Consider the following 57,671-nt stretch of genomic DNA (forward strand, 5'->3'; position numbering starts at 1 on the left):
TGCACTCGGCGACCTGCCCCCTGATGATCGTCCGGTCGTGACCCTACGGAGAGGACACAGCGTGGACAGCCCCGACGCACAGATCTTTCTCCTCACCGGGGCATCGGTGGCGGTGCCCGAGGCGATCGCCTACGCGTACACCCGTCGCCGCCCGTGCGTGGTCCTCGGGGCCACAGCGGACACCGGACCGGGGGAGGTGGCGGTGACCGACCCGGTCCGCCCCTGAGCGCGGACCCCGGGAGCCGCCGGCCCACGCCGGCGCCTCGTCAGCGGATCAGCCCTCCCACACCTCGGCGATCGGCCGGCGGCGAGTGGACGGCAGCGCGCCGCCGCGGCCCGCGCCGAGGCGCACCACGACCTGGGGGAAGGTGAGTCGTCCGCCCCCGGCGGCGGCTGCGTCGCCGACGATGCGTCGACTCGCCGCGACCTCGGTGAGATGGGTGACCGGGCATGTCGCCAGCCCGCGCGCGGTGGCGGCGAGCAGGACATGCGAAAGAGCCTCACCACTGCGCAGCCAGTCCAGCCGGGTATCGGCGTCGGTGCCGATCACCGCGAGCGCCGCCTCGTCCGGTCCCGCAGACGCGGCGGCGAGGGACCCGATCGGGAACTCCCGCCCGACCGGGACGGCGCCCTCCATCGGCAAGGCCGTGTCCGGGATTCCCTCGGCGGACGGCTTGTGCCCGGCCCACCAGTACAGCTCCGCGTGATACGCCGGGTCGTAGCGGCGTACCGCCGCGGTGCACCGGGCGGCCTCCACCATCCGCGGCTGAGCATCGGCGCCGAGCAACGTGAGCGACACAGCGAACCGCTCGGCCACGCCGGCACCGAGCCCGCGCACCCCCTCCGGTGGGGGCGGACCGAACGGGCGGCGATCGGTTCGCCGCAGCTCGATCGCCCGCCGCATCGCGGCGCTCTTCGCCTCGGAGGCCGCCACCCGCTGCGCCGACAACGGCGCGAACGTGATCGACGCCAGGTGCATCGGATCCGCCGGATCGGGCAGCAGTTCGGTGACCGCGTCGACCCCGTACCGCGTGACCGCCACCTCTAAGTGGTGGAGCGCGGTTCCGCAACTGATCACCATCTGGCGGCCCAGCGGGTCCGCGACCGGCACGGCCCGCGCGGTGTCCACGTGCAGGTGCAGGCACTCGCCGGCCATGCGCCATCGCCACGGCTGACTGTTGTGCAGCGACGGCGCACCGCACGCGGTCGCGACCGCCGCGCGGATCTCCTCGATTCCGGGACGGGCCATCATTCACCAAGTCTCGTCGCCGCCGGTCGGCCGGGGCAAGGGCCGTAGTCCCCGCCGACCTTCGCGCGCCGGCGCGTCGAGCAGATGACCTTGGGCCCTGTGGCGGTGACGGCCCCGGGTGTTTGCTGAGTACAGGCAGCCGCATCCACCCCGAGGAGCGCAGATGACAGCCCAGGCGTCCCCCGCGGGACAGCGGTGGACCACCCCGATCGACCGCCTCGGCCCCGCGGACGCGCCATCGGTGGGCGGCAAGGCCGCCAACCTCGGCGAACTCGTCCGCGCCCAGTTCCCGGTGCCGCCTGCGTTCGCGATCCCCGAACAGGCGTATCTCGCCGCGATGGACGCGGCCGGTATCCGCAGCGAACTCGCCACCCGGGGCGCGGTGTGCCGGGCCGCCGACGACGCCGCGCTCGACCGGGAAGCGCGGGAACTGCAGGCCCTCGTGCGCGGGGTCACCCTTCCGGATGCGATGCGCGCCGAGATCTGCCGCACCTACGACGATCTCGGCGACGACGTCCCGGTCGCGGTGCGCTCCTCGGCGCCCGCGGAGGACGCCGCCGACACCTCCTTCGCCGGCATCCACGAGAGCTACACCGACGTCGTCGGCGACGACGCGCTGATCGACGCGGTCCGCGACTGCTGGGCGTCGCTGTGGACGCCGCGCGCGCTGACGTACCGCAGCCTGCGCGGCTACGAGGACGAGCCGTCGATCGCGGTCGTGGTCCAGCGGATGGTCCGCTCCGACTCGTCGGGTGTCGCGTTCACCGCCGATCCGCGCACCGGCGCCCGGGACCGCATCGTCGTCGAGGCCGCCGTCGGCCTCGGAGAGGTGATCGTCGGCGGACAGGTGGAACCCGACACCTACGTGCTGTCGAAGGACGATTTCTCGCTCCTGGACAAGCACATCGGCAGCCAGGCGTTCGCGATCCGCTCCGGGCCCACCGGCGACCAGCGGGTGGACCTGTCACCCGACGAGGGCACCCGACAGGTGCTCGACACCGCGAGAGTGCAGGAGATCGGGAAAGTCGCTGCGGCCGTGGAGAAGCACTACGGCGCCCCGCAGGATCTCGAGTTCGCCGTCGAGGACGGTCAGCTGTGGCTCGTCCAGACCCGGCCGATCACCACGTTGGGGGAGACGACCGGCGCCGACACCCGGCCCGCCCGCGACACCCGCACGCTGCTCGTCCACGGTCTCGGCGCCGGCCCGGGAACCGCCAGCGGCACCGCGCGCGTCCTCACCGCCCTCGCGGACTCCGCGCGCCTTGCCGACGGCGACATCCTCGTCGCCCCGATGACCCGCCCGGACTGGCTGCCCGTGCTGCGCCGGGCCGCCGCGATCGTCACCGACGGCGGGGGCGTGACCTGTCACGCGGCGATCGTCGGCCGCGAACTCGGCCGGCCGGTCGTCGTCGGCACCCACGACGCCACCACCGTCATCGAGGACGGCGCCCTGATCACCGTCGACGGCGACAGCGGCAGCGTGTACGCCGGGGCCGTGACACCCGCGCAGCCCACCCGGACCGAACCGGCCACACCCGTCGCCGGGGCCGGCGAGACCACGGCCACCGCGCTGTACGTCAACCTCGCGACCCCGGACGCCGCCGACGCGGTGGCCGCCACCGACGTCGACGGCGTCGGCCTGCTCCGCGCCGAGTTCATGATCACCGGCGCGCTCGGCGGCAAGCATCCCGCCGCGATGATCGCCGCCGGTCGCCGCCAGGAGTACGTCGACGAGATGGCGGCTGGTGTCGAACACATCGCCGCGGCGTTCGCGCCGCGCCCCGTCGTCTACCGGGCCGTCGACCTGCGCTCGAACGAGTTCGCCGAGCTCGAGGGCGGCGACGTCGAACCGGACGAGGACAATCCGATGATCGGCTACCGCGGCTGCTTCCGGTACGTGCGCGAACCCGCACTGTTCGGCCTCGACCTGGACGTGCTGCACCGGGTGCGGCGGCGGCTGCCGAACGTGCACCTGATGATCCCGTTCGTCCGCACCCGCTGGGAACTCGCCGAATGCCTCGCCCAGCTCGACGCCCACCCTCTGGGCGCCGACCGCGGCATGCACCGCTGGATCATGGCCGAGGTCCCGTCGGTCGCCTACTGGATCCCCGCGTACGCGCGCCTGGGCATCGACGGCGTCTCCATCGGCAGCAACGACCTCACCCAGCTGATGCTCGGCGTGGACCGCGACTCCGAGGTGTGCAAGGACCTGTTCGACACCATGGACCCGGCGGTGCTCGACGCGATCGACCGCATCATCGACCGCGCCCACGCCGCCGGGCTGACCACGTCGCTGTGCGGGCAGACCGTCTCCACGGATGCCCGCCTGGCCGAACACCTCGTCCGCCGCGGCATCACCTCGGTGTCGGTGACCGCCGATTCCGCGGCCCGCACCCGCCGCGTCGTCGCGGCCGCGGAGCGACGGATCCTCCTCGACCACGCCCGCGCCGCGTCCCGAGCCGGGGAGTGAGCCGTGCGCGCCGGCGACATCATGACCCGACGGGTGGTCACCGTGGGCGAAGACGCCACGCTCGCGCACGCCGCCCACCTGCTCGGCACCGCCCCCGAAGCGACCCTGCAGGTGGTCGACGCGGCGGGACATCTGGTGGGCATCCTCACCGCCACCCACCTGCTCGAGCGCATCCGGATCGCCCTGTCCGCCACCGACCTCACGGCCGCGGTGCCCGGGGTGGTCGCCGACGCCATGACCACCCCGGTCCTGGCGATGCGCGCCGAGACCGACATCGAACACGTCGCCGCCGCGCTCGCCGACACCGACACCTACGCGGTGCCCGTCGTCGACGGCTTCACCCCGATCGGCACCATCACCCGCCTCGAACTGGTGCGCGCGCTGACCGGCGCCGCTCCGACCGCGACCCCACCACCGCGGAACCCGTCGTGACCACCGCCGTCGGCGCCGCGCCCGGCGACCGTCAGTCGGCGGGCTTGATCTCGATGTGCCTGGCGCCCCGCTCCTTCGGCACGAGAGCGACCGTCACCTCGAGAATCCCCTTCGAGTAGCTCGCGTCCACCTGGTCCTCGTCCGCGCCGGCCGGCAACGTCACCGTCCGGCTGAACGAGCCGTACGCGAACTCCGACCGCCCGCCCTCCGACTTCTCCTCCGAACGTTCGGCCTCGATCGTCAACTGGCCGTCCTGCACACTGACCTTGATGTCCTGGGCCGGATCGAGCCCGGGCAGCTCGGCCCGCAGCACGTACTTGTCCTCCTCGACCCGGTCCTCGACCCGAATCAGGTTGCCGCCGAACGGTGGACGGAACCCGGTGACGGGGAAGGCGTCGAACAGCTCGGTCAGATCGGGAAAGACGGACCGGCGACGTGCGGGAACATGCGACATGACCACTCCTCGCTGTCGTGCAACCACGGAATCGGCTGCACACCCCATTCGACTCCGATCCCACGGAACAGGGGAGGGCCCTTCGTCACTCGGGAACCTCGCGAGACTCGCGACACACCATCACCGGACACCGTGCATGGTGCAGCAGGTTCTGGCTCGTCGACCCCAGCAGCACACCCCGGATCCGGCTGCGCCCCCGGCTGCCGACCACCACCAACTGCGCGCGGCGCGACCAGTCCACCAGCACGCGGCCCGGACTGCGCCGCTCGAGACGCTCGTCGACCTCGACGTCCGGGTACTGCGCGGCCCACCCGGCGACGCCCTCGGCGAGGACTGCGCGCGCCTCCGCCTCCACCTGCGGCCAATCCACCAACCGGTATGCCCCGTGCCGGTCCACCGGCCGATCCGGGCCCCACGCGTGGACGGCCACGAGGGGGACACCGAACAACGCCGCGTACTCGAACGCCGCCGCCACCGCCCACACACTCGACTCGCTGCCGTCCACCCCGACCACGACCGGCCGCGCATCGGGGCGCGGCACCCGCGCACCCCGGCAGATCACCACCGGGCACCGCGCATGATTGGCGATCCGCTGGCCCGTCGACCCCACCAGCGCCGCGCCGATCGTCCCCGCACCCGTCGCCCCGAGCACCATCAGCGCGGCGTCCGCGCCGACGTCGAGCAGCGCCGGCGCCGCCGGGCCCGGATAGATCCCAGTGGTGAACTCGACGTCGGGATGCTCGTCGGCCAGCTGGGCCCGCGCCCGCGCCGTCACGTGCTCCGCCGACTCCCGCAGCTGCTCGTCGAACTGCGCCTGGACCAGGACGGCCGCCCCGTTCAGGTACACCCCCGGCGTCGGCAACGCGTGCGCCACCAGCAGCGGCGCCCGCCGCAACCCGGCCACCCGCGCCGCCCAGTCCAGCGCATCGAACGCGGCGTCGGACTCGTCCACCCCGACCACCACACCGCGCCGGCCCGAGCCCTCGTTCACGCCCGTCTCGTCGTCCATGTGCACCGCCCCTCACGACCCGTCCGCGGCGACGGTCACCCATTCACCGGCCGCCAACTCGTACTCCTGACCGTGGATGTCGACCCGGATCGGTGCGGCCGCACTCACCTTCGTCGACACGGTCACCTCCTTGTGATCGCACCGCAGATGAACCCAGTGATCGCGGTACCGGATGTCGAACTCCAGCACCCGCAACTCGTCGGGCAGCAGCGGATGCAACCACAGCACGTCCCCGCGGATGTCGAAACCCGTGTAGCACCGCTGCAGGATGTCGATGCTCCCCGCCATCGCACCCAGGTGGATGCCCTCCCGCGTGGTTCCGCCCTGCGTGTCCGACAGATCCGCCTCGAGCGACTCGCCGAGCATCTGCCACGACCCCCGCCGGTCGGCGCGCGCCAGCACCCACGCGTGCGCCACCCGGCTGAGCGTCGACCCGTGCGTCGTCCGCGCCAGGTAGTACTCGACGGTGTCCGGGATCGTCGCCGGATCGAACGGGTACCCCAGCTCGTGGACGAGGGCCGTCAGTTCCTCCGCGGTGAACAGATACAACAGCATCAGCACGTCCGCCTGCTTCGACGCCCGGTACCGGACACAGCTGTCGCCCTCGGCCTCCAGGATCAGATCCAGCCGCCCGATGTTGCCGTACTTCTCCCGATAGGCCGCCCAGTCCAGCTCTGCCAGCGACTCGTACCCCTCGAACTGGGCCGGCAGCCCGTTGTCGAGGAAGCACAACCGCAGCCGCCGCCGCAGCCGGTCCCACAACTCGAGTTCGGTGTCGTCGACGTCGAGCCGTTCCCACAGCCCGACGTCCTCGTTCTCACCGAGGATCCGATACGCATCCAGCGCCCGCGCCAACGACCACGCGATCATCACGTTCACGTACGTGCTGTTGTCGATCCCCGTCCCCGGCCGGTCCGGATACCCGTCGTGGAACTCGTCCGGCCCCATCACCCCACGCACGTCGAACCGGTCCGCGGCCGGGTCGTACACCGCAAAACTCGCCCAGAACCGCGCATTCTCCACCAGCAGTTCCGCGCCGAACGCCGCCAGGAAACCCAGATCGGCGGTCGCCTCCCAGTAGTGCCACACGTTGTAGGCCATCGCCAGGTTCACGTGGTACTGGCGACGGGAATGATCGGACATCCACCGCCCCGACCGCGGATTGAACAGCACCCGCGGCGTCTCCTCCCGGCCGTCGCTGCCGCTCTGCCACGGGATCAACGCACCCTGCAGCCCCTGCGCGGCCGCCAACCGTCGCGCGTGCGGCAGGCGCCGATACCGGTAGAGCAGCAACGCGCGGGTCAGCTCCGGCAGCCGCATGTTCAGCATCGGGAACACGAACAGGTCGTCCCAGAAGACGTGACCGCGATACGCCTCACCGTGCAGTCCCCGCGCCGGCACACCCACGTCCAGATCGGCGGTGTGCGGCGACAGCGTCTGCAGCACGTGGAAGATCTGCACGTTCGCCGCCAGCCGGGGCCGCACCCCGGCGTCGAGCGACACCGCGAACCGCCGCCACAGCGCATCCCACGCCTCGACGTGCCGCGCCAGCAGCTCCTCGTACCCACGCGACGTGTGCGCCGACTCCTGCGCCGCCGACAACGGCTCCGAGATCGCCCGATCCCGCGACGTGTACACCGCGACGATCTTCTCCAGCTCCACACTCTGACCGCGCCGCACCTCCACCGAGACGTGGTCGCTGAAGCCCTCCGGCTCGTATCGGCGCGAATGCGTCGCCGCCACCCCCATCCCGTCGACCCGCAGGCGGGTCCGGGCCGCCTGCGCCACCTGGATCCGCGACTGGCTCGTCTGCGCGCGCAACCAGATGACGTCGGACCCGTAACCCCCCACGGTCACCTCGGTCAGATGCCGGTCGGAGAAGTCGCGCAGATCCGGCACGTTGATGTTCCGGACGTCCCCGTCCAGCGTCGAACGCAACGCCAGCGCACCCGACCAGTTCTCCGGACGCACGACGGTGTCCACCGCCGCCATGTGCGCGTCTGCCATCGACACGATCCGACGCTGCCGCAGACGGGTCCGCCGCCCGGCCCCGTCGACGACCACCGACTCCCGCAGCAACACCCCACCGCGCAGATCGAGCCCCACGTGGTGATGCGCGAACTCGAACCCGCCGGCGGGGGAGAACCACCCGTCGCCGTCGATCCGGAACGTCACCGCGGTCCAGTCCGGAAGATTGACCAGGCTCTCGTCCTCGTGACGCAGCTCGTCGACGATCGAGGTCAGGCGGTTGTAGCACCCCGCCGCGTACACACCCGGATAGTGGACGGCGTCCGCACGGCACTCCGACAACGCACCCCGCGCGCCCATGAACCCGTTCGCCAGGGTGAGCAGCGCCTCCCGCTGACCCTCCGTCGCCGGATCGAAACCGGTGAACATCAGCAGCCATTCGCCGGCGTCACCGGCCGCGGCCGCCAACGCACACAGTTCACAACCAGGATCGAGCGCCGCACCCACCGCCACCATGCCCAGCCCCCTCCGCTCACTCCACCACGGGTGCCGACCAGACGATCCGCGTCCCTCCGCCGACCGCCGAACCGACCTCGAACGTCCCACCGACCTCCTCGGCACGCGCCGCCAGATTCGCCAGTCCACTGCGCTCGACGGGACCGTCGACACCACACCCGTCGTCCACGACCTCCACCGTCACCCGGTTGCCGACGTCCACCGCGATGCGCACGGACTCCGCCCCCGAGTGTCGAACCGCGTTCGCCACCGCCTCGCGCACCACCGCGTCGACGTGATCCGCGACGACCGGCGCCAGGTCCCCGAGCCGCCCCCGAAATCGAACATCTGTTCCCATAGTGCAGTCCGCGGTCAGATCGGCCACTGCGCGCCGCACCCGCTGGCCGAGGGGAGCGGGCTCACCCGCACCGTCGTGCAGGTCGAAGATCGCCGCGCGGATGTCGCCGATGACGGCCTGCAACTCGTCGATCGTCGAATCGATCCGGTCGCGCAGATCCGGTGAGCCGTCGAGAAGCGCCAGCGTGCCATGCAACGACAACCCGGCCGCGAACAACCGCTGGATCACATGATCGTGCAGGTCACGGGCAATCCGGTCCCGATCGGCCAGCAGGTTCAACTCGTTCTTCTCGCGCTGGGCGCCCGCGAGCCGCAGCGCCAGCGCCGCCTGGTCGGCGAACGACGTCATCAGCGCCAACTGGTCCGCGTCGAACGTCGGGCGTCCCCGCCTCCGCATCGTCACGAGCACACCGGTGACCCCGTCCGCGGCACGGAGCGGGACGATCAACGCCGGGCCGAACGCATCGAGCGCGCGGTCGAACGGCGCGTACTCGAGCCCGTCGGAACTGCTCGGCGTGCGCATCCGGAACGCCCGGCCGGTGCTCGAACGCATGACCGGCAGGCGGGCACCGATCGCGCGCACCGACTCGGGACCCGAGGCCACCGCGATCTCCAGTTCGTTCACGTCGTCCGCCGGTGCATCCGGATCGGCCGGCATCGCCAGGAACGACTGGTCGGAGTCGGTGAGTTCGAGCGCGCGGTCGGCAACCAGTTGCAGCGCACGTTCCGGATCACCGCCCGCCAGCAACTCGGTGCTCACGTCCTGCAGCGCCTCGAGCCGCCGCCGACCCACCTGCGCCTGGTCGTAGAGGCGGGCGTTGTCGATCGCGACGCCGGCCGCCGACGCCAGCGCACGGACGAGCGTCTCGTCATCGACCGTGAACGGCACTCCCTGCCGCTTCTCGCTCAGATACAGGTTCCCGAACACCCGACCGCGCACCCGGATCGGCACCTCGAGGGACGCGCACGTCGGCGGTTGTCCCGCCGGAAATCCGGTGCCGACATCGTCCCGAACGCCGACGGCACCGTACTGCGCCCCGGTCAGCCGCATGCCCGCGGCGGCGACGCGGCGCAGCGTATCGGGCAACTCGAGACCCGACGTGACATCCAGCAACGCCTCGACGAGACCCTCGAGCCGATCACTCGTACGAGTCACAGCGCCATTGTTCCACGCGGCGAGCTGCGCAGACGGCCTCATTCGACGGGTGGAGATCTCCGACCGGGGTAGGAGAAGTCGGGCGGCGAAACATCCTCCCGCAGCCTGACGAATTCCGTCGCGCCGGTTCATAGGCTGACAACCCACAGCCCCGCACGCCGCCCATCGACGGCCTCGACACCGAGGAAACCCCTTGCCCAGCAACGCATTGCCGCACTCCACCCGCATCACCGATCGTGCGCTCACCGCGCTCACCGCGCTCACCGCGCTCGCCGCCGGCGCCGCAACTCTGATCGTCGCCTTCGTCGCGGCCCCTCGTGTCCTGGCATCGGCATGGTCGGGGCGCAGCTTCGGCAATCAGGACGAGCTCGTCGCCGTCGTTCGGGAGGCGTTCGTGGACTACTGGGCTTCCGGCGAATCGGGCCTTTCCCCGCAGCTCCACGCCGTGACCGACTACTGGGCGCGCTACCACGTGGTCAAGGCCGTCATCGCGGCACTCACCCTCGCCACGGTCGTGGCGTTCGGCATTCTGCTCGCGAAGAAGCCCGCGGTGTCCGGCGACCTCGGGCCGGGCCGGCGAACGGTCCGCGCCGGGGCCGGTGTGCTCGCCGCGATACTCGCGGTGGTCTCGGTGGCCGCGCTGATGGCCAACATCCAAGGCGCGGTCGCGCCGTTCTCGTCGCTGCTGTCGCTACTACCGATCGGCGAACGCGGGGGAGACCTCCCCGACATCGTCGGCCAGATCGGACAACAGTTCGCCGATGGGCAATGGACGCCGCCCCTCGCGGCGATGATCGACGACTTCGCCCGCTACCACGCAGCGATGGGCGTGATCGCCGGCTGCGCGGCGGCGATCCTCCTCGCCTCGAGCGCGCTGTCGTGGACACGATTCGTGCGCGCAGGCGAATCCGATCGGCAGGCGCGCCGCACGCCAGATCTGGTCGGCGTTTTCTCCACGGTGATGTCGCTCGCGCTGATCGTCGTCGCGGCGGCGAACGCGGGCACCGCGGCGGACCCGGCACCGGCGCTCGCCGCCTTCTTCGACGGCGGGGTGCTGTGAGAGGCGGCGCAGGCCGTACCGTGTTGCTGTCCGCGCGTCGGACCGCACGCAACCACCGTCGACGGGAGCGCCGATGACCGAACCGGACACCCGGAGCCGACCCCGTCGAGCCGTGCAGGGGCCGGGCGAGTGGTGGCGCGAATGGGTGTCGGACGCCCCGCGGGCTTCCGCACCCGGCCGGCTCGAGATCGCCTACGGAAATCTACGAACGTTCGTCGGCCGCCACCCGGCGACGGCCGACGTCGTGCCCGCGCTCACGATGGCGGCATCGACGGTGCCCCAGCTCGCGTATCACGCGCGGCACAACACCGCACAGTTCGGCACGTACCTGCTCTTCACCGTGCTGCTGGTGGTGCCGCTGATCTGGCGACGACGCTTCCCGCTGTCCACGTTCGCCGTCGCCTCCATCGTGGCCTCGGTCCAGTGGATCGCGGGAGTGGAACTCACGGCCGACGTGAGCCTGCTGATCTACCTGTACACCGTGGCCAGCCGGTACCCGCTCAGGGTCGCGCTCCTGGCCGCGGGCGTGGTCGAGGTCGGCGCGTTGATGGCCGCCACACGGTGGCCGCTGACCCTGCACTGGTTCGAGATGTTCGTGCTGCTGTCCGGTCCGGTGCTCGCCGCCCTGACGCTGGGAGTGAACGTCCGCAATCGACGAAACGTCGTGAACGCACTCGGCCGGCGCGCGGAACAACTCGAACGCGAGCGAGACCAGCAGGCGACGATCGCGGCCGCGGAGGAACGGACCCGCATCGCCCGGGAGATGCACGATGTCATCGCCCACAGCCTGCTAGTCATGGTGACCCTCTCCGAGGGCGCCGCCCTCAAACAGGCACGCGAACCGGACCGCGCTGCCGAGGCGATGCGCCAGGTATCGAGCACCGGCCGCCAGGCACTCGACGACGTGCGCCGACTGCTCGGCGTGCTCCGCACCGAGACCACGACACAAACCCGTCAACCGCAGCCCGGCATCGCCCAGATCGACGGACTGCTCGATCAGGTCCGCGCGACCGGGCTCGCCGCCGACGCGACCGTCACCGGCACACCCTGCGCGTTACCACCGGGCGCAGAGCTCACCGCCTATCGCATCGTGCAGGAAGCCTTGACCAACACGCTCAAACACGCCGTCCGCCCGACCCGCGTCGGCGTCGCCGTCCACTGCGGACTCGACTCGGTGTCGGTGGACGTGCACGACGACGGCGCCCGACCGGCCCGTGCAGAAGCCTCCGGGACGGCCGGGCACGGCGTGGCGGGCATGCGCGAGCGCGCCGCCGTCTACGACGGGACGGTCACCGTCGGCCCCGACGCGTCCGGCGGCTGGCGCGTGCACGCCCACCTGCCGCTGCCCACAGGCGGTGCCCGATGAGCATCCGCGTCCTGCTGGTCGACGACCAAGCACTCATCCGCACCGGGTTCCGGATGATCCTCGAGGAAGCCGACGACATCGACATCGTGGGGGAGGCACCGAATGGCGCGGAGGCTGTCCGGTTGACCGCCGACCTGGACCCGGACGTGATCCTGATGGACGTCCGCATGCCCGGACTCGACGGCATCGACGCCACCAAGCAGATCGTGGCCCGCAACGCCGCGGCACGGATCCTCATCCTGACCACCTTCGACCTCGACGAGTACGCCTTCGCCGCGCTCCGCGCCGGTGCCAGCGGATTCGTCCTGAAGGACATTCCCGTGGACGAACTGGCCCGAGCCATCCGTTCGGTGGCCAGCGGCGACGCCGTCGTGTCTCCACGGGTGACCCGCCTGCTCCTCGACATTCACGCCACGCGACTTCCGGACGTCCGAGACGGATCCACCGGCCCCGTGCCGGCTGCGCTCGTCCGGCTCACCGCCCGGGAGACCGAAGTGCTGACGGAGGTGGCGCGGGGCCTGTCCAACACCGAGATCGCCGAGAAGCTCGTGGTCTCCGAGGTCACCGTCAAGACACACGTCGGCAGCATCCTGGCCAAGCTGGACCTGCGCAACCGAGTCCACGCCGTCATCTACGCCTACGAGGCCGGTCTGGCGCCCTGACGCCCGCTCTAGGGGTACTCGACGGCGATGTCCAGGATCCACGTAACGCCGAATCGGTCGGTGAGTTGGCCGTAGAGCGGCGCCCACTGCGAGGGACCGAGGGGCTGCTTGATCGTCGCGCCGTCCGCGAGCCTGTCCCAGAAGCCTTGGAGCTCTTCCGGGTCGGTGCCGCGAACCGAGACGAAGAAGGGATCCTGCCCCTGGCTCCACGGCAGGTTCGGGTAGACGTCGTAGGCCATGATCCGGAATCCGTTGTCGGCAGCAACCTGCCCCCAGGTGACATGGTCGGCCGTCTCGGGGGTGGGGTTGCCCATATCGGCGTAGCTGATGATTTCCAGCTCCCCGCAGAAGACCTTCTGGTAGAACTCCAGCGCCTCGCGAGCGTTGCCGCGGAAATTCAGGTGCGGGGTGACGTTGACGGTCATGGAACGTGCTCCTCGTGTTCGTCCTGTAGTGACCGGCGGTTGGTCCGGCCTCCACGAACAAGCCTCACAGCAGTACCGGTCATATCGTGTCCGCTTCTCCGAGAGAATGGGTGACATGGCCGGATCGCCCTCGCGAATGCTGAAGCTGCTGTCGTTGCTCCAGGCCGGACGGGACTGGCCTGGGCGCGTCCTCGCCGAGCGGCTCGGAATCAGCGACCGCACCCTGCGCCGAGATGTGGACCACCTGCGGGAACTGGGCTACCGAATCAGCGCGATCAAGGGACCCGACGGCGGCTATCGCCTCGACCCGGGTTCGGAACTGCCACCACTGTTGTTCGATGACGACCAAGCCGTCGCCCTGACCGTCGCCCTGCAGGTCGCGGCGGCGTCCGGCGTGACGGATGGTGAGGCGGCGCTACAAGCTCTGATGAGGATCCGTCAGGTGATGCCGTCACGACTGCTGCACCGGATCGACGCGGTCGCGTTCACGACACTGCCCGCCGACAATGCCGGGGCCACCGCTGTGGATCCGAAGATACTCATCGCGGTCAGCTCGGCGGTACGAGAGCAGCTGGTACTACGTTTCGACTACGTCTCGGTGGCCCGCAGCGCTGATGACGCGCATTCGCGGCGTCGCGTGGAACCGCACCATGTCGTGTTCGCCGGCGGACGCTGGTACCTCGTCGCCTGGGACCTCGAGAGCGATGACTGGCGCGCATTCCGGCTCGACCGGATGACGCCGCGCATTCCGACGGGACCCCGATTCGTGCCACGCACCGTGCCCAGAGGCGATGTCCGCGACTTCCTCGCCGGGCGTTTCAAGGGATCGGATCGCGGAAACGTCTGGCCCTGCATGGGAGAGGTCGTGCTGCACCTGCCGGCTCGTGACGTTGCTCCATTCGTCCCGGACGGCATCGTGGAGGAGCTCGCGTCCGACCGCTGCCGACTCGTCGTCGGCGCGTGGTCCTGGGTGGCGTTGGCGGCGTCCATCGGTCGCTTCGACGCAGCGATCCTCGAGGTCGCACCCCGAGCACTCGCCGATGCCTTCGAGCTACTCGCCGAGCGATTCGCCGACGCCGCCCGAACAGGCGACTGACGCGGTCATCTGGCCACAGACGCCCCACGATGTATTCGTCACGTGACTAAATGGAGCCGAGGGGGCGGGAAGCGTGGGATCGACGGGCGAGTGCCCAATCCGGACTTTCCGGACACCCAGGCGATGCCTGGCCGGTCCGACGATGTGCCGCAGACCGCGGTGGCGAGGTACAGCCGGGCGTCCGAAGATGACCCAGGCGATCCACGGGATGCCGACGCGCGCGCATGCCGTCGCAACCAGCTGGACGGACGGAGTTTCCGGGCGGTCCACGGTGGCCGTCGCACGGGCACGTCGTCGCGGCCGACAAGTCGGCCGGAACTGCAGGAGATGCCGACGATCCGGCCAGGTCGCCGGCGTCGATGACGAGTCACGCAGGAACGTCGGACACCGGATATCCGCAGTTCACCGTTTCGCCGATAATCCACATTATGTCAAGTAATGGATTTCGGACCGCCCCCGAAACCGAGCAGGCCCGGCCCGGGACTGCGCCGGCATGCGACGGCCTGCCGTTGCATACGCGACACCTCCCGCGCGCATCCTGACGTCCCGCGCACCCAATCGTGCGAGCCGCACGCCAACTCGCGCGCGGCGGACCCGGACCCCGCCACGCCGGCCGATGCCCATGGAGCCGTCCGCGCGGATCCGCCGTACATCCGGGACGTCCGAGATGCGGCGCGCGACAGTCCTGACACATACGGCCGACGCGTCGTCGCGTGTACCGGAAACGAAACGACGATCGACACGATGCGACGATCTGCGTACACAGCGCGTGCGCCGGCGCGCCCGACAGGTTACGGTGCACACGGCGCCGACCACGCTGCCCCGCCGACCTCTACCGGCATCCGCACCACCGTCATGGATAATGCCGAATATCCATGTGCGCGTTGGGCTTTCATCGTAGTCAACGATCCGGGAACGCGCACCCGATTCGCGCCGGCGAAGCGTCGGTTCGCGACCTGTCGGTATTCGTGCATTCGCGATGAGTTCCCTCCGGTACCACCCGTTTCTCTGGTACGGGCGGTATCCGATGTGGGTGGGACGAGCGTTCCGGACGATCCGTCCGACCACGGCCACTCCCCTCCCCACTCTCCCCACCGGGCCGCTGGCGCGTCATACGATGAACGAAGCCGATGTCCGAGGAGGACACGTGAGGCAGGAATCCCGGCTCGACTCCCCGACGCCGAGCGAGTCCGCTCGCCGACCGCGTGGGGCGATCGTGTGAGTCGTCAGGTCGAGCACACCGACGAGTACCGCGACGTGGGTCCGGTCTTCGAGTCCATGGCGACGCTCGACCACACGGATCCGCGGTATCGGATGCTGCGCGATTCCGTCGTCACCCGCTGCCTCCCCCTCGCCGACCACATCGCGCGCCGGTTCGACGGCCGCGGCGAGTTCCACGACGACCTCGTCCAGGTTGCCCGGGTGGGACTGGTCAATGCGGTCAACCGGTACGACGTGCACGTGGGCTCCGACTTCGTGGCGTTCGCCGTCCCGACGATGATGGGCGAGGTACGCCGCCACTTCCGGGATACCGGATGGGCCGTGCGGGTCCCCCGCCGCATCAAGGAGTTGCACCTCGAGATCACCCGGTCGGCGGCGCTTCTCTCGCAACAGCTAGGTCGACTTCCCACGGTGCACGAGATCGCCGCCGAGTTGCGGATCTGTGAGGACGACGTCGCCGAGGGGCTACTGGCCGCCAACGCGTACCAGACGGTGTCCGTCGATGCGGGTACCGCCAGCCGCGTCCACGACCATCCGTTGGCGGAGGTGCTGGGCGACGACGACGCCCGCCTCGAGGCCGTCGAGGACCACGAGACACTGCGTCCCGTTCTCGCCGCGCTCCCCGACCGCGAGCGCCGAATCGTCCTCATGAGGTTCTTCGGCAATCTGACGCAGAGCCGAATCGCCGAGGAGGTCGGAATCTCCCAGATGCACGTGTCGCGGTTGCTGGCTCGCTCCCTGGCGACGCTGCGCGACCAGCTCGAACGGTGACGACCCGTCACACGCGATCGACCAGTTGTTCGTGCCCTGCCCTCCGCGCGCAGTTGGCACAGCAGAAGATGCGGCTTTCGTCCTCGACGCCGTGACCGAGGATTCGGCATCCGCAGTGCCCGCACACCGGCGCCATCGCTTGTGCCGCGCATTCGAAGCTGTCGAAAACCCCTCGGCGATCCCCCATGATGACCGTGAACGCCTTGTCGTAGTCGTTGCCGCACGTCTCGCAGGTCGACATCGTTCGCCTCCTCGTCCGGGCCGGCAGAGTCCGGCCGACTCGAGAGGCGGATACCCCGAACGCGGGGGCACTACACGCGGATCCGGGACTGAGCGCCGTCCCGAGGCCACACGCGACGGGCGGGGCCGGGGACGGCAGAAAAGTTAAAGCCAGGCACACGTCGGGGGGTGTGCCTGGCGCTATTGAAGGTATGAGATCGGGGCATGTCAGCGAAAGCTGAAAAGGGGTGAAATCAGGGGTGAACCCGATTGCCGCCGTGCGCCACCCACGCGCCGCGCCGCACGAAATGCCCTGGACGCGCGTTTGTTCTGGGGAAATGGACTCACCGGTCACCCGGTGCGCCCGGCGCCCGAACCCGCGCGCGTCAGCACCATCGTCCCGAACGCGGTGGCCGGTGGCGCGGTCCCGCGTCCGGGTGAACTGCCTATACACTGCTCGGGTGCGGATCGAACACATGTGCTGGTCCGCGCGGGTCGACTGGCAACGGAAGGACATTGGGGCGGACCGGCGTGAGCGACGATCGACGACTACTCGACGCCTGGTTCGGTGAGTTCCTGCTGCATCGCAGCACCGCGAAGCCGTCACCCCACACGCTCAAGGCGTATCGACAGGATTACGCGGGTATCTGCGAGTTCCTGGCGGAGCAGTGCGGGGTTCCCGCGGCCGCGTTACCGGTGCAGGTGATCACAAAGCCGTCGATGCAGCAGGCGTTCGCGTCGTTCGCCGCGACGCACGAGGTGGCGTCGATCCGTCGCTGCTGGTCCACCTGGAACACGCTGTGCGACTACTTGTTCTCGCTCGATGCGATCGTCGCCAACCCGATGTCGGCGGTTCTGCGCCCGAAGGCGCCGAAGCGTATTCCCAAGGCGCTGCCGTCCGACGCGGTTGCCCGTCTCATCGCGACGTTGCAGGAGGAGGACACCGACGGCGTCCAACCGTGGGGGGAACGAGACTTCGCGATCATCCTGACCGCGTTGCTGACGGGGATGCGGTCGTCGGAGTTGATCGCGGTGGACATCGGGGACGTGCGCGGCGCGGTCGACGGCGGGGCCGGTGCGACGAAGGTGATCCTGGTACGCGGCAAGGGCAGCAAGGAACGGGTCGCGACGGCCGAACCCGCGTTGGTGGCCACGTTGACCGGGTACCTGCAGTCGCGGATCGATCGTTTCCCGGGTTCGACGAAGCGTCGGGTGGCGCCGGACGCGACCGCGTGGCAGCACTTCCGTAGCACCGATCCCCTGTTCGTGGGTGCGGACGGGACCCGGATAACGCGGGGGACGCTGCAGTACCGCGTGCTGCGGGCCTATCGCCGCGCCGGCATCAACGGGGAACGCGCGAAAGGTGCTCTGACCCACCAGTTCCGCCACACCTTTGCCACCAACATGGCCGACGAGAACGTCAGCATCTTCACGTTGATGCGGATGCTCGGCCACGAGTCGATGAACACGACGCAGGTGTACACCGAGGGCGCGGGTACCGGCGTGCGCGAGGCGGCGGCGCGGAATCCGCTGTACCGGCTGCTCGACGGGAACTGACCGTCCTCGGGCGCAGTGTCCGCCGCGGGCGGGGATTTCGCCGATTCCGGCCCGGGATGTCCTGTCGCCTGGAAGACTGGTCGGTAGTTCGTTCGGCCCGGCCGCGGTCCGCGCCCATGCACGGACGCCGCCGAGTGCGTCCCCCGCTCCCGTTCAGCGGGACTTTCGGTCGTCGACCCCACCCCACGCGACAGCCCCGCTACCAGGCATCTTCGGGATCGCCCCAGTTCGTCGGCGTTGCGCGCGTCACCGCCCGGTCCCACTGAGTGCGCAGTGACGCAGCCCACCCATAGTGAGTTGCCACACTGTGATCCACGGAACAGAGGCGCCGCCCACCCATGGCCGCTTTCCGCCTGTAGGCGCGACGATCTCGCGATTCTTCGAATACACGCATCACGGCCTGCATTCCGGGCCGGTCAAGAGTCTGGACATCTACTTCAGTGACAGCAACCGCAGACACACGCGCCACGACCGCGGCGCCCCGCGGCGCAGCGCGTGGCCGGTTCAACCGGCAGCGCCCCGCGTGGGTGATCATCACCGTTCTCGTGTTGGTCGAGGTCATCAGCGCCTTCGAGACGTCGATGGTGTACGGCGCGATCCCCACGCTCATCAAGGAGTTCCACAGCGACGCAGCGACCGTCGGCTGGGCAGTCACCGCGTTCCTCCTCGTCGCCGCCGCCTCGGCCGCCGTTTGCGGTCGCCTGGGCGACATGTACGGCCGTGAGCGTGTCCTCACCGTGCTCCTCGCCGCCGCGGCCCTGGGCTCGTTCGTCAGCGCGATCGGCGACAGCATCGGCAGCATCATCGTCGGTCGCGCCATCCAGGGCGTCGCGGGAGCGATCCTGCCGCTGTGCATCGGTTTGGCTCGCGAACACCTGCCGGCCGTCAAGGTGCCCGTCGCCATCGCGATTATCTCCGGTTCGGCGGTGGCCGCCGGGTCGGCGTCGCTGCTTGTGGCCGGGTTCATGCTCGACCATGCGAGCTGGCACATGATCTTCGTCGTCGCGGCCGTGTACGCGGTGCTGGCGCTGCTGCTGGTGCTGTTCGTGCTGCCGTGGCGTCCGCCGGTCGGGACCACGCAGCGGGTGGACTACCTCGGCACGATCGCGTTCGCCCCGGCGATCGCGGCGGTGCTGCTCGGCATCAACAAGTCGGGCGCGTGGGGTTGGACCGACGCGAAGACGCTCGGCCTGGTCGTCGGTGGTGTGGCGGTGCTCGCGCTGTGGGTGCTGTGGGAGCTGCGGGTCACCGACCCGATCGTCAACGTGCGTCTGTTCACCGATCGCAAGGTGGCGCTGACGATGTGCGCGACGCTGGCCATCGCCGTCGGCCCGATGGGCATCAGCACGATGATCATCCCGATGATCCTGCAGTCGCCGACGACGGCGGCGTTCGGTCTCGGCATCTCCCCCACGAACGCCGGCTGGCTCTCGTTCATCGGTTCGCTTTTCGGGTTCGTGTGCACGCCGCTCAGCGGCCGCATCACCCGTGCGGTCGGATCGCGGGCCTCGATGCTCCTCGGCACCGCGCTGTTCGTGGCCAGCAGCGCGATGATGCTGTTCCTGCACGACTCGGTCGCCGGCATGGTCGCGATGATCATCACCGTGTCGATCGGTACGGCGTTCGCGTACACCGCACTGCCGAACCTCATCGTCGAGGCGGTGCCGGAGGACAACACCAGCGAGGCGACCGGCACCAACTCGGTGCTGCGCACCGGCGGCCAGGGCATCGGCACGTCGATCGCGACGATGCTGCTGGCGTCGTCCGCCACGGCGGCCGGTCCGACGGTGTCGGGGCTCAACATGGTCGGCACGCTGATGATCGTCGCGGGCCTGCTGACGATCGGTTTCACCTTGCTGATCCGTCGCGGCAGCGTGTACGCCGCGGCCTAGCGTCAGCGGTCGAGCGACCGGCTGCGGGCGGTGGGAGTACATCCCACCGCCCGCAGCCGTTTCCGTGTCCGACGGCGCAGAGTTGTCGAGACGACCGCCCACCCGGCGGTTACGGTGACAGGGACGGCACTTTTCGACGACCTTCGAGGAGCGCGAAATGAGCACCCCCGCGTCACAACCTTTTCGCCATCGGGTCGTGGTCATCGGATCCGGGTTCGGTGGGCTGTTCGCCACCCAGGCGCTCAAACGGGCACCGGTGGACATCACGCTCGTCGCGCGGACGACCCATCATCTGTTCCAGCCGCTGCTGTATCAGGTGGCGACGGGGATCCTGTCGGTGGGCGACATCGCGCCGGCGACCCGAATGGTGCTGCGCAAACAGAAGAACGTCGAGGTGCTCCTCGGTGACGTCGAGACGATCGACCTGGCGGCCGGCAAGGTCACGTCGCGGCTGCTCGACCGGGAGACCGTCACCGAGTTCGATTCCCTGATCGTCGCGGCCGGGGCCGGGCAGTCCTACTTCGGCAACGACCACTTCGCCGAGTTCGCGCCGGGCATGAAGACCATCGACGACGCGCTCGAACTGCGCGGCCGCATTCTCGGCGCGTTCGAGCAGGCGGAGCTGTCCGACGACCCCGAGGAGCGCGAACGCCTGCTGACGTTCGTGGTGGTCGGGGCGGGACCGACCGGCGTGGAGATGGCCGGACAGATCGCCGAACTCGCGCATCGGACGCTGGCGGGGGCGTTCCGGCGGATCGATTCGCGGGACGCCCGGGTGATCCTGCTCGACGGCGCGCCCGCGGTGTTGCCGGTGTACGGCGGCAAGCTCAGCCGCAAGGCCGCCGAGCGGCTCGGGAAGCTGGGCGTGGAGATCAAGCTGAACGCGATGGTGACGAACGTCGACGTGAACGGGCTGGTCGTCAAGAATCAGGACGGCAGCGAGACCCGGATCGAGGCGCAGTGCAAGGTGTGGTCGGCCGGTGTCCAGGCGAGCCCGCTGGGTAGGCAGTTGGGTGAGCAGTCGGGCGCCGAGGTCGATCGGGCCGGTCGGGTCCACGTCAACCCGGATCTGACGTTGCCCGGCTATCCGAACGTGTTCGTCATCGGCGACATGATGTCGCTGGACAGGCTGCCCGGTCTGGCGCAGGTGGCAATGCAGGGCGGCAAGTACGCGGCCAAGGAGATCCGCGCGGGGCTCGACGGCGCCCGACCCGGGGACCGGCAGCCGTTCAAGTACTTCGACAAGGGCTCGATGGCGACGATCTCCCGGCACAGCGCCGTCGCGAAGGTCGGCAAGCTCGAGATCAGTGGATTCATCGGCTGGATCATGTGGCTGGTCATCCACCTGATGTATCTGATCGGGTTCCGCAGCCGGCTCTCGACGGTGATCTCGTGGACGGTCTCGTTCCTCGGTCGGGGGCGCGCGCAGATGGCGTCGACCGAGCAGCAGGTGTTCGCGCGCAACGCAATCGACGTCCTGCAGGAGCAGGGTCGAGCGCGCCGCCGCGACGCCGAATCACGCGAGGCCGGCTGAGGCCACGCGTCGGCGCCGGGAGGTGTCCGGAGCCCCGCCCGGTGTCGTACCGGGCGGGGCTCCGCGTTCTGTCAGGTGTTGCGCTCTCCGGGTGTGTCAGGCGCAGTCCTCGAGGGCGAGGTGGGACGTTTCCGGGGCCATCGTGGCCGATGTCACCGCGCCGATCAGCAGCACGGCCACCAGCCCCAGCATCGACGCGGTGAGCCCGAACGACGAGAGCGCGATCGGCAGCAGGAAGGTGCCCGCGGCGGATCCGATCCGGCTCGCCCCGTTGAGTAGTCCCACCCCGGATCCCCGCAACTCGGTGGGGAACAGCTCCGGTGGATAGACCTGCTCGAGATTCGACGCTCCCGACATCACGAAGGTGAAGACGATGAACGCGCCCAGAACGATCGGCAGGGGGCCGTTCGGGCCGATGGCCACGATCGCGAGTGTGACGGCCATGATCCAGAACGAGGAGATGAGCAGGCCCCGACGCGACATCTTGGCGACGAACCACAGGCCCGCGATGCCGCCGGCGAGGAGGAACAGGTTGAGGACAGCTCCGCCGAAGAACTCGCGGTCACCGAGTCCGATCTTCACCATGAGGATCGGCAGGAACGTGTAGATCGCGAAGTACGGAATGACCTGGCAGTTGAAGAACAACATGCCGAATATCGTGCGCTGCCGGTACTTTCGCCCGAAGAAGTCCCGGTAGCGCGCGTTCGCCGGTCGCTGCTCGCCGGCGAGGCGGTCGACGTCCAGCTGCCCGTCGAGATAGGTCGTGGAGATCTCGCGGGCTTCGTCGAGTCGCCCCTTGCTGATCAGCCAGCGTGGAGATTCGGGAGTTCCGATCCGCAGAACGAGGACGAGCAGGGCCGGCAGGGCACCGCTGGCGAGTAGCCACCGCCAGGAATCGTCGGAGAACTGCACCAGGTAGCTCCCCACGAAGTAGGCGACGACGTATCCCACGGTCCACATCACCGTCAGCGACGCGAGCAAACCACCGCGGTAGCGGCGCGGCACGAACTCGGCCACCAACGTCGGTCCCAGGGCGTAGTCTGCACCGACCCCGAACCCGATCAGCAATCTCAGGATCAGCAGCGTCACGGGTCCGTCGACGAAGAACTGAGCGAGTGACGCGATCGTGATCAGGACGAAGTCGAGCATGTACACCCGCTTGCGGCCGAACTTGTCGCCGAGCCAGCCGAGGATGACGCTGCCGAAGAAGATGCCGATCAGCATCGATGCGCCGAGCATGCCCTGCCAGACGGGGCCGAGCGCCATCTGCGGGGCGATCACGGTCAGCGCGATGCCGATGCTGCCGAGTGCGTAGCCGTCGGAGAAGTTCGCGCCGAAGGTCAGCGCCGTGATCTTGACGTGGAATCTGTTCAGCGGCGCCTCCTCGTAGTCCGGTGGCGACTGGCCACCCTTCGCTGTGGCTGCGACGTGCGAGGGTTTCAGGCTGGTGGCGTGCATGACCGATGGCTCCGTTCAGGTCGTTCCTCGAAAGTCTTTGACGCCGAAACGGCGTGCAGGCGGGCGGCGCTACCGGTTGCGCCCGTAGAACAGGTCCTGGGTCAGCTTGTTGAGCCGCATGTCGGGGCGCTCCCCGTAGGTCAGCACCGAGTTGATGCGCGGCCGAGGCCCGGCCGTCGGGCTCACGCGGTGAAGCGCGCACCTGCCGTGGAAGATCGCCAGTGTGCCGGGGCCGCTGGCGAGGCGGATGACGCCTTCGCCGTCCCCTTCGAGCACCCGCTGGACGCCGGCGTAGTTCTCGCTTTCGTCCGAGCGCAGCCCCGGGTAGTAGTCGAAGTGTCCGCCCTCGGTCGCGTCCTGGTACAGGATGGTGACGGCGAACTCGCTTCGATCGAAGTGCCAGCCCAACTCGTCGCCGTCGTCGAACAGCGCGATCATCACCGCGTCGAGCGGGTCGGCGCTGCGGTGCAGCTCGTTCTTGCCGAGAACGGCGGCGATGAATCGTGTCAGGTCGTCGGAGGCGTAGAGACGGCGGATCGGCGAATCGACCGGAATCCGGTCGCACGCGATCGTCTGCTTCGCCGATCGCTGCTGCGCCGTCCGCGGGTGACCGGCCGGGACCGAATCGTCGGCCGGTTCGAAGTAGACGGTGTGGGTGTTGTCCGTGCGGAATGCGTGCGAGGCGAGCTCGGTCGTCTGTGCCACCAGCCGGTCGACCGCGTCGCGGACGACGAAGCCCGGGAGCTGGCAGACGCCCGCGCGGCGAAGCTCGTCGCGGCATGCGGCCACGAGCGCGCGGCCCCGCTCGCTGTCGAGGGCGTCGATCGGGTAACGCTGCAGGTCGACGACGTCTGCGTAGCCGGTGGCAGTTGCCTGGGACATGGTTCCTCCTGGACGGATTCGGGTGGGGGTCGGTCGCCTCGACGAAGGGACGAAGTGTGAGGCACGAGGCGGTGACATGAGATTGTCAGCTGCATCACATTAGAGCAATTCATGTTCGCACTAATGTTCAGTAGAAACGCTTCTACACTGGGCTGGTGAAACGGGATCTCAGCACAATCGAGTTGCGCTATCTGTCGGCCTTGATCGCGGTCCACCGGGAGGGATCGTTCAGCCGGGCGGCGGAGAGCCTCGGATACACGCAATCCGCGGTGAGCCAGCAGATCGCGCGCCTCGAACGAGGCATCGGACACCAGCTGGTGGAGCGCCCCGGCGGACCGCGACCGGTCTCGCTCACGGGCGCCGGCCAGGTCTTGCTGCGACACGCGGACGCGATCGTCGCACGACTGTCGAGCGCGGCCGCCGACCTCGAGTCCCTGGACAAGGGCACCGCCGGCACGCTGCGCATCGGCTGCTACCAGAGCGTCGGGGTACGGATCCTGCCGCGCGTCATGCGACAGTTCGCCACCACATACCCCGGCGTTGCCGTCCAACTGGTCGAGAACGAGGACGACGGCGAATTGCTTCGGCAGGTCGAGCGCGGCGAACTGGACCTGACCTTCGTCGTCGCGCCACTACCGGCCGGACCGTTCGACTCCGAGGAACTACTCGAGGATCCGTACGTCGCGGTCGTGCGCGCGGATTCCCCGCTGACCCGGCACGGCACCCACGTGACGCTCGACGAACTCGACGGCACGCCCCTGATCAGCTACGCGCAGGTCCGTGAGGCCCATCTCATCGAGAATCGACTGGGCCGGCCGTCCCTGCGTGAGCAGATCGTGTTCCGATCCAACGACAACGGGGTGATTCTCGGTCTCGCTGCGGAAGGTGTCGGGGCGGCCGTGATCCCTTGGCTCTCCGTCGACCCGCACCGTCAGGGCATCCGCGTCCTCCAGATCGCGGGTGTCGGCCGGCGCGTGATAGGGATCGCGTGGCATCGAGACCGTTACCAGATCCCGGCGGCCCACGCCTTCATCGATCTCGCGCACAGCGTCGCGCGCGACGAGGAGGTCACCATGCGCATCGATCTCTCCCCCGACGAGGCCCGCCGGGTCACGGGCGACGGGTGAAAGCGCTTCGGGGGCCCACGCGTGTGGGCCCCCGAAGCGGGGTTCGTCAGAACTCGAGCGTGCCGACGACATCCTCGACGGACCGGATGACGGTGCCGTCGAATACCTGGCGAGCGATCACTTCGATATCGTCGCCGAAGAATCGGTCTTCCGACACGGTCGGCACCATCTCACGGACGACGCGGCGGAGCTCACGCGAGGCGTCCGAGCCGCGCTCGCCACCGAGCAGATCGTGCGCCTGCGTGGCACACATCAACTCGATCGCCAGGATGTAGCGCAGCTTGCCCACCATCCGGTACGCCTTCGTGACGGCGAGGTAGGCGTTGCTGACCGGGTCCTCCTGGTTCGCCGACGTCGGCACCGAATCGACGGACGCGGGCATGCACGCGGCCTTCATCTCCATGTAGAGCGCCGCAGCGGTGTACTGCGGAATCATGTAGCCGTTGTCGAGCCCCGGATTCGGCGCCAGGAACGGCGGCAGTTCGCTGAAGGCGCTGTTGACCATTCGGTCGGTCCGCCGTTCGGAGACTTTCGCGAGGACCGTCATCGCAGTCGCCAGCAGATCGGCCTGGATGCCCACGAATGTGCTGTCGAAGTTCGCCCCCATCAACGCGACGCCGTCGTCGCCCTCGGGGAACAGGACCGGGTTGTCGCCGACCGAGTGCAGTTCGTCCTCGATGATCCGCCACGCGTCCTTGATCGCCCGCTTGGCTCCACCGTGGATCTGCGGGATCCCGCGCAGGCTGTACGTGTCCTGCACTCGGTAGTCGGCGTACTTCTCGACGATGTCGCTGCCGTCCAGGATCCGGGTGACGTTCTTGGCCACCGACGCCTGCTCCGGGTGCTTCTTCACCGCCTGCAGGCGCGGGTCGAACGCCTTGATCGTCCCCTTGAGCGCCTCCACGGCGACCGCGGCCACGATGTCGGCGACGGTGGCGGCGCGCACGGCGTCGTATGCGAGCAGGACGGCGATCGCGGTGACGGTGTGCGTGCCGTTCGTGAGGGTCAGCCCCTCTTTGCATCCCAGGGTCACCGGCTCGAGCCCGTGATTCGCCAATGCCATACGCGCGGGAACGATTTCACCATCGAGATGGACCCGCCCCTCCCCGATGAGCGCCATCGCCATGTGCGCCTCCGGACTGAGGTAGCCGACCGAGCCTTCGCCCGGCACGTACGGCGTGATCCGGTTGTTCAGAAGGTCGCGGACCAGTCCGAGGACTTCCAGGCTCGTTCCCGAGGAGCCCTGCCCCAGACCGACGAGCATCATCAGCTGCGTTGCCCGCACCATTTCCTCGGTGAGCGGCTCGCCCACCGAGACGGCGTGCGAGAGCACGATGTTGCGCTGCAACTTCTCGGCGTTCTCCGGCGAGATGACCTCCGTGACGTTGTTGCCGAATCCTGTTGTCACTCCGTAGATCAGGCGGTTCTCCGACAGAAACCGCTCGATCAGCTTGCGGGACCGACGCACGCGTTCGATGTAGGCGGGCGTGAACTCGACCCTGGCGCCGAAGCGGGCGACCGCGACGAACTCGTCGATCGAAATGGGCTGGTCTCCGAGCTTGACCTCGGTGATGTCCTGGGCATGGGTCGTCATTGCGAAAACACACCTCCGTTGATGTCTGGATGCTGAACCGCCACCGAGACGCGCGTGAGCGACGCGGCGCCCTGCGGGATCGCCGGCGACGGCAGCCGGGGTGTTTGACGCTACTTGATGAATATCCGATTGGGCATGACGATTGCTAATACCCCTATTACCGCGAGCGGATCCCGGGCAGACCGGGGCATCGACGACGGCCGCACGGGCACAACGGATTCGGAGGTCCGCATCGGGACCGGAACGGGGTTCGGTGGAGGTCGGTCGCGAGGACCGACCTCCACCCGCCGCGACTACTTGTTGCCGAGCGCGGCGGTCTCGGTGATGTTCTGCAGGCGCACCTGCCCGCGGGCGACGGTTCGACCCTGGTCGTCGGTGACCGTGACGAGCCACAACTGCTGGCTGCGTCCCCGGTGCACCGGGGACGCCTCGGCGAACAGGATGCCGTCGCGGGTGGCGCGGAGGAAGTCGGTGTTGTTGTTGACGCCGACGACGTGGCCGCGGTCGCCGAGCCACAGGCTCGCCGCGATGCTGGCAACAGATTCGATCACCGCGCAGTGCACGCCGCCGTGCATGATCCCCCACGGCTGGTACAGCGCGGGGGTGACTTTCCACTGTGCGCGGACGCGGTCGGGGGTCAGTTCGGTGAACTCGAGGCCGAGCGCCTCGCCGAATCCCTTGTTGAGGAACGCGTTGACCTCGGCCGGGTCCGATCCCTCACCCAGCACGAATCCGTTCTCTGCGTCGCTCGCCATGTTCTGCTCCATCCGCTGATTCGGGCGATTATGTACCTCGTCATAGTGATCCACACCGCTGCGGGCGCCGCAACCGCCCCCACCGCACGGCCCGTCCGTCGGATCCGGCTTCCCGAAAACCCCACCTAGACGGAGTGCCGCCGTTCAGCGCCGCTGATCGTGCCGTCGACTCACCTCTGCCGGCTTGCCCCGGCGGCGGGGAACAGTCGCGCGACTGCGGTGACGATCGCCGCGCGGCGGGCTGCGGAGAACGCGTCTCGGTCGGCAGGGTCGATGGTGTCGGTGAGGTCGGGTTGGCCGGCCCACGACATGGCGAGCTGGTTGAGGAACATCAGGATGTCGAGCGGATTCCAGGCGGGGTCGAGGTGGCCGTCGCGTTGCGCACGGCGCAACTGCTCGACCTTGCGGGTCACGGTGTCGCGGGTGGCGTCGTCGGTCCCGGTGTCGGTCAGCTCGAGTTGCCCCCACCGCATCAGGCGCAGGTTGTCGGGATATCGGGTGAAGTAGTCGTGGATTCGCCCCGCATAGCCGGGTAGGTCGGTGGCGTCCATCTGCGTGGCCTCGGCGACCGCGGCAAGTTCCTGGGCTGCGACGAGGCTGTAGAGCGCTTCTTTGCTCCGGAAATGGGCGTAGACGCGTTCTTTGCTGGTTTTGGCGGTCTTGGCGATCCGGTCCACCCGCGCACCGGCGATCCCGTAGTGCGCGAACTCGGCCTTGGCCGCGTCGAGGATGCGGACGCGGGTGGAATCGCCGGGGTTCGAGGTGGTCATGGCGGCCATCCTATCGAACCGAACCGTTTGGTTTGCCTGCTGGCCGGGGCGGACGTATCGTCAAACCAAACAGTTCGGTTTGACTCGAGGAGGAATGATCATGTAGGTCAAGACGCTCGGAAGTCAGGGGTTGACGGTCTCCGAGATCGGCTACGGCTCGATGGGAACGGTCATGGCCTACGGTGCCAGTGACGACGAGCAGTCCGTCGCCGCGATCCGACGCGCCCACGAGCTCGGAGTGAACTTCTTCGACACCGCCGAGCTGTACGGATGGGGTGAAGGCGAGAAGCTGCTGGGGCGGGCGCTCGCACCGGTGCGTGAGCAGGTGCTGATCGCGACCAAGTTCGGCTTCACGCGCGAGTTCGGCACCGATTCGCGTCCCGAGCACATCCGGCAGGTGGTCGAGAACAGCCTGCGCAACCTCGGTGTGGACTCGATCGATCTGCTCTACCAGCACCGCGTCGACCCGACCGTCCCGATCGAGGACGTCGTGGGCGCGATGGCCGAGCTCGTCACCGCCGGAAAGGTGCGCTACCTCGGGCTTTCCGAAGCCGGACCCGACGACATCCGCAAAGCGCATGCGACACACCCGATCTCGGTACTGCAGACCGAGTACTCGATCTTCGCCCACGACGTCGAGCCGCTGTTCCCGCTGCTGGAAGAACTCGGCATCGGTTTCGTCGCCTATTCGCCGCTGGCGCGTGGCTTCCTGACCGGCGCGGTGCCGCGACGCGACAGCGACGACCCGCAGGATGGCCGCAAACACCTGCCCTGGTGGAGCCCGGACAACTACGAGGCGAACCTTGCCGTCGTCGCCCAGCTCGCCACGCTCGCCGAGTCCAAGGGCGTCACGGTGTCCCAGCTCGCGTTGGCCTGGCTGCTGGCGCAAAAGGACTACATCGTCCCCATCCCCGGCTCACGCAACCGGGACCGTGTCGCCCAGAACGTTGCCGCCGCCGAACTCGTCCTGACTGCCGAGGACCTGGCCCGCATCACCGAGATTGCCCCCACCGGCGCACAAGGGGGCCGCGGCACACCCTCCCCCTGGCTCTGAGGACCGGCCGGCGCAGCCCTTCCCGCGCCTTCGGTGCCGGGTAGTGCCCAGGAACCACCTTCGGCGCCCCGCCCCGCGCGCTACGGTCACAGCACGCGGACTCCGAAAACGAAACGCCCGACGGGAGACCCTGATGCACGACAGGACCGACAGTGCCGATCCGGCACGCGCACTGCTCGACGATCTCGCCGCCGACTTCCTCCGGGACCCCGGCGTCGAGTTCGGCACGATGTTCCGCAGTCCGGGCCTGCGGGTGTTCGGCAAGATCTTCGCGTTCCTCGGCCGGGATCGGCGCCTGATCGTCAAGCTTCCACGCCCCCGCGCCGAGGAGGTTGTGGAGGCGGGGTCGGCCCGGGAGGTCACGATGGGCAAGCGAACGATGCGGGAATGGGTCGGTTTTCCGGTCGACGACGACGACCTCGACGGAACGTTGACCACGTGGCGCCGGGCCGCTCGCGAGGCCCACGACTACGTCGCCGACCGCTGACGGCGGAGACGAGACGGCGGGTTCCGCGCAGTGCGCGGAACCCGCCGTGGAAGGGACCGGGAGTCTCTGCAGCCCTCAGGACTCCGGCACGGTCCAGCAGAAGTGACCGGACTAAGTATAGGCAAGGCTGCCCTAATTGGACAACCCCTCGGTCAGCACGCGGTCGCCAGCACGGCACGCGCGCGCACCGCGACCCCCGCCGCCTCGAAGGCGTCGAGCAGTCCCTGCCCCCGGCGTGACGCCACCGCGCGCGACGTGCCCGTCCGGATCGGCACGTGTGTCGCCGCGCCGAGAACCGCATCCGCGACGAGCGTCGCGAACCGGGCCGCGTCGACCGGCGCCGTCGCCTCCAGCCTCCTTCGGATCGTGGCCAGCGAGGTGAGGCACCGGTGCACCGTCCACACCAGCAGCGCCCGCTCGCACGGCAGCGTCACCACGTCGCGGGTGCCGGCGAGCGGGTCGTCCGGCAGCACGCGCAGCGTCTGGTCGACCACGCCCGCCCAGTCGATCCCGCAATCGCTGTCCATGTGGACCCACAGATTGTCGACGCCCGGATCCCAGGCGCGCCCGTCGAGGACGACCAGCGCCGCGACCCGGCCGACGACCGCGTGCACGAGCGCGGCCGCCACCTGATCGGCCGCCGCCCGCGGCGAGTGCAGATCCGCGAGCATGTGCGCGTACATCTGCCCGACGCGATCCTTGGGCAGGTCGTCCGCGAGTTCGTCGGAGCGGGTGCAGGCCGCGATCGGCCACCACCGCCGTTTGCCCTGCTGGGACATCGCCGCGACGGCGTAGACGCGGGGGTAGTCCGGCGAGATGCCCCGCAGGCGGGTGCAGGATTGCGCGAACGGCCCCTCCTCGGGCGTAGTGAACTGAGCCTGCGCATTCACGAACACGATTCCTCCATCGAGTGTCGATACCGACGGCAACTTTAGGCTAGCCTAACCATATTGATCGACATCCCGTCCATTCGTGCCACACAGCGGATCCCGCCGTCACATCTTCGGTTAGGCTTCCGTAACCTGTCGCGAGACAGCATCCTGCTTTTCCTAGGAGCACCCCAGCCGTGACGACGACCCGCCTCCCGGACGCGAATCCGGACGTGTCGAGGCTCAACCACGCGCAGAACGACTACGTGAAGGAAGTCGTCCCGGAGGGGCCCGCCCCGTGGCACCTGCGGGCACTCGCGAATCTCGTCGATCTCTGTGTCGTCGCCATCCCCCTCGTCATCGGCTGGTACCTCGTCGATTCGCTCGCCGACGCCAACGGTGGCGGCGAGGCGGACCGCGCCGTCTTCGGCGGTGCGGCCGTCACGATCGCGATCGGGCTCTTCGTCTGGAACCGCGGCGTCCGGGAGGGCAACGCCGGCACCACCGTCGGCAAGGGCTGGTTCGGTCTCGTCACCCGCGACGCCCAGACCGGCGCACCGATCGGGGTGCGCCGGGCACTACGCGGCTGGGGGAATCACCGCATCGAGGTGGTTCGCGAATCCACTGCCCGCGCAGACGGATTCGAGGCGATCGCCCCCGATTCGTCGCTGGCCGCGGTGCGGCGACGACGCCTGCTGGGGCTGGCCGCGCTCGCGGTGCTGCTCCTGGTGGTGCTGTTCGCGAGCATCGCCGTCGGCGCACGACCGCTCTCCTTCGCCGAGATCTTCCACGCCGTGTTCCAGTCGACCGGCAGCGAGACGGACATCATCGTGCGCTCGCTGCGTGTCCCGCGCACCCTGCTCGGTCTGGTCGTCGGCATCGCGCTCGGCGTCGCGGGCGCCCTCATCCAGGGCCACACCCGCAATCCGCTCGCCGACGCCGGACTGCTCGGCCTCAACGCGGGCGCCGCGTTCCTGGTGGTGCTCGCGATCTACACGCTCGGACTCACCGCGCCCGGCGAGTACCTCTGGTTCGCCTTCGCCGGATCGGCGCTCGCGTCGATCACCGTGTTCGGGCTGTCCTCGATCGGCAACGGCAAGGCCAGCCCGCTCAGCCTCGCGCTCGCCGGCGCGGCGGTCGCGTTCTTCCTGCAGGCGATGACGAACGCCGTCGTGCTCCTCGACCAGACCAGCCTCGACGGCTACCGGTTCTGGGTGGTCGGTTCGGTGGCCGGTCGCGGCTTCGACATCCTCTGGCAGGTGCTGCCGTTCCTGATCGTGGGTCTGGTCATCGCGATCGCCAGCACCCCCAGTCTCAACGTGATCAGCCTCGGCGAGGACGTCGCACGGTCGCTGGGCACCAACGTCGCGGTCTCGCGCACCATCGGCATCGTCGCGATCACGCTGCTCACCGGCGCCGCCACCGCGGCATGCGGCCCGATCGCGTTCATCGGCCTGGTCGTCCCGCACGTCGCCCGGGCGATCACCGGCCCCGACTACCGCTGGCTCGTCCCGTACTCGGGCCTGCTCGGCGGACTGATGCTGGTGATGGCCGACGTCATCGGCCGCGTGGTCGTCCGCCCGGGCGAACTGCAGGTCGGCATCGTGTTGGCCGTCTTCGGTGCCCCGTTCTTCATCGCGCTGGTCCGGCGCAGGAAGCTGGCGAGCCTGTGAGCGTCCTCGAACCCACCACCGATCCCTTCGCCGCCGTCCAAGACGACGGTGCGGCGAAAGTGCCGTCGCGGCCGGCGTTCCGGCTCGGCCCGGTCTCCCTGGTCCTGCGGCCATACATGATCGTCGTCAATGTCATGCTGGCGGTGGCCCTGTTCCTGCTGGTGTGCGTCGGCATCGGCCGCGGCGACTTCCCGCTGTCGGTCCCCGAGGTCACCAACGTGCTGTTCGGCGGCGGCTCGAAGGTCCAGCGGTTCATCGTGATGGACCTGCGGCTGCCCCGCGCGCTGACCGCCGTCCTGATCGGTGTCGCGCTGGGCATCTCGGGTGCGATCACGCAGTCGATCGCCCGCAACTCCCTCGCCAGCCCCGACATCCTCGGCATCACCTCCGGTGCCAGCGCCGCCGCGGTCGCGCTGATCGTGCTCGGCGGCGGCGGGTCGTTCGTCGGCGTGCTCGCGACGCTGGGCATCCCGCTGGCGGCGCTGCTCGGTGGCCTGGGGACAGCGGTGGTGATCTACCTGCTCGCGTGGCGCAAGGGCGTCGAGGGCTACCGGCTGATCCTCATCGGTATCGGTGTCAACGCCATGCTGATCGCGGTCACCGGTTGGCTGCTGATCTCCGCGGACATCAACGACGTCTCCCGTGCCAAGGTGTGGCTGAACGGTTCGCTCAACGGCGCCGGCTGGACGCAGGTGTGGCCGGTGGCGATCGCGCTCGCGATCATCGGCGGGTGGGCGGTCGTCTCGACGTTCACGCTCGGCGCGCTGCGCCTGGGCGATGACAATGCCCGCTCGCTCGGCGTGCGTCAGCAGTCCGAACAGGCGAAGCTGCTGCTCGGGTCGGTGGTCCTGGCCGCGATCGCGACCGCCGCGGCCGGCCCGGTCGGCTTCGTCGCCCTGGCCGCCCCGCAGGTCGCGATGCGCCTGGTGCGCTCCGCGGGCCCGCCGATCATCGCGTCCGCCCTCACCGGCGCCGTGCTGGTGGTCGGCAGCGACATCATCGCCCGCACCGTCCTGCCCGTCGAACTGCCTGTCGGCATCGTCACGTCGGCGCTCGGCGGCCCGTTCCTCCTGTACCTGCTCGTCCGCAACAACCGGAAGGTCTCGGCATGACGACCACGGCCCACCCGACCCCCGCGCCGCGGCTCGTCGCCGAGAACCTCACCCTCGGCTACGGCGACCGGGTCATCGTCGAGGGACTCGACGTGGAGATCCCCACCGGCGTCATCACCACGGTCATCGGCCCCAACGGCTGCGGCAAGTCGACGATGCTGCGGGCACTCGGCCGACTCCTCAAGCCGCGCGCCGGGACCGTGCTGCTCGACGGCAAGGCCATCTCGTCGATGCGCACCAAGGACGTCGCCCGCACCCTCGGCATGCTGCCGCAGTCCCCCGTCGCCCCCGAGGGCCTCACCGTCGCCGATCTCGTGGCGCGGGGACGGCACCCGCACCAGTCGTGGATCCGCCAGTGGTCGTCGGACGACGAGGGCGAGGTGGCCCGGGCCCTCGCGTTGACCGGAGTCGCGGATCTGGCCGACCGGCCCGTCGACCAACTCTCGGGTGGCCAGCGGCAGCGGGCCTGGATCTCGATGGCGCTCGCACAGGGCACCGACATCCTGCTCCTCGACGAGCCGACGACGTACCTGGACCTGTCGCATTCGGTGGAGGTGCTCGACCTCGTCGACCGCATGCACGAGGAGATGGGCCGCACCGTGATCATGGTGCTGCACGACCTCAACCTCGCGGTCCGCTACAGCGACCACCTGATCGTGATGGCGGAGGGACGGATCGTCGCGTCCGGTAAGCCGCAGGACGTCATCTCCGCCGAACTGCTCGAGGAGGTGTTCGGGCTCGAGGCCGCCGTCATCGACGACCCCGTCTCGGACCGTCCGCTGATCGTGCCGATCGGCACCCGGCACGTGTACGGCTCGGTGGGCGGGCCGGTACGACAATCGTGAGTCGATAGCGACACCGCCCGGCGTCCGACGATCAGCTTCGCGGCGCGAGGGATCGATCGACGCTGCGGAGCAGCAGATCCAGTGCGGCGTGCCTGGAGGTGGAGTGCTGTGCGTACAGATGCCCCGCCGCGAGCGTCATCCATACGTAGGTCTCGATCCAATCCGAGGGAAGCGCCGCGTCGATGGTCCCGTCTCGGTGACCACGCGCGACGACGAGTTGGATCCGAGGTCACGGCCGACCGGCCGACGCGCGAGCCGCGTCGCAGGCCAGGATGCGCGGACGTCAGGGCGTGACGATGGCGAAGTCCGGGTCCGGCGAATCGAGGTATCCGATCAGCTCCGTCAGCTTGCCGATATCGCCCTCGGCGGTGATTCGACCGGCGGCGATCATGCCCGCCACGTCGGCGCCGCCGACCACTGCCGCGATGAGGTCCTGACGGGACAGCGTCAGCACCGCGTCGGGGGTGGACGCCTGCCCCTCGAGGTCGTAGTGCACCAGCAGCCCGTTCCGCAGGCGGGTGCGGTGGTCGACGCCCTCGTCCTCGATGCGCCAGTCGATGGTGATGTCGGCCGACCAGGCGCGCGGTCCGTCGATCCGCAGCGCGATCGCGTCGAACACCTGCTCCACGGAGAGGGCGCCGGCGATGTCCGCGGAGGCGGTCTCGGTGGGTGTCCCGACCGGACCGTTGCGGAGTTCGTAGGCGCCCATGAGGAAGAAGTTGCGCCACGTGCCGTTCTCCGACCCGAACCCGAGTTGTTCGAGGGTGTCCGCCTGCAACGCCCTCGCCTCGGTGTTGTCGGGTTCGGCGAAGATCACGTAGTTGAGCACCTGCGCGACCCAGCGGAAGTCGCCGTCCGCGAACGACTTCCGGGCCTTGGCCAGTACCTCGGCGGTGCCGCCCATGAACTCGATGTGCCGTTTGGCGGCCTCGACCGGCGGATGCTCCCACAGGGTCGCCGGGTTGCCGTCGAACCAGCCCATGTAGCGCTGGTAGATGGCCTTGACGTTGTGGCTGATCGAGCCGTAGTAGCCGTGCGTGTGCCAGGCCTGCGCCACCGCCGGCGGCAGCTGGATGTTCTCGGCGATCTCGATGCCGGTGGCGCCCTGGTTGATCGCCCGCAGGGTCTGGTCGTGCAGATACCCGTACAGATCGCGCTGCAGGGACAGGAACTCGGTGAGCTGCTCGGTCCCCCACGTCGGCCAGTGGTGCGACGCGAACAGCACGTCCGAACGCGACGCGTACCGGTTGATCGCCTCGGTGAGGTACTTCGACCACACGTGCGGGTCGCGGACCAGCGCGCCGCGCAGCGTGAGCAGGTTGTGCAGCGTGTGAGTTGCGTTCTCGGCCATACACAGTGCCCGACGGTCCGGGAAGTAGAAGTTCATCTCCGACGGCGCCTCGGTGCCGGGTGTCATCTGGAACTCGATGCGGACCCCGTCGATCGTCTCGGTCTGCCCGGTGTGATCGACGTCCACAGTCGGGTTGATGAGAGTCGGTGTCCCGGTGGAGGTGGTCGGGCCCAGGCCCGCGCCGACCGCACCGACCGGCCCCCGCGGCAGCGCCGCCCCGTACATGTACGCCGCCCGTCGGCCCATCCCCGTTCCCGCGTACACGTTCTCAGCGACGGCGTGTTCGACGAAGCCGACCGGAGCCAGGATCGGGCAGCGGCCCGCCGCGACGTCGTCGACCGTGGTCACGCCCTTGACGCCGCCGAAGTGGTCGATGTGCGAGTGCGAGAAGATCACACCGGTCACCGGGCGGTCGCCGCGGTGCTCGCGGTACAACGCCAGCCCGGCGGCCGCGGTCTCGGCGGAGATCAGCGGATCGATCACGATCACCCCGGTGTCGCCCTCGACCAGCGTCATGTTCGACAGATCGAGCCCCCGGATCTGGTAGATCCCCTCGGCGACCTCGTACAGGCCCTGCATCGCGCACAGCCGCGACTGGCGCCACAGGCTCGGGTGGACCGTGACCGGGCAGTCCTCGTCGAGAAACGCGAACGAGCCGCTGTCCCACACGACCGCGCCGTCGCTGTTGGTGACGACGCCCGGCTCGAGCGCGGCGACGAATCCTCGTTCCGCGTCGGCGAAATCCTGATCCTCGTCGAACGGGAGCGTCTCCAGCGCCGCCGCGTGCTGTGCCTGCACCGTCTCCGTGATATCCGACTGACTGGTCATGCTTCCCCTCTCGCCGTTTCCCGGGTCACGGCTCCGGCGGACCGCACCCGGTCCACCGGAGTCGCCTGTCGACGCGCATCGCCGCCCCGAACACCGTCGGACCGCACGATTTCCGGTCGCAGTCGCAGCGTGACATCCGCAGCAGCGCCGACGCCTCATCCACGGTGGGTGAACGGCTCCCGGAGGTCAGACGCGCGCGGACTCCCACGCGAACCCGTCCGGGTCGGTGAACGCCCCGGCGTCGCTGCCGATCACGATCCGGTGCGATCCGGTCCCGTCCTCGGTCACGCCGGCGTCCTTGGCGAGGGCGCGGCGCCCGTAGAGTGCCAGCTTCACCTTCGTCGACGCGCCGGCGAACTCGACGTACTTGCGGCCGAAGCTCTTCGCGACCTCCAACCCGTGATCGACGTAGAACTGCTTGCTCGCCTTGACATCCGCGACGCCGAGCAGCAGCACCAGGTCGTCGAACTCGCGGACCGCGGGGCCGGTGTTCTTCTTCGACGAGGTCGCGATCTTCCAGAGCGCGCCGTCCGGTGCCTGCACGACGCCCCCATACCCCCACAGGCTCTTCTTCGCGGGCTTGACCACGGCCGCACCGTTCTCGACGGCGGCGGCGACGAACGCGTCGACGATGTTCGGCTGCGACACCACCAGCGAGAGCGTGTAGCCGCGGAATCCGGTGGTCGGGGTCTGCGCGGCGCGCACGTCGACGTACTTCCCGACGCCGAGTGCCGCGTAGAAGCTCTCCGCGGCCGCGGGATCGGGCACTTCCAGGGTGAGGGACTGGACAGTGGTCATCAGGGCACCTCGTTGATTCGGATCAGGTTGCCGGCGGGATCGCGGACGGCGCAGTCGCGGATGCCGTACGGCTGCTGGGTCGGTTCCTGGACGACGTCCGCGTCCCCGGCCACCAGCTTCTCGAACGTCGCATCGAGGTCGGGGGTCGCCAGCGTGAGGATGGCGTACGTCCCCTTCGCCATCATCTCGGTGATGGTGCGGCGCTCCTCGTCGGTGACGCCGGGGTCGGCGGCCGGCGGGTGCAGCACGAGCGACGTGTCCGGCTGGTCCGGGTGGCCGACGGTGATCCAGTACATGTCGTTGTAGCCGACCTCCTTGCGGACCTCGAACCCGAGCAGGTCGCGATAGAACGCCAGGGACGCGTCGCGGTCGGTGTGCGGCAGGAAGGCGGAGTGAATGGTGATGTTCATGTCCGCAACGCTATGTCCGATGCGCGGGCGTCGCTTCTCGATTCCTGATCGGTTCGCCGCGGACGCGACGAGAGACGGCGAACCGGACGCGGTGAGCGCCCGGACCGGTATTCGGTCTCAGGCCCGCGCGGTGCGCAGTACGCTCGCGTTGAGCCAGGTCGGGGCGCGATCCCCGGGAGGTCACGACATGCGCGGTACAGCGGCTCGTTCGTTCGTCGTCGGCACCGTTGCGTCCGTGGCCGTGCTGGGACCCCCTCTCGGCGTGTCCGGCGCAGCGATGGCGAGCCCACCGCCGATCCCCGGGGTAGCGGCGACGACGGCGTTCCAGATCCCCGTGACGTTCCTGTCGGGATGCGGCGTCGGATTCCGCTGCTACATCCCGCCGGTGGCGGCCCTGACGCCGTCGGCGACGACGGACGCTCCCGGCGTCGTGACCTTCACCGCGGCCCCGCCGACGACCGCCGCGACCACCCCTTACGACTGTCTCGAGGTGACCCTGAACTGGCGAAACCTCACCACCGGCGACACCGGCACCACCGAGATCGGACGCGTGCCCCTCGACTACAGCCGCCCCATCTCGGCCGAGGATTGGTGCCGGTACCTGCCCGCGACGGTGTCCACGGGCAGCGGCGGTGTCGTTGCGACCGCCGACGTCGACGCGGCCGCCCGGGCCACCGGGGATCACCACCCGGTCGGTGTCAGCGTCGGCATCCTCCAGGTTCCGTAGGCGGACCGGTCATGCGGGCGGCTCGACGATCCGGACGGTTCGCGGGACCGCGCCGACGGTGAACCCGCACCGCCGTGCGGCCGCGCCGAACGGCTCGGGCGCGTCGTCGACGGGCCAGTCGTCCCGCGCACCGGCGTCGCCGAACAGCGCGGCGGCGTTCGCGCCGGACCCGGTGGTGAAGCGGGTCTGATACCGCAGCCCGTCGAACAGGACGGCGAGGGCGACCGCCCACCGGCGCGGCAGCTCGTACGGGGTGAGGGTGCACAGTTCGCGGGTGAGTCCGAAGTCCGCGGCCGCCTCGGCGCAGGTGTCGGCCAGGCGCCGGCGCGTCGGGATCCGCAACCGGGACAGCGATCGCTCGGCGGCGAACTCGGCGGTGATGACTCCGCCGGAGGTGAGCACCTCGCCGACAGTCTCGCGGATCGCGGTGCGGTCGTCGAAGGCGACGTAGCAGGTGCCGCGCGGTGCGTCGAGGTCGAACCGGCCGCCGCCGCTCGAGGCGAACCACCACGGCCCGTTCCGGGACTTGTGCCCGCGCAGCAGGCGACGGCGGGTGGTCAGCAGCCAGCCCGGAAAGTCGTCGAGCGGTCGAGATCCCGGTTCGGCGAGGGCGACCCGCTCCCGGGTGGAGGTTTCGGTGGTCTTCCCGCTCACGCAGCCCACCGCTGCGCGTCCGCGCGGGCGGCGGCCCGGACCGGGTCGACGGGGCCGTCGGCGAGCAGCCAGTCGGCGGCCGACGTCCCGTCGAGGCCGTCCTGCGGGGTCCGCAGCCACAGCGCGCACGTCCACGCGTCGGCCGCGCCGCGCAGGAGCCGCCACACCTCCACCAGCGCGGGGTGCACGGCACCGCTGCCGGTGAACTGCCAGGTGGGGTACACCCACTGCCCGTCCTCGAGCCGGCACGCGATCACGGCGTTGGTGGCGACCTTCTTGGCGACCGCCTGCCGGCTCACCCGCCACCAGCGGGTCAGGCCGGCGGTGTCGTAGAAGGGACCGACAATCCGGTCGTAGACGTGGCTGGCGGGCAGGGCCGCCGACATCGCGTCGGCGATCGCCTCGACGTCGGCGAACGTCTCGGCCGGCACGCCGGCCGCGGCGGCGGCCTCGAACGTACGGTGCACGCGACGCTCCAGCAGTTCCATCAGTTCGCGTTCCTGGTCCACCAGCGACGCCATCGGCCCCATCCCTTCATCCGGTCAACCACGTCAACCTCCACCGTGCCAGCGCCAGTCAACCACGTCAACCTTCAGGGGTGGGGTGCGGCGTCAGCTCAACGCCGGATCAGCGTCCGCACCAGCCGCATGCCCTGCCCGAACGAGACGTCCGGCAGGTACGCGCGGCCGATCGCGTTGCCGATGCTCGGCAACGCCACCGGATCCGCGAAGCACATGTACATCGGCTCATAGCGGGGCTGGAACTTCGACTTGAACGCCAGCAGCGACCGGAAGCCGTACACCGGCTCGAGGGTCTGCCCGAGCACCTCGAGCACCGAGTCCATCGCGTCGGACAGTCCCGGCCGCACCTCGGCGGGCACGTCGGAGAGCCCGGCCTCGGACGCGGTGGCCGGGACGTCCTGTGACACGGTCGCCAGCGGCGCACCGGACAGGCTGACGAATTCGGCGCCCTCCTGCTCGAGCAGCAGCGCCGCGGAGGCGATGAGGAACTCCATCGCGGGCCGGAAGCCCTGCTGCGGACCGTCCGCGCGGCGCCGCATGAAGTCCAGCGTCCAGCCGACCACCCGGCCGTCCCGGTACACCGGCAGCCACGACGTCACCCCGTGCACGGTGCGGTGCTCGTCGACGGCGATCAGGCACCGCACCTCGGGGTCGTCCATCTCCTGCAACCCGCCGAGCGTGAAGCCCATCTCGGGCATCCCCTTGTCGGCGACCCATTCCTCGGAGATCGCGGTGATCTGGTCGGTGATCGCGAGCGGGGCGGTGCGGAAGGTGATCCACTCGGCGGTGATCCCCCACTTCGCCGCCTTGTTCAGGGCGGTGCGCACGTCCTGGAACTTCTTGCCGGTGAACGCGATCGAGCCGAGATCGAGCACTGTCTCCTCGGCCACCTGCACGCCGACCCACCCGAGCGCGTGCGCGGCATCGCGGACGTCGGCGGTGACCGAGTAGAAGCACGGCACCCAGCCGTTCGCAGCGGCGAACTCGGCGAAGCCGGCGACGTCGTCGCGGACCCGGTCCGGCCGGCCCACCGGCCCGCCGGTCGTCAGCGCGACGCCCCCGATGACGCGGTACGCGACGTAGCTGTCGCCGCCCGGCCCGAACCAGTACGAGTTGCCGTCCCACGTCGTCATCCACGACAGCGCGCTGCCGGACCCGGAGGTGAGGATCTGCCGGGCACGTTCGGCGGCCCCGCTCTCGCCGCCGTGCGCGGGACGCAGGAACGTCGCGGCCACCAGCACACACGCGACCACCCAGAACACCACGCCGGTCCACTCGTAGAGCAGCGTGGCCGCCCAATCCACCGGCAGCAGCCGCGGATCGATCAGCTGCAGGTACACCGGCGGCACCAGCCGTTGCGGGAAGTCGGCGATCAGCGTGGTCACGGTGGGGTGCCGGTCGAAGCCGCTGCGCGCCCACAGCCCGCCGAGGACGTAGAGCACACCCAGCCCCACGACGAGCACCGCGACCTTGCCGAACAGGCGGCGGTACGTCTTCGGGGGCGCCTGGACGTCGAACAGTTTGCGGGTCGCGAGCAGCAGGATCAGCAGCGCCAGCGGGGTCAGGAACGGCATCAGCGTGCGGTAGACGTTCGGGGCGTCGAGCCCGTAGAAGATCGTGTCCTGGTCGGCGAAGTCGATGTACCGGACGACGAAGTTCAGCAGCGACAGCACCAGCAGCACCACCTGCGCGACGGTGGAGGCGATCCACGCGAAGCGCCGTCCGCGGCGCAGCCCGTCGCACAGCACCAGCAGGAACACCGACGGCATGAGGCTCAGCAGCGTCGGGCCGATGCCGGACAGGCGCAGGTCGAGTTGGCCGCGCCGGCAGTCCGGACCGGACGGCGCATCCTCGCAGATCTCGCGGACCTCGGCGGCCGTCCACGGGACCCCGCGGAACAGGTCGCGCAGCACCGCGAGCGGGCCCACCGCGTGCGGGGACAGCGCCGCGAGCATCGTGCCGATGGAGGTGGCGGCGACCACGATCGCGACCAGCACCCGGCCCTCGCGGCGGGTGCCGGTGATCCGCTGCCCGCGCGCCGAGCGGCCCACGATCCACAGGCCCACGCACAGTCCCACCACGACGGCGCCGAGCCGGATCACGTCCTGCAACTGGCCGGCGAACAGCACCAGCGTGATCGTCAACGCGAGCAGGCCGACGCGGATCCGTCTGCGCCACAGCGTGTCCATCGATGCACTCGCGACCATCGCGACGCCGGCGATCCACGTCGTGGGCCCGACCGCAGCCCCGATGTGCAGCCGGAACCCCCAGTCCGCGTCCAGCAGCTTGACCAACGCCGCCACGGCCAGTCCGAGCGCGGTGCCCGCGATCTGCGTGACGACCGCGGAAATCGCGAACCGCCCCGATCCCATGCGCCGTTCGAGCGGCGCCGCCACCAGGAACACCAGCGCGGTCGCCCCGAGGTAGCCTGCGAGCCCGTGCGCCCACAGTCCCGCGGTGAGCGGGGTCCACAGCCGCCAGTGCTCGATCGGACCGATCCCGACCGCGAGGTGGCGATAGACGAACTGTCCGGGCGCGTGCAGGATCGAGTCGGTCGCGAACCCGAGCACCCAGACGGCCACCAGGACGGTGATGCTCACCGGGGCGCCGGCCACGCCGTATCGGAGCAGGTCGGCGACCCGGCGGCCGTACCGCCGCAACGCATTCACGCGATCAGTCCCATCCGCTTCGCCAGCCAGTCGAGCTCGTTGCGCAGACCCGTGGACCACACCAGGAAGCTGTGCGCACCGGGCACCTCCACGTACTGCACGTCCATGCCCGCGTTCTTCGCGGCCTCGAACACCTTCTGCGCGCCGCCCCGGTAGGCGTCGTCGCGGTTGCCCACGACGATGATCCCCGCTGTGTCCGGGTAGCGGCGCGACTTGAGCAGATCCATCGGGTTGACGGCGACGAACGCCGCCTCGTCACCGCCGAACGCCTCGTCGACGGTGCGCTTACGGTCGCCCAGCGTCGGCTCCTCCTGCCCCGACAGGTCGAGGAACGTCGGGTAGACCTGCGGGTAGTTCGTCGCCAGCTGCAGCGCGCACGTCCCGCCGTAGGACAGGCCGCCGATCGCCCACGACCGCGGATCCGGGTCCACCTGCAGATGCGACTTCGTCCACGCGGGCACGTCGACGGCGAGATAGGTGGCGACGTTCCCGAGTTTCGAATCCAGGCACAGCGGGTTGGCGAGCTGCGATCCGGTGCCGTCGGCGACGACGACCACCGGCGCCAGGCCGTGGTGGTCGCGCGCGAACTCGTCCATCGTCGCGGTCAGCTTGCCGCCGCCGAGCCAGTCCTGGGGCGAACCGGGCTGCCCGGCGAGCAGCACCAGCACCGGCAGCAGCGGTCGCGGGGAAGTGAAGTAGGCGGGCGGCAGGTACACGACGGCGTCCCGCGCGGCGAAGCCTGACTTCTCGCCCGGGATCGGCGCCGTCGTGAACTTCCCGCTGGCGGGCATGTCACCCGGCGCCTGCGGCGCCCACGCGTCCTCGAGCGGCCGGCCGGTGACGACCGGGTCGGTCGGGGGCGGCACCTGCGCGAAGTCGATCCGGTCCGGGTCCGGGAGCCCGAGCGCCGTCCCGACGGTCGGGTAGGCGTAGAAGATCTGGTTGATCTGCAGCGCGACGGCCAGCACCACCGCCGCGGCGGCGACGACGGACACCGGGATCGTCCAGCGGCGCCCGGCGAGCGCCCGCGGCACGAGCAGCAGCACCGCCCATATCCCGATGCCGATCCACAGGTAGACCGGCTTCTCGATCGGGTCCGGGAACGGCCGCCACACGTGCTCGACGATCACGTACAGCAGCGCGGTGATCGCCGCGGCCGCCACCAGCGACACCGGCAGCGCCCACCGCAGGAACCACCGCCGGCGCCCGGACAGCAGCCACCCCGCGCCGACGAGGCCGCAGATCGCGACGAGGACAGGCAGGGGCCCGGAGACGAGCGAGAGACGATCGAGCCACTGCGACACCGAACCTCCAGTGTGATGGATTCCCCCACCGGTATACCGGCCGGACGCGCGGTGCGGCCAATACCACACGACGCGCGGAAACTTACTACCACCAGTAGTAAGCATTCGGGGCGTGCGGTCCGTAGAATCGCAGCATGGCTGGACTCGGCGAGCTCGAACGTGCAGTGATGGACCACCTGTGGTCCATGTCGGAACCCCAGACGGTGCGGCAGGTGCACGAAGCACTCGCCGCCCGACGCGAACTCGCGTACACGACGGTGATGACCGTCCTGCAGCGGCTCGCGAAGAAGCACCTCGTGATCCAACAGCGCGACGACCGCGCGCACCGCTACGTGCCCGTGCACGGTCGCGACGAGCTGGTCGCGAGCCTCATGGTCGACGCGCTGCAGCAGGCCGACGCGTCCGGTGAGCGCGCCGCCGCGCTCGTCCACTTCGTCGGACAGGTCGGCGCCGACGAGGCCGCCGCGCTGCGCGAGGCGCTCGCCGCGCTCGAGGAGTCCGAGGCCGAGAAGGCGGACAAGGCAGCCAACCCGACCCCGATGCACCCGCCGGGAACCGCCGGCCTGCATCCGGGTACCGGCCGGGCGAGTTGAGGCCCGTTCGCCATGACATGTAGCCGATGAACGCCCCTACGGCGCTGGCATTCGGGGTGCTCGCGCTCGCACTGACCGGGCCGGTGCCCGCGCTGCTGAGTCGCGCGCAGTGGCCGTACCGGTCACCTCGTGCCGCCCTGGTGCTGTGGCAGGCGATCGCGCTGGCCGCGGTGCTGTCGGCGTTCAGCTCGGGACTCGCGATCGCCAGCCAGCTTCTCGTTCCCGGGCCGGACGGCCGTCCCACGACGGATCCGACGTCCGAGATCGACGCGCTCGGGCTGCCGTTGTGGGTCCTGTACGTCGTCGTCTTCGGCCTCACGCTGCTCATCGGCGCGAAGCTGATCTTCTCGATCGTGCGGGTGGCGGTGCACACCCGTCGACGGCGCGCGCGTCATCGCATGCTCGTCGACCTCCTCGACCGTGGCGACGTCGACCTGTCCGCCACGCTCAAGCGGCTTCCCGACGTGCGGATCCTCGACGCCACGGAACCGATCGCGTACTGCCTGCCCGGGCTGCGGCAGCGGGTCGTCCTCAGCGAGGGCACGCTGAACTCGCTCAACGACGCCGAGGTCACGGCCATCCTCACGCACGAGCGGTCGCACCTGCGGGCCCGCCACGACCTGGTACTCGAGGCGTTCACGGCCGTCCACCAGGCGTTCCCGCGGGTGGTCCGATCCAAGTCGGCGCTCGGCTCGGTGCAGCTGCTCGTGGAACTGCTGGCCGACGACTCGGCGGTCAAGGTCACCGGCCCGGGCCCGCTCGCCCGCGCCCTGGTCACGTGCGCCGGCTCCACCGCCCCGCGCGGCGCGATGGCCGTCGGCGGCCCGAGCACCCTGGTCCGCGTCCGTCGACTCAGCGGCGCCGGCGCCGACATGCGGGTCGCGGTGGCCGCCTACCTCGCCGCAGCCGCGATCCTGGTGGTCCCGACGATCGCCGTCGCGGTGCCGTGGCTGGTCGAGCTGAGCCGGCTGTTCTCGCCCACGCAGCCCTGACCCCCGCCCGTTACGCGGGTCACACCGCCTGCCGCCGGTCCGTCGGCGGCAGGCGCGATCGCGTACACTCGACGACGGCCCGCTGCCGGGCCCGATCATTCATGTGAGGCACACAGCCCCATCTCCCCCGCGCGAAGCGCACGGATGGCCAGGTGAATTGTGCCCTGGCTCGTCTCTTCGTGCGGCTGCAAACGACAGCCCGCTCCGCGACGTGCCCGACGTCCGGAGAGGTATATCCGCGTGACTAATGCTGCCCAAGATTCCGCTGCTACAACCGACAGCGAGATCCCTGTCGAGAACACGGTCGACGCCGTGACCACCATCGCGGCTGAGACCGCCGAGTCGACCGTTGTCGACACCGAGCCCGAGCCCACCACGGCACCCGAGATGACGTTCGCCGAGATCGGCCTGCCCGAGCCTGTCGTCGCTGCGCTGGCCCGCAACTCGATCACCGTGCCGTCCCCGATCCAGGCGATGGCCATTCCGGATGCGATCGCCGGCAAGAACATTCTCGGCCGCGCGCAGACCGGATCCGGCAAGACGCTGGCGTTCGGCCTGCCGATGCTGGCACGCCTGGCCCGCCACGAGGATCGTCCCGCGCCCAAGCGTCCGCGCGCACTGGTGCTGGTGCCCACCCGTGAGCTCGCGTTCCAGGTGGTCGACTCGCTGACCCCGTACGCCGGTTCCCTCGGACTGAACGTCCGCGCCGCGGTCGGCGGCACCCCCTTCACGAAGCAGGTCGACCAACTGCGCCGCGGCGTCGACATCCTCGTCGCAACCCCCGGCCGTCTCGGCGACCACCTGCGGCAGAACACGTGTGTCCTCGGAGAGATCGAGATGACCGCGCTCGACGAGGCCGACCAAATGGCCGACATGGGCTTCCTGCCGGAGGTCCGCACCCTTCTCGCCGACACCCCGAACGACAGCCAGCGCCTGCTGTTCTCGGCGACCCTCGACAACGACGTGAAGACGCTCGTGCGCGAGTTCCTGCCCGAGCACGAACTGCACTCCACTCAGGACGGTCGGGCGTCCGTCACCACGATGGACCACTACGTGCTGCTCGTCGATCGTGGCGACAAGGACGCCGTGCTCGCCGAGATCGCGTCCCGCAAGGGCGGACGGACCATCATGTTCGCCCGCACCAAGCTGGGCGCCGAGGGCATCACCGAGCGTCTGCGCGAGAAGGGTGTCGCCGCCGAGGCCCTGCACGGTGGCAAGGCGCAGAATCAGCGCACCCGGGTGCTCGAGCGGTTCAAGACCGGTCGCACCCCGGTGCTCGTCGCGACCGATGTCGCGGCACGAGGGATTCATGTCGACGGCATCGACCTGGTGGTGCACGTCGATCCGCCGCAGGACCACAAGGACTACCTGCATCGGGCCGGGCGCACCGCCCGCGCGGGCGAGGCCGGTGTCGTCGCCGCGATCGTACTGCCGAACCAGCGTCGCATGTTCCGTCGACTCACCGGCATGGCCGGCGTGAACGCGACCGCCGTCCCGGTGTTCCCGGGGTCGGAGGAACTCGCGACCATCACGGGTGCGCAGGCGCCGAGCGGTGAGCCGGTGCGTGACAGCTACTTCCGCAGCGAGCGGGGAGACCGCGGCGATCGCCGTGAACGTTCGTTCGGCGACCGTGGTCCGCGCCGCGAGGGCGGCTTCCGCGGTAACCGCGAGGATCGTGGCCCGCGCCGTGATTTCGGTGATCGCGGGCCGCGTCGCGACGGCGATGGCAGCGGTTTCCGGGGCAATCGTGACGACCGTGGCCCGCGCCGGGACTTCGGCGACCGCGACAACCGTTCGTTCGGCAACCGCGACGACCGTGGCCCGCGCCGCGACTTCGGCGACCGCGACAACCGTTCGTTCGGCAACCGCGACGACCGTGGCCCGCGCCGCGACTTCGGCGACCGCGACAACCGTTCGTTCGGCAACCGCGACGACCGTGGCCCGCGCCGCGACTTCGGCGACCGCGACAACCGTTCGTTCGGCAACCGCGACGACCGTGGCCCGCGCCGCGACTTCGGCGACCGCGACAACCGTTCGTTCGGCAACCGCGACGACCGTGGCCCGCGCCGCGACTTCGGCGACCGGGACAACCGCGCACCGCGCCGGGACGGCGACGGTGGCGGCTTCCGCGGACACTCGAACAACCGAGACGACCGCGGCCCCCGCCGCGACTTCGGCAACCGCGACAACCGTTCGTTCGGCAACCGCGACGACCGCGGCCCCCGCCGCGACTTCGGGGACCGTCGCAGCGAGGGCGGCTTCCGCGGAAACGATTTCCGTGGAGGCGATTCGCGTAGCAACGGATTCCGCGGTGACCGGGACAACCGTTCCTTCGGCAACCGCGATGACCGTGGTCCCCGTCGCGACTTCGACAACCGCGGTCCCCGTAGGGACAGCGACGGCGGCGGGTTCCGCGGCAACCGTGACGACCGTGGCCCTCGCCGGGACTTCGGCGATCGGGACAACCGATCGTTCGGTGACCGCCGTACCTCGTCGGGTCCGTCCGAACAGCGCAGCAACGGTTTCCGTAGCCGCACCGAGCGTCGCAGCTACGACGGGTTCGACGGTCCGCACCGCAACCGCAACGCGTAATCGCTCGTGACCCTCGTTCGGCCCCGGCCACCCCTCCTGTGGGTGTCCGGGGCCGACTGCGTGGTGGGTGTCACGTTCCGAACAGCGGGGCCGGTTCGCGTCGTCGGGGGTCCACGGGGGAAGCTGTAACCATGACCTCCGAGACTTCTGCCAGCACCGAGGCTGCCCGCTCCCAGATCGGCGTCACCGGGCTCGCCGTCATGGGATCCAACATCGCCCGCAACTTCGCCCGCCACGGACACACTGTGGCCCTGCACAACCGCAGCATCGCGAAGACTGACGCACTTCTGGCCGAGCACGGCGACGAGGGCGACTTCGTCCGCACCGAGACCATCGAGGAGTTCGTCGGCGCGCTGCAGAAGCCGCGACGCGTGCTGATCATGGTCAAGGCCGGCGACGCTACTGACGCGGTCATCGAGGAACTCGCGGACGCGATGGAGCCCGGCGACATCATCATCGACGGCGGCAACGCGCTGTACACGGACACGATTCGCCGCGAGGCGGCGCTGCGCGAGCGCGGCCTGCACTTCGTCGGCGCCGGCATCTCCGGCGGCGAGGAGGGCGCGCTGAACGGGCCGTCGATCATGCCGGGCGGCCCCAAGGAGTCGTACGCGGCGCTCGGCCCGCTGCTCGAGTCGATCTCGGCGCACGTCGACGGCACACCGTGCTGCACGCACATCGGCCCGGACGGTTCGGGCCATTTCGTGAAGATGGTGCACAACGGCATCGAGTACGCCGACATGCAGCTGATCGGCGAGGCGTACAACCTGTTCCGCGACGCGCTGGGCTTCGACGCCGAGAAGATCGCCGACGTGTTCACCGAGTGGAACGCCGGCGACCTCGAGAGCTACCTGGTGGAGATCACCGCCGAGGTGCTGCGGCAGAAGGACGCCAAGACCGGCCAGGCGCTGGTCGACGTGGTCGTCGACGCGGCCGAGCAGAAGGGCACCGGCCGCTGGACGGTCAAGTCCGCGCTCGATCTCGGTGTGCCGGTCACCGGCATCGCCGAGGCCGTGTTCGCCCGCGCACTGTCCGGCTCGCGCGAGCAGCGCAAGGCCGCCCGCGGGCTGGCGTCCGGTGAGCTGGGCGCCAAGCCGACCGATGTCGAGCAGTTCACCGAGGACATCCGCCGCGCGCTGTACGCGTCGAAGATCGTCGCGTACGCGCAGGGCTTCGATCAGATCCGCGCCGGCAGCGACGAGTACGGCTGGGACCTCACCCCCGGCGACATGGCCACGATCTGGCGCGGCGGCTGCATCATCCGCGCCCGCTTCCTCAACCGGATCAAGGAGGCGTACGACACCAACCCGGATCTGACGTCGCTGATCGTCGAGCCGTACTTCCGCGAGGCCATCGAGAACGCGATCGACAGCTGGCGTCGGGTCGTCGTCACTGCGACCACCCTGGGCATCCCGGTGCCGGCGTTCGCGTCGTCGCTGTCGTACTACGACGGCCTGCGCGCCGAGCGCCTGCCGGCCGCACTGACCCAGGGCCAGCGCGACTTCTTCGGCGCCCACACCTACGAGCGCGTCGACATGCCGGGCAAGTTCCACACCCTGTGGAGCGGCGACCGTTCCGAGATCGAGGCCTGAGCCGGGTAGCCGGCAGCAACGGCGGGGGCGGGCGCTGCGGCGTCCGCCCCCGCCGCGCATAACACCCCATGGAGCCGTGTTTCGGAGCACGACTCAGAAGGCGAAGCGGTTCAGCACGTCGTAGTTCCGCACCGGCGTTGCGTTGACCAGCCGCCACAGCAGCCGCACCTGCTTCGAGGGAATGCGTTCGAAGCGCGCTCCCACAGGGCCTCGCGCGAGCAGGCGCAGCCGCGGATTCCAACGTTCCATCTCATGGGCGTCGCGGATGCCCCACTTGACGATGCCCTTGGTGAACATCTTGGACAGCCGCGGCCCCATCGCGGACAGCGTGTCGAAGACGAGCTCGCCGCTGCCGAACCGATCCGTCAGGCGCTGGAGGAGCGCACGCACCTCGGGCTCGGTCAGATACATGAGTAGTCCCTCCGCGACCATCAGTATCGGGCGATCGGTGGGTATGTCATCGAGCCACGCCTCGTCGGTCACCGACGCGCCGATCGTGCGGTAGCCGGCGCGATCGTCGTAGAGCCTGCGACGCAATCCGATCACATTCGGCTGATCGACGTCGAACCACTGCACAGTCGCAGGCGGATGCACCCGGAAAGCCCGGGTGTCCATTCCGCAGCCGAGATGCACCACCACGGCATCCGGATGGCGGCTGAGGAAGTCTACGCTCCAGTCGTCGAGCTGTTCAGCACGCATGGCGACCAGATACTGGCTGAATCCGGGCCGCACGGAACGACGCATCCGGGCCCAGTCGTAATCGATCCGGCCCACCGCCTCGGCGGCTGCATCATCGCCCAGAATCGGTGCCGGCGAACGACTTTCGCATGCCCGCAGGTACAGAGTGCAGAGGTTCGTCCACTCCACCGATCCCCATCGCACATCGCCGAAGTCGACCTTGTCCATCGAAGTCATGGCTGCCCTCTTCTCGTCCGATACTCAGTCCTCATCCCTGGTAGCCGGTCGTCGCAAGTATGGACGCAGAACCCCGGAAGGCGCCGAAGTCCTCCTCTCCACTCGTCAGCCCGTGTTCGTCACCCGCGGTAGCCTGTGACTTCACAACCGGAAGGCTCGCCGACCTCATGCCCGACCGCCCCTCTCCCACCTTCGCGCAACTCGGTTTGCCCCCGATGCTCGTTCATTCCCTCGGCCGCGAGGGGATCACCGCACCGTTCCCGATCCAGGCGGCCACCATCCCGGACATCCTGGCTGGGCGCGACGTGCTCGGGCGCGGGCCGACCGGATCGGGCAAGACGCTCGCGTTCGGGCTGCCGCTGCTGGTGCGGCTCACCGGCGGCGCGAGCCGGGCCGGACGTCCGCGCGGGATCGTGCTCGTGCCGACGCGGGAGCTGGCTGCCCAGATCGAGTCCGCGCTCGACGAGTCGGCAGTGTCGATGGGCCTGCGGATGGCATCGATCGTCGGCGGGGTGCCGTTCAAGGGGCAGGCCACCCGCCTGAGCCGCGGCGTCGATCTGCTGGTCGCCACACCGGGACGGCTTGCGGACCACCTGTCCCAGGGCACCGTCGCCCTCGACGACGTGAAGGTCACCGCGATCGACGAGGCCGACCACATGGCCGAGCTCGGGTTCCTGCCACAGGTCACCGAGATCCTCGACCGCACCCCGGAGTCCGCGCAGCGACTGCTGTTCTCCGCCACCCTCGACGGCGAGGTCGACACGCTCGTCGCGCGCTACCTGCACGATCCGGTCACGCACGCGACCGCGGAGGCCGTCGCCGCGGTCGACACGATGCAGCACCACGTGCTGCACGTGCCGCGGGAGATCAAGTACGAGACGGTCGCCCGCATCGCGGCCCGGGCGGGCCGGACGCTGCTGTTCGTCCGCACCAAGGCGGGCGTGGACCGGCTCACCGACGAGTTGCGGGCGGTCGGGATCGCGGCCGGTGGCCTGCACGGCGACAAGCCGCAGGGCCACCGCACCCGGGTGCTCGCCGAGTTCGCCGACGGCACGCTGCCGGTACTGGTGGCGACGGATGTCGCGGCCCGCGGCATCCACGTCGACGACATCTCGCTCGTCGTGCACGTCGATCCTCCCACCGAGTCCAAGGCGTACCTGCACCGCGCCGGGCGCACGGCCCGCGCCGGAGAGTCGGGTGTCGTGGTGACGGTGGTGACCGAGGACGAACGCGGCCCCGCCGCGAAGGTGATGCGGGCCGCGGGGGTGGACGTCGATCCGCTCACCGTCGGCGGCCGCGACCGGCGCTGGGAGACGCTGACCGGGGCACGCGAGCCCAGTGGCACCCCGGTGCCCGAGCAGCAGACCGCACCGGCACCCCTGAAGAGGGAGACCCCTGCCGATCGCCGGGGGCCGGGACCGCAGCGCGGTTTCCGTGGCCGCGGCGGGACGCGCCGGGACGGGACCGGCCGCCCCGCGAGCGGGCAGAGCCGACGCCGGCGCGGAGGAAGCTGACCCATGTCCGGGCTGCCCGTCGCCTCGATCGTGTGCGCGCTGATCGCCGCGTTCCTGTTCGCGTGCGCATCGGTGGCGCAGCAGAGTGCGGCGGCGCAGGTTCCGGAGGATCGATCGCTCATCGCGGCACTGATGCGCAGCCCACGCTGGTGGGCGGGCGTCCTCGGCGACGGCGGTGGCTACCTGTTCCAGGTGATCGCGCTGGCGCTCGGGTCGGTGCTGGTGGTCCAACCGCTGCTGGTGTCGATGCTGCTGTTCGCGCTGCCGCTGTCGGCGCGGTTCTCCGGCTACCGGCTCACCCGCACCTCGTGGCTGCTCGCCGGGGCCCTCACCGTGTCGCTCGCGGTGTTTCTCGTCGTCGGCAACCCCACCGCGGGGAACGTCGACGCCCCGTGGGCCGCCTGGGCAGTCCCGCTCACCGCGGTGGTCGCCGTCACCGTCGTCGCGACGCTGATCGGGTGGTCGCAGCGGATCGACGTCGGCTGGCGGGCGCTGCTGCTCGGCGGGGCGAGCGGCGCCCTGTACGGCGTCGCGGTGGCGTTCACCAAGTACGTGACGGATCTGCTCGAGCACGGACTCGGTCATGTCCTCGGCGCATGGCAGACCTACGCCCTGGTGGCGGCCGGACTCATCGGGTTGTACCTGCAGCAGCGCGCGTTCCAGGTGGGGCCGCTGTCGGCGTCGCTGCCGGCGATGACGATCGGCGAACCGGTGATCGCGATCTTCCTCGGGATGACCGTGCTCGACGAGCGACTGCAGGTGTCGGGACCGGCGGTGGCGCTCGTGGTCGTCGCGCTCACGGTCATGGTCTACACCACCATCGCGCTCTCGCGCGACGAGGCCGCGCGGCGCCCGGCGCCCGAACCGGCCGCGGACTGACGGGAATGCCCGATGACCCCGCCGACGTTCCAGTCGGCGAGAATGAAGTCAAATGTTCAACGACATGAACGCGATGGAGGAATCATGAGCTCGTCCACCCGCGCGGGACAGGTCTTCCGGCTCGGCGGCCCTTGGCCGGGCCTGGATCCGTTCCTGTTCGCCGTCCACCACGTCGACCACTACCCACAGGGCTCCCCTGACATGACGCCCGCCGCCGACGTCTCGGACCGCCCGCTGGGCCAGGACTTCGGCCACCCTTCCGGCTGGAACATGTACCACGGCACGACGGTGCCCGGCTTCCCCGCGCACCCGCACCGCGGCTTCGAGACGATCACCGTGGTGCGGCGCGGCTTCGTCGACCACGCCGACTCCACCGGCGCCGGCGCCCGCTACGGCGGCGGGGACGTGCAGTGGGTGACCGCCGGCGGTGGGGTGAGCCACTCGGAGATGTTCCCGCTGCTCAACCAGGACGGCGCCAACGACTTCGAGCTGTACCAGATCTGGCTGAACCTGCCGGCCCGCAACAAGTCCGCACCAGCCGAGTTCAAGATGCTGTGGAACGAGGACATCCCCGACGTCGTGATCGGTGACGACACCGGCACCGCCCGCGTGCGGGTGATCGCGGGCCGCTTCGGAGACCACGACCCGCTGGCGCCGCCCGCGAATTCGCGGGCGGCCGACGCGGATTCGGACGTGGCCATCTGGCTGGTGCACCTCGAGCCCGGTGCCGCGATCGAGCTCCCCGCCGCGGCGTCGGCGCACGCCCGGCGGGTGCTGTACGTCCACGGCGACGGGGCCCGCGTCGACATCGACGGCACCGCCGTCGAATCCGGCTGGGGCTACGCGCCCGACGACGGCGGCGCGCTGACCCTGCGCGCGCAGACCGCGTCGACCGTGTTGCTGCTGCAGGGGGTGCCGATCGGCGAGCCGGTCGCCGCCCAGGGCCCGTTCGTGATGAACACCGACCGCGAGATCGCGGCGGCGTACGACGACTACCGGCGCACCCGGTTCGGCGGCTGGCCCTGGCCGACCGAGGCCCCCGTCTACAGCCACGACTCCGGACGCTTCGCCCGCCACGGCGACGGGCGGCTCGAGCGGCCGGGGTCGGCACCGGACGACGCCCCGGATCCCGTCCTCGCCTGATTCCGGGCGCAGCGCCCGCACGGGCAGTACCCTCGGCGGCGTGGAGTTCCTCGAAGGGCACCGCCCGCCGTACGACCTCACCTACGACGACGTCTTCCTCGTCCCGAACCGGACCGACGTGGCGTCCCGCTTCGACGTGAGCCTGGCGACTTCGGACGGGTCGGGCACCACGATCCCGATCGTGGTCGCGAACATGACCGCGGTGGCGGGCCGGCGGATGGCCGAGACCGTCGCCCGCCGCGGCGGCCTGGTCGTCATCCCGCAGGACGTGCCGGCGGACGCGGTCGCGGAAGCCGTCGCCTTCGTCAAGAGCCGACATCTGGTCGCGGACACGCCGATCACCCTCGACCCGGAGGACGCGGTCTCCGACGCGATGACGTTGCTGCACAAGCGCGCCCACCGCGCCGCGGTCGTCGTCGAGAACGGGCGTCCGGTCGGCGTGCTCACCGAGGCGTCGTGCTCGGACGTCGACCGCTTCACCCGGGTCGGGGCCGTCGCCGTGCGGGACTTCGCGACCGCACCGACCACCGCCACCCCGCGCGAGGTGTTCGCGCTGCTCGAGTCCCGGCACGATCCGCTCGCGGTGATCGTCGACGACGACGGCCGGCTCGCCGGCGTGCTCACCCGCACCGGCGCGATCCGCGCGGGCATCTACACCCCCGCCGTGGACGCGCACGGCCGGCTGCGGATCGCGGCCGCCGTCGGCGTGGGCGGCGATGTCGCCGAGAAAGCGAAGGCGCTCGCCGACGCGGGCGCGGACCTGCTGGTGCTCGACACCGCGCACGGCCACCAGCAGCGGATGCTCGACGCCCTGCGCTCGGTCGCGGCGCTCGGCCTCGGCGTCCCGCTGGCCGCCGGCAACGTGGTCTCGGCACGCGGCACCCGGGATCTGATCGAGGCCGGCGCCAACATCGTCAAGGTCGGGGTGGGGCCGGGCGCGATGTGCACCACCCGCATGATGACCGGCGTGGGCCGCCCCCAGTTCTCGGCCGTGGCGGAGTGCGCGGCCGCCGCACGGGAACTCGGCGCGCACGTGTGGGCGGACGGCGGGGTCCGGCACCCGCGCGACGTCGCGCTCGCGCTCGCGGCCGGGGCGTCGAACGTGATGGTCGGGTCGTGGTTCGCCGGCACCTACGAGTCGCCCGGCGAACTGCGGACCGACCAGGACGGCCACCGGTACAAGGAGAGCTTCGGGATGGCGTCCAAGCGGGCGGTCGCGGCCCGCAACGCCGACGACACCGCGTTCGACCGTGCCCGCAAGGCGCTGTTCGAGGAGGGCATCTCCAGTTCCCGGATGCGGTTGGACCCGGCCCGCCCCGGCGTCGAGGACCTTCTCGACCACATCTGCTCCGGGGTCCGCAGCACCTGCACGTACGCGGGCGCCCGCACGATCGACGAGCTGCACGACAAGGCGGTCGTCGGGGTGCAGTCCGCCGCGGGCTTCGCGGAGGGCCGCCCGCTGCCGTCGGGCTGGTGACGGTCACACCGACGCCGGCGCAGCATGTCCGTTTCATCCCGTTTCGGTGGCGGCCGGTACAGTGGAGGCTCACCTTCCGGAAATACGCTCGGCGCAATTCCGGTTGGAAAAGTCGACTTGCGCCGACAGACAGAGAGGACTCCGGTGCCCGAGGCACCCATACACACCTCCCCCGACACACCCCCCGTAGCGACCTCCCCGAGCGCCGGTTCCGAATCCGCCGGCTCGGCCGAGACCTCGGAGGGCTCCTCTACCGAGCCGGGTGACAAACCCGGCGGCCCCGAGTTCCTGAGCGGGCGGTGCTGAGATGGACATCGCACTGACCGCCCTCAGCCTGGTCGGCTTCATTGCCCTGACCGCAGGCACCGCCCTCTTCGTGGCGGCCGAATTCTCCCTCACCGCCCTCGAGCGCAGCACCGTCGACGCCCACGCGCGCGACGGCGACCGCCGGGCGCGACAGGTCCAGCACGCCCACCGCACGCTGTCGTTCCAGCTCTCCGGCGCGCAGCTCGGCATCACGATCACCACCCTGATCACCGGTTATCTCGCGGAACCGGTGCTGGCCCGGTTCATCACCCCGATCCTGACCGCGGTCGGGATCTCCGCCTCGACGGCGAGTGGCATCTCGCTCGCGTTGGCGCTGATCATCGCGACGTCGTTCTCGATGATCTTCGGTGAGCTGGTCCCGAAGAACCTGGCGATCTCCAAGCCGATGCCGACCGCCCGCGCGACCGCCGGGCTGCAGGCCGGCTTCTCGCTGATCTTCAAGTGGGCCATCAACGGCCTCAACGGCACCGCGAACTGGGTGGTCCGCCGCCTCGGCATCGAACCCGCCGAGGAACTGCGCTCCGCCCGCTCGCCGCAGGAACTCGGCTCGCTGGTGTCCACGTCCGCCGAGCGCGGCTCGCTCGACGCGGGCACCGCACTACTCGTCAACCGGTCGCTGCGATTCGGCGACCTCAGCGCCGAGGAACTGATGACCCCGCGCGTGAAGATCGAGTCGCTCGATACCGACGCGACCGTCACCGACCTGATGGAGGCGGCGTCGCGCACGGGCTTCTCCCGATTCCCGATCGTCGACGGCGACCTCGACAACACGATCGGTGTCGTGCACATCAAGCACGCGTTCACCGTCCCCGCGACGCGGCGCGCGATCACCCGACTCGACAGCCTCGCGCAGGTCGTGCCGGTGGTGCCGTCGACGCTCGACGGTGACGCCGTGATGGAACAGGTGCGCGCCGACGGCATGCAGGTCGCGCTCGTCGTCGACGAGTACGGCGGCACCGCCGGCATCGTCACGATGGAGGACCTGATCGAGGAGATCCTCGGCGACGTCCGCGACGAGCACGACGAACCCGAGATCGACGTCCAGCGGGTCGGCCACAGCTGGTCCTGCTCGGGTCTGCTGCGCACCGACGAGGTCACCACCGCCACCGGGTACATCGCCCCCGAGGGCGAGTACGACACGATCGGCGGCCTGGTACTCACCTGCCTCGGCCGCATTCCGGTCGAGGGCGACGAGGTGGCCCTGCCCGACGCGAACGGCACCCCCATGGACCCCGGCGGCCACGGCTGGATCGCGCGGGTGCTGACGATGGACGGCCGCCGCATCGACCGCGTGCTGCTGACCCCGGTCCCGGCGATCGGCGCGACCCGAGAGGAGAACGACCGTGGGTGACCTGTTCGGTGTGCTGCTCACCGTCGTTCTGCTGGCCGGCAACGCGTTCTTCGTCGGCGCCGAGTTCGCGCTCATCACCGCGCGCCGCGACCGGCTCGAGGCGCTGCACGCGCAAGGCAAGAAGCGCGCGGCCACGGTCATCAAGGCGGGCGAGAACCTGTCGCTGATGCTGGCCGGCGCGCAGCTGGGCATCACCATCTGCTCGATCCTGCTCGGTAAGGTCGGCGAGCCCGCGATCGCGCACCTGCTCGAGAAGCCTATGGACCTCCTCGGCGTCCCGGACGGGTTCCAGCACCCGATCGCGTTCACGATCGCGTTGGCGTTGGTCGTGGTGCTGCACATCCTGCTGGGCGAGATGGTGCCGAAGAACATCGCGATCGCCGGGCCGGAGAAGTCCGCGATGCTGCTGGTGCCGGTGCACCTGGCGTTCATCAAGCTCGCGCGCCCGCTCATCTCGTTCTACAACTTCTGCGCCAACCGCATCCTGAGGCTGTTGCGCGTCGAACCGAAGGACGAGCTGGATGCGACGGTGTCCGCGTTGGAGCTGTCCGAGATGATCGGCGAATCCCACACCGAGGGCCTGATCGACGAGGAGGAGCACCGCCGCCTCACGCAGGCGCTCGAGACCGAGGGCCGCACGGTCGCCGACGTCATGATCCCGTCGGACAAGGTACGTACCGTCCCGCTGACTGCGGGCGGCACAACGCTCGGGGCGGTCGAGGAGGCGGTCATCGAGACCGGCTACTCGCGCTACCCGGTGCGGGGCCTCGACGGCTCGCTCGTCGGCTACCTGCACCTCAAGGACGTGCTGGACCGGGTTGCCGACGAGTCCGCGGGACCGGAAACGGTGATCCCCCGCTCGGACATCCGACGACTGCCCCGGATCTCGGTGGCGCTGCCACTCGACGACGCCCTGGCGGGTCTGCGCCGGGCCCGCTCCCACCTGGGGGCGGTGGTCGACGCGTCCGGCGCCGTGATCGGTATCGTCGCGCTCGAGGATCTGGTCGAGGAGTTC

The 57,671-nt window shown here is 69.9% G+C and carries 50 protein-coding genes (2 of these 50 running past the window's edge); 29 read left to right on the forward strand and 21 right to left on the reverse strand.

Features of this window, described 5'->3' with window-relative positions; all coding sequences use genetic code 11:
• Window positions 1–41 carry the end of a universal stress protein gene (locus tag ACQ5DX_RS10530; protein ID WP_430332574.1) on the forward strand. Its footprint begins 850 nt before the window's first position, so the window shows 41 of its 891 coding nt (coding positions 851–891); its start codon lies off the left edge, out of view; it ends in the stop codon at window positions 39–41.
• 20 nt (window positions 42–61) lie between these two features.
• A complete protein-coding gene (locus ACQ5DX_RS10535) occupies window positions 62–226 on the forward strand; it encodes a hypothetical protein (protein WP_430332575.1) in 165 nt (54 codons plus the stop codon).
• A gap of 48 nt (window positions 227–274) precedes the next feature.
• On the opposite strand, the gene ACQ5DX_RS10540 is transcribed toward ACQ5DX_RS10535, so the two are convergent.
• Window positions 275–1,252, reverse strand: coding sequence for an Acg family FMN-binding oxidoreductase (locus ACQ5DX_RS10540; protein ID WP_430332576.1), 978 nt, complete (start codon window positions 1,250–1,252; stop codon window positions 275–277).
• 160 nt (window positions 1,253–1,412) lie between these two features.
• Between ACQ5DX_RS10540 and ppsA the strand changes: the two genes are divergently transcribed.
• On the forward strand, window positions 1,413–3,719 hold the full coding sequence (ppsA, locus tag ACQ5DX_RS10545; RefSeq protein ID WP_430332577.1) for a phosphoenolpyruvate synthase: 2,307 nt from the start codon (window positions 1,413–1,415) through the stop codon (window positions 3,717–3,719).
• 3 nt (window positions 3,720–3,722) lie between these two features.
• Window positions 3,723–4,151 (forward strand): CBS domain-containing protein, encoded by a 429-nt coding sequence (locus ACQ5DX_RS10550; RefSeq protein ID WP_430332578.1) that lies wholly within the window; start codon window positions 3,723–3,725, stop codon window positions 4,149–4,151.
• Between the two features lie 31 nt (window positions 4,152–4,182).
• Here ACQ5DX_RS10550 and ACQ5DX_RS10555 read toward each other — a convergent pair whose 3' ends face one another.
• From ACQ5DX_RS10555 to ACQ5DX_RS10570, 4 genes are all read right to left on the reverse strand, one after another.
• The gene (locus ACQ5DX_RS10555; RefSeq protein ID WP_430332579.1) at window positions 4,183–4,605 is read right to left on the reverse strand and encodes an Hsp20/alpha crystallin family protein; all 423 of its coding nucleotides are present in this window, start codon (window positions 4,603–4,605) and stop codon (window positions 4,183–4,185) included.
• A gap of 85 nt (window positions 4,606–4,690) precedes the next feature.
• A complete protein-coding gene (locus ACQ5DX_RS10560; RefSeq protein ID WP_430332580.1) occupies window positions 4,691–5,614 on the reverse strand; it encodes a universal stress protein in 924 nt (307 codons plus the stop codon).
• 12 nt (window positions 5,615–5,626) lie between these two features.
• Window positions 5,627–8,098 carry a glycoside hydrolase family 65 protein gene (locus tag ACQ5DX_RS10565; protein WP_430332581.1) on the reverse strand — a complete coding sequence of 824 codons (2,472 nt, stop codon included), beginning with the start codon at window positions 8,096–8,098 and terminating at the stop codon, window positions 5,627–5,629.
• Between the two features lie 16 nt (window positions 8,099–8,114).
• A complete protein-coding gene (locus ACQ5DX_RS10570) occupies window positions 8,115–9,590 on the reverse strand; it encodes a GAF domain-containing protein (protein ID WP_430332582.1) in 1,476 nt (491 codons plus the stop codon).
• Window positions 9,591–9,783: 193 nt separating this feature from the next.
• On the opposite strand from ACQ5DX_RS10570, the gene ACQ5DX_RS10575 reads away from it, so the two are divergent.
• The 3 genes from ACQ5DX_RS10575 (at window position 9,784) to ACQ5DX_RS10585 (ending at window position 12,678) form a co-directional block, all read left to right on the forward strand.
• Complete coding sequence (locus ACQ5DX_RS10575) at window positions 9,784–10,650, forward strand: hypothetical protein (RefSeq protein WP_430332583.1); 867 nt, start codon at window positions 9,784–9,786, stop codon at window positions 10,648–10,650.
• Between the two features lie 73 nt (window positions 10,651–10,723).
• Complete coding sequence (locus tag ACQ5DX_RS10580; RefSeq protein ID WP_430332584.1) at window positions 10,724–12,016, forward strand: sensor histidine kinase; 1,293 nt, start codon at window positions 10,724–10,726, stop codon at window positions 12,014–12,016.
• Window positions 12,013–12,678 (forward strand): response regulator, encoded by a 666-nt coding sequence (locus ACQ5DX_RS10585; RefSeq protein ID WP_430332585.1) that lies wholly within the window; start codon window positions 12,013–12,015, stop codon window positions 12,676–12,678. The genes ACQ5DX_RS10580 and ACQ5DX_RS10585 overlap by 4 nt, the downstream gene beginning before the upstream one ends.
• A gap of 8 nt (window positions 12,679–12,686) precedes the next feature.
• Here the strand turns inward: ACQ5DX_RS10585 and ACQ5DX_RS10590 are convergent, their stop codons facing one another.
• Entirely contained in the window at window positions 12,687–13,103 is a 417-nt protein-coding gene (locus ACQ5DX_RS10590) for a VOC family protein (protein ID WP_430332586.1), read from the reverse strand.
• 115 nt (window positions 13,104–13,218) lie between these two features.
• On the opposite strand from ACQ5DX_RS10590, the gene ACQ5DX_RS10595 reads away from it, so the two are divergent.
• On the forward strand, window positions 13,219–14,199 hold the full coding sequence (locus ACQ5DX_RS10595) for a helix-turn-helix transcriptional regulator (protein ID WP_430332587.1): 981 nt from the start codon (window positions 13,219–13,221) through the stop codon (window positions 14,197–14,199).
• A gap of 1,278 nt (window positions 14,200–15,477) precedes the next feature.
• The gene (locus tag ACQ5DX_RS10600) at window positions 15,478–16,191 is read left to right on the forward strand and encodes a SigB/SigF/SigG family RNA polymerase sigma factor (protein ID WP_430335615.1); all 714 of its coding nucleotides are present in this window, start codon (window positions 15,478–15,480) and stop codon (window positions 16,189–16,191) included.
• A 7-nt stretch (window positions 16,192–16,198) separates the two neighbouring features.
• Here ACQ5DX_RS10600 and ACQ5DX_RS10605 read toward each other — a convergent pair whose 3' ends face one another.
• Window positions 16,199–16,432 carry a hypothetical protein gene (locus ACQ5DX_RS10605; protein ID WP_280760422.1) on the reverse strand — a complete coding sequence of 78 codons (234 nt, stop codon included), beginning with the start codon at window positions 16,430–16,432 and terminating at the stop codon, window positions 16,199–16,201.
• 509 nt (window positions 16,433–16,941) lie between these two features.
• Here ACQ5DX_RS10605 and ACQ5DX_RS10610 point away from each other — a divergent pair.
• The 3 genes from ACQ5DX_RS10610 (at window position 16,942) to ACQ5DX_RS10620 (ending at window position 21,393) form a co-directional block, all read left to right on the forward strand.
• On the forward strand, window positions 16,942–17,967 hold the full coding sequence (locus ACQ5DX_RS10610) for a tyrosine-type recombinase/integrase (protein ID WP_430332588.1): 1,026 nt from the start codon (window positions 16,942–16,944) through the stop codon (window positions 17,965–17,967).
• 527 nt (window positions 17,968–18,494) lie between these two features.
• Window positions 18,495–19,859 (forward strand): MFS transporter, encoded by a 1,365-nt coding sequence (locus tag ACQ5DX_RS10615; protein ID WP_430335616.1) that lies wholly within the window; start codon window positions 18,495–18,497, stop codon window positions 19,857–19,859.
• Window positions 19,860–20,016: 157 nt separating this feature from the next.
• The gene (locus tag ACQ5DX_RS10620; RefSeq protein WP_430332589.1) at window positions 20,017–21,393 is read left to right on the forward strand and encodes an NAD(P)/FAD-dependent oxidoreductase; all 1,377 of its coding nucleotides are present in this window, start codon (window positions 20,017–20,019) and stop codon (window positions 21,391–21,393) included.
• A gap of 96 nt (window positions 21,394–21,489) precedes the next feature.
• Here ACQ5DX_RS10620 and ACQ5DX_RS10625 read toward each other — a convergent pair whose 3' ends face one another.
• Together ACQ5DX_RS10625 and ACQ5DX_RS10630 are read right to left on the reverse strand one after the other, a co-directional pair.
• Window positions 21,490–22,851, reverse strand: a complete 1,362-nt coding sequence (locus tag ACQ5DX_RS10625) for an MFS transporter (protein ID WP_430332590.1) — start codon at window positions 22,849–22,851, stop codon at window positions 21,490–21,492.
• A 69-nt stretch (window positions 22,852–22,920) separates the two neighbouring features.
• Window positions 22,921–23,733, reverse strand: coding sequence for a HalD/BesD family halogenase (locus ACQ5DX_RS10630; protein ID WP_430332591.1), 813 nt, complete (start codon window positions 23,731–23,733; stop codon window positions 22,921–22,923).
• 155 nt (window positions 23,734–23,888) lie between these two features.
• Between ACQ5DX_RS10630 and ACQ5DX_RS10635 the strand changes: the two genes are divergently transcribed.
• On the forward strand, window positions 23,889–24,860 hold the full coding sequence (locus ACQ5DX_RS10635; protein WP_430332592.1) for a LysR family transcriptional regulator: 972 nt from the start codon (window positions 23,889–23,891) through the stop codon (window positions 24,858–24,860).
• Between the two features lie 46 nt (window positions 24,861–24,906).
• Here the strand turns inward: ACQ5DX_RS10635 and ACQ5DX_RS10640 are convergent, their stop codons facing one another.
• The 3 genes from ACQ5DX_RS10640 to ACQ5DX_RS10650 form a co-directional block, all read right to left on the reverse strand.
• Window positions 24,907–26,454, reverse strand: a complete 1,548-nt coding sequence (locus ACQ5DX_RS10640) for an HAL/PAL/TAL family ammonia-lyase (protein ID WP_430332593.1) — start codon at window positions 26,452–26,454, stop codon at window positions 24,907–24,909.
• A gap of 293 nt (window positions 26,455–26,747) precedes the next feature.
• The gene (locus tag ACQ5DX_RS10645; protein WP_430332594.1) at window positions 26,748–27,209 is read right to left on the reverse strand and encodes a PaaI family thioesterase; all 462 of its coding nucleotides are present in this window, start codon (window positions 27,207–27,209) and stop codon (window positions 26,748–26,750) included.
• 170 nt (window positions 27,210–27,379) lie between these two features.
• Window positions 27,380–27,979 (reverse strand): TetR family transcriptional regulator, encoded by a 600-nt coding sequence (locus ACQ5DX_RS10650; protein WP_430332595.1) that lies wholly within the window; start codon window positions 27,977–27,979, stop codon window positions 27,380–27,382.
• A 130-nt stretch (window positions 27,980–28,109) separates the two neighbouring features.
• On the opposite strand from ACQ5DX_RS10650, the gene ACQ5DX_RS10655 reads away from it, so the two are divergent.
• A complete protein-coding gene (locus ACQ5DX_RS10655; RefSeq protein WP_430332596.1) occupies window positions 28,110–29,033 on the forward strand; it encodes an aldo/keto reductase in 924 nt (307 codons plus the stop codon).
• Between the two features lie 133 nt (window positions 29,034–29,166).
• Window positions 29,167–29,520 (forward strand): hypothetical protein, encoded by a 354-nt coding sequence (locus tag ACQ5DX_RS10660; RefSeq protein WP_430332597.1) that lies wholly within the window; start codon window positions 29,167–29,169, stop codon window positions 29,518–29,520.
• A 152-nt stretch (window positions 29,521–29,672) separates the two neighbouring features.
• Here the strand turns inward: ACQ5DX_RS10660 and ACQ5DX_RS10665 are convergent, their stop codons facing one another.
• On the reverse strand, window positions 29,673–30,410 hold the full coding sequence (locus tag ACQ5DX_RS10665) for a hypothetical protein (protein ID WP_430332598.1): 738 nt from the start codon (window positions 30,408–30,410) through the stop codon (window positions 29,673–29,675).
• A gap of 176 nt (window positions 30,411–30,586) precedes the next feature.
• On the opposite strand from ACQ5DX_RS10665, the gene ACQ5DX_RS10670 reads away from it, so the two are divergent.
• The 3 genes from ACQ5DX_RS10670 (at window position 30,587) to ACQ5DX_RS10680 (ending at window position 34,019) form a co-directional block, all read left to right on the forward strand.
• Window positions 30,587–32,062, forward strand: coding sequence for an iron chelate uptake ABC transporter family permease subunit (locus ACQ5DX_RS10670; protein ID WP_430332599.1), 1,476 nt, complete (start codon window positions 30,587–30,589; stop codon window positions 32,060–32,062).
• 116 nt (window positions 32,063–32,178) lie between these two features.
• Window positions 32,179–33,174, forward strand: coding sequence for a FecCD family ABC transporter permease (locus tag ACQ5DX_RS10675; RefSeq protein ID WP_430335617.1), 996 nt, complete (start codon window positions 32,179–32,181; stop codon window positions 33,172–33,174).
• On the forward strand, window positions 33,171–34,019 hold the full coding sequence (locus tag ACQ5DX_RS10680; protein WP_430332600.1) for an ABC transporter ATP-binding protein: 849 nt from the start codon (window positions 33,171–33,173) through the stop codon (window positions 34,017–34,019). Before ACQ5DX_RS10675 ends, ACQ5DX_RS10680 begins: the two co-directional genes overlap by 4 nt.
• A 283-nt stretch (window positions 34,020–34,302) precedes the next feature.
• On the opposite strand, the gene ACQ5DX_RS10685 is transcribed toward ACQ5DX_RS10680, so the two are convergent.
• The 3 genes from ACQ5DX_RS10685 to ACQ5DX_RS10695 form a co-directional block, all read right to left on the reverse strand.
• Entirely contained in the window at window positions 34,303–36,198 is a 1,896-nt protein-coding gene (locus ACQ5DX_RS10685) for an alkyl/aryl-sulfatase (RefSeq protein ID WP_430332601.1), read from the reverse strand.
• A 186-nt stretch (window positions 36,199–36,384) separates the two neighbouring features.
• Complete coding sequence (locus tag ACQ5DX_RS10690) at window positions 36,385–36,996, reverse strand: glyoxalase (protein WP_430332602.1); 612 nt, start codon at window positions 36,994–36,996, stop codon at window positions 36,385–36,387.
• A complete protein-coding gene (locus ACQ5DX_RS10695; protein ID WP_430332603.1) occupies window positions 36,996–37,406 on the reverse strand; it encodes a VOC family protein in 411 nt (136 codons plus the stop codon). Before ACQ5DX_RS10695 ends, ACQ5DX_RS10690 begins: the two co-directional genes overlap by 1 nt.
• Window positions 37,407–37,593: 187 nt before the next feature.
• On the opposite strand from ACQ5DX_RS10695, the gene ACQ5DX_RS10700 reads away from it, so the two are divergent.
• Entirely contained in the window at window positions 37,594–38,133 is a 540-nt protein-coding gene (locus ACQ5DX_RS10700; protein ID WP_430332604.1) for a hypothetical protein, read from the forward strand.
• A gap of 9 nt (window positions 38,134–38,142) precedes the next feature.
• Here ACQ5DX_RS10700 and ACQ5DX_RS10705 read toward each other — a convergent pair whose 3' ends face one another.
• The 4 genes from ACQ5DX_RS10705 to ACQ5DX_RS10720 all read right to left on the reverse strand — a co-directional run bounded on the left by ACQ5DX_RS10705 (window position 38,143) and on the right by ACQ5DX_RS10720 (window position 43,281).
• Window positions 38,143–38,787: an RES family NAD+ phosphorylase gene (locus ACQ5DX_RS10705; RefSeq protein WP_430332605.1), complete on the reverse strand. Its 645-nt coding sequence runs from the start codon at window positions 38,785–38,787 to the stop codon at window positions 38,143–38,145.
• Complete coding sequence (locus tag ACQ5DX_RS10710; RefSeq protein WP_430332606.1) at window positions 38,784–39,308, reverse strand: hypothetical protein; 525 nt, start codon at window positions 39,306–39,308, stop codon at window positions 38,784–38,786. The genes ACQ5DX_RS10705 and ACQ5DX_RS10710 overlap by 4 nt, the downstream gene beginning before the upstream one ends.
• A 95-nt stretch (window positions 39,309–39,403) precedes the next feature.
• Window positions 39,404–41,977 carry a phosphatidylglycerol lysyltransferase domain-containing protein gene (locus ACQ5DX_RS10715; RefSeq protein ID WP_430332607.1) on the reverse strand — a complete coding sequence of 858 codons (2,574 nt, stop codon included), beginning with the start codon at window positions 41,975–41,977 and terminating at the stop codon, window positions 39,404–39,406.
• A complete protein-coding gene (locus tag ACQ5DX_RS10720; RefSeq protein ID WP_430332608.1) occupies window positions 41,974–43,281 on the reverse strand; it encodes an alpha/beta hydrolase in 1,308 nt (435 codons plus the stop codon). Before ACQ5DX_RS10720 ends, ACQ5DX_RS10715 begins: the two co-directional genes overlap by 4 nt.
• A 134-nt stretch (window positions 43,282–43,415) precedes the next feature.
• Here ACQ5DX_RS10720 and ACQ5DX_RS10725 point away from each other — a divergent pair, with 134 nt between their 5' ends.
• From ACQ5DX_RS10725 to gndA, 4 genes are all read left to right on the forward strand, one after another.
• Window positions 43,416–43,874, forward strand: a complete 459-nt coding sequence (locus ACQ5DX_RS10725) for a BlaI/MecI/CopY family transcriptional regulator (protein ID WP_430332609.1) — start codon at window positions 43,416–43,418, stop codon at window positions 43,872–43,874.
• 26 nt (window positions 43,875–43,900) lie between these two features.
• Window positions 43,901–44,866, forward strand: a complete 966-nt coding sequence (locus ACQ5DX_RS10730; RefSeq protein WP_430332610.1) for a M48 family metalloprotease — start codon at window positions 43,901–43,903, stop codon at window positions 44,864–44,866.
• Between the two features lie 387 nt (window positions 44,867–45,253).
• Complete coding sequence (locus ACQ5DX_RS10735; protein WP_430335618.1) at window positions 45,254–47,458, forward strand: DEAD/DEAH box helicase; 2,205 nt, start codon at window positions 45,254–45,256, stop codon at window positions 47,456–47,458.
• A gap of 131 nt (window positions 47,459–47,589) precedes the next feature.
• Window positions 47,590–49,050 carry an NADP-dependent phosphogluconate dehydrogenase gene (gndA, locus tag ACQ5DX_RS10740; RefSeq protein ID WP_430332611.1) on the forward strand — a complete coding sequence of 487 codons (1,461 nt, stop codon included), beginning with the start codon at window positions 47,590–47,592 and terminating at the stop codon, window positions 49,048–49,050.
• Window positions 49,051–49,143: 93 nt separating this feature from the next.
• On the opposite strand, the gene ACQ5DX_RS10745 is transcribed toward gndA, so the two are convergent.
• Entirely contained in the window at window positions 49,144–49,965 is an 822-nt protein-coding gene (locus ACQ5DX_RS10745) for a class I SAM-dependent methyltransferase (RefSeq protein ID WP_430332612.1), read from the reverse strand.
• A gap of 167 nt (window positions 49,966–50,132) precedes the next feature.
• On the opposite strand from ACQ5DX_RS10745, the gene ACQ5DX_RS10750 reads away from it, so the two are divergent.
• From ACQ5DX_RS10750 to ACQ5DX_RS10775, 6 genes are all read left to right on the forward strand, one after another.
• The gene (locus tag ACQ5DX_RS10750) at window positions 50,133–51,479 is read left to right on the forward strand and encodes a DEAD/DEAH box helicase (protein WP_430332613.1); all 1,347 of its coding nucleotides are present in this window, start codon (window positions 50,133–50,135) and stop codon (window positions 51,477–51,479) included.
• A 3-nt stretch (window positions 51,480–51,482) separates the two neighbouring features.
• Window positions 51,483–52,358, forward strand: a complete 876-nt coding sequence (locus ACQ5DX_RS10755; protein WP_430332614.1) for a DMT family transporter — start codon at window positions 51,483–51,485, stop codon at window positions 52,356–52,358.
• Between the two features lie 84 nt (window positions 52,359–52,442).
• The gene (locus ACQ5DX_RS10760; protein ID WP_430332615.1) at window positions 52,443–53,501 is read left to right on the forward strand and encodes a pirin family protein; all 1,059 of its coding nucleotides are present in this window, start codon (window positions 52,443–52,445) and stop codon (window positions 53,499–53,501) included.
• A 40-nt stretch (window positions 53,502–53,541) separates the two neighbouring features.
• Entirely contained in the window at window positions 53,542–54,978 is a 1,437-nt protein-coding gene (locus ACQ5DX_RS10765) for a GuaB1 family IMP dehydrogenase-related protein (protein ID WP_430332616.1), read from the forward strand.
• Between the two features lie 307 nt (window positions 54,979–55,285).
• Complete coding sequence (locus ACQ5DX_RS10770) at window positions 55,286–56,656, forward strand: hemolysin family protein (protein WP_430332617.1); 1,371 nt, start codon at window positions 55,286–55,288, stop codon at window positions 56,654–56,656.
• Window positions 56,649–57,671, forward strand: partial view of a hemolysin family protein gene (locus tag ACQ5DX_RS10775; RefSeq protein ID WP_430332618.1) — the 5' portion only. 66 nt of this gene lie beyond the right edge of the window; the window shows 1,023 of its 1,089 coding nt (coding positions 1–1,023); it begins with the start codon at window positions 56,649–56,651; its stop codon lies beyond the right edge, outside the window. Before ACQ5DX_RS10770 ends, ACQ5DX_RS10775 begins: the two co-directional genes overlap by 8 nt.

Origin of the sequence: Rhodococcus sp. ACT016 (assembly GCF_050477185.1) — a bacterium.
Lineage (GTDB): Bacteria > Actinomycetota > Actinomycetes > Mycobacteriales > Mycobacteriaceae > Prescottella.

Coding starts and splice junctions, on each gene's coding strand:
- ACQ5DX_RS10540 (WP_430332576.1), bottom strand. CDS start 1,252: ATGATGGCCCGTCCCGGAATCGAGGAGATCCGCGCGGCGGTCGCGACC.
- ACQ5DX_RS10710 (WP_430332606.1), bottom strand. CDS start 39,308: ATGGCGTCGCTGGTGGACCAGGAACGCGAACTGATGGAACTGCTGGAG.
- gndA (WP_430332611.1), top strand. CDS start 47,590: ATGACCTCCGAGACTTCTGCCAGCACCGAGGCTGCCCGCTCCCAGATC.
- ACQ5DX_RS10660 (WP_430332597.1), top strand. CDS start 29,167: ATGCACGACAGGACCGACAGTGCCGATCCGGCACGCGCACTGCTCGAC.
- ACQ5DX_RS10680 (WP_430332600.1), top strand. CDS start 33,171: ATGACGACCACGGCCCACCCGACCCCCGCGCCGCGGCTCGTCGCCGAG.
- ACQ5DX_RS10650 (WP_430332595.1), bottom strand. CDS start 27,979: ATGACCACCTCGAACCCCGGCGATTCCACCCGCGTCCGCATCCTCGAC.
- ACQ5DX_RS10725 (WP_430332609.1), top strand. CDS start 43,416: ATGGCTGGACTCGGCGAGCTCGAACGTGCAGTGATGGACCACCTGTGG.
- ACQ5DX_RS10745 (WP_430332612.1), bottom strand. CDS start 49,965: ATGACTTCGATGGACAAGGTCGACTTCGGCGATGTGCGATGGGGATCG.
- ACQ5DX_RS10730 (WP_430332610.1), top strand. CDS start 43,901: ATGAACGCCCCTACGGCGCTGGCATTCGGGGTGCTCGCGCTCGCACTG.
- ACQ5DX_RS10770 (WP_430332617.1), top strand. CDS start 55,286: ATGGACATCGCACTGACCGCCCTCAGCCTGGTCGGCTTCATTGCCCTG.
- ACQ5DX_RS10755 (WP_430332614.1), top strand. CDS start 51,483: ATGTCCGGGCTGCCCGTCGCCTCGATCGTGTGCGCGCTGATCGCCGCG.
- ACQ5DX_RS10585 (WP_430332585.1), top strand. CDS start 12,013: ATGAGCATCCGCGTCCTGCTGGTCGACGACCAAGCACTCATCCGCACC.
- ACQ5DX_RS10625 (WP_430332590.1), bottom strand. CDS start 22,851: ATGCACGCCACCAGCCTGAAACCCTCGCACGTCGCAGCCACAGCGAAG.
- ACQ5DX_RS10675 (WP_430335617.1), top strand. CDS start 32,179: ATGATCGTCGTCAATGTCATGCTGGCGGTGGCCCTGTTCCTGCTGGTG.
- ACQ5DX_RS10555 (WP_430332579.1), bottom strand. CDS start 4,605: ATGTCGCATGTTCCCGCACGTCGCCGGTCCGTCTTTCCCGATCTGACC.
- ACQ5DX_RS10700 (WP_430332604.1), top strand. CDS start 37,594: ATGCGCGGTACAGCGGCTCGTTCGTTCGTCGTCGGCACCGTTGCGTCC.
- ACQ5DX_RS10695 (WP_430332603.1), bottom strand. CDS start 37,406: ATGAACATCACCATTCACTCCGCCTTCCTGCCGCACACCGACCGCGAC.
- ACQ5DX_RS10605 (WP_280760422.1), bottom strand. CDS start 16,432: ATGTCGACCTGCGAGACGTGCGGCAACGACTACGACAAGGCGTTCACG.
- ACQ5DX_RS10690 (WP_430332602.1), bottom strand. CDS start 36,996: ATGACCACTGTCCAGTCCCTCACCCTGGAAGTGCCCGATCCCGCGGCC.
- ACQ5DX_RS10600 (WP_430335615.1), top strand. CDS start 15,478: ATGGCGACGCTCGACCACACGGATCCGCGGTATCGGATGCTGCGCGAT.
- ACQ5DX_RS10760 (WP_430332615.1), top strand. CDS start 52,443: ATGAGCTCGTCCACCCGCGCGGGACAGGTCTTCCGGCTCGGCGGCCCT.
- ppsA (WP_430332577.1), top strand. CDS start 1,413: ATGACAGCCCAGGCGTCCCCCGCGGGACAGCGGTGGACCACCCCGATC.
- ACQ5DX_RS10560 (WP_430332580.1), bottom strand. CDS start 5,614: ATGGACGACGAGACGGGCGTGAACGAGGGCTCGGGCCGGCGCGGTGTG.
- ACQ5DX_RS10595 (WP_430332587.1), top strand. CDS start 13,219: ATGGCCGGATCGCCCTCGCGAATGCTGAAGCTGCTGTCGTTGCTCCAG.
- ACQ5DX_RS10580 (WP_430332584.1), top strand. CDS start 10,724: ATGACCGAACCGGACACCCGGAGCCGACCCCGTCGAGCCGTGCAGGGG.
- ACQ5DX_RS10685 (WP_430332601.1), bottom strand. CDS start 36,198: ATGACCAGTCAGTCGGATATCACGGAGACGGTGCAGGCACAGCACGCG.
- ACQ5DX_RS10735 (WP_430335618.1), top strand. CDS start 45,254: ATGACGTTCGCCGAGATCGGCCTGCCCGAGCCTGTCGTCGCTGCGCTG.
- ACQ5DX_RS10750 (WP_430332613.1), top strand. CDS start 50,133: ATGCCCGACCGCCCCTCTCCCACCTTCGCGCAACTCGGTTTGCCCCCG.
- ACQ5DX_RS10565 (WP_430332581.1), bottom strand. CDS start 8,098: ATGGTGGCGGTGGGTGCGGCGCTCGATCCTGGTTGTGAACTGTGTGCG.
- ACQ5DX_RS10645 (WP_430332594.1), bottom strand. CDS start 27,209: ATGGCGAGCGACGCAGAGAACGGATTCGTGCTGGGTGAGGGATCGGAC.
- ACQ5DX_RS10620 (WP_430332589.1), top strand. CDS start 20,017: ATGAGCACCCCCGCGTCACAACCTTTTCGCCATCGGGTCGTGGTCATC.
- ACQ5DX_RS10590 (WP_430332586.1), bottom strand. CDS start 13,103: ATGACCGTCAACGTCACCCCGCACCTGAATTTCCGCGGCAACGCTCGC.
- ACQ5DX_RS10630 (WP_430332591.1), bottom strand. CDS start 23,733: ATGTCCCAGGCAACTGCCACCGGCTACGCAGACGTCGTCGACCTGCAG.
- ACQ5DX_RS10640 (WP_430332593.1), bottom strand. CDS start 26,454: ATGACGACCCATGCCCAGGACATCACCGAGGTCAAGCTCGGAGACCAG.